This is a genomic window from Aeromonas sp. YN13HZO-058 (genome assembly GCF_001921245.1).
In the GTDB taxonomy this organism is placed as follows: domain Bacteria; phylum Pseudomonadota; class Gammaproteobacteria; order Enterobacterales; family Aeromonadaceae; genus Aeromonas; species Aeromonas allosaccharophila.
This window is the reverse complement of record NZ_MQSY01000009.1, coordinates 1-56539: the sequence shown is the minus strand read 5'-3', so window position 1 is coordinate 56539 and position 56539 is coordinate 1. Positions and strand designations below refer to the sequence as shown.

54 protein-coding genes and 1 tRNA gene (1 of these 55 cut by a window edge) are annotated in these 56539 nt (G+C 58.8%); 29 read left to right on the top strand and 26 right to left on the bottom strand.

Features of this window, described 5'->3' with window-relative positions:
• Positions 1–188, bottom strand: the 5' portion of a protein-coding gene (locus BSP75_RS01115; RefSeq protein ID WP_005339657.1) for a ferredoxin-type protein NapF. It extends 334 nt beyond the left edge of the window; 188 of the gene's 522 nt are visible here — the first part of the coding sequence; its start codon is at positions 186–188; its stop codon lies beyond the left edge, outside the window.
• A gap of 140 nt (positions 189–328) precedes the next feature.
• Here BSP75_RS01115 and BSP75_RS01110 point away from each other — a divergent pair, with 140 nt between their 5' ends.
• A complete protein-coding gene (locus BSP75_RS01110) occupies positions 329–544 on the top strand; it encodes a hypothetical protein (RefSeq protein WP_075111933.1) in 216 nt (71 codons plus the stop codon).
• The gene (gene rmuC, locus BSP75_RS01105) at positions 541–1881 is read left to right on the top strand and encodes a DNA recombination protein RmuC (protein WP_019445769.1); all 1341 of its coding nucleotides are present in this window, start codon (positions 541–543) and stop codon (positions 1879–1881) included. Before BSP75_RS01110 ends, rmuC begins: the two co-directional genes overlap by 4 nt.
• A gap of 150 nt (positions 1882–2031) precedes the next feature.
• Here the strand turns inward: rmuC and add are convergent, their stop codons facing one another.
• The 5 genes from add to glnA all read right to left on the bottom strand — a co-directional run bounded on the left by add (position 2032) and on the right by glnA (position 7849).
• A complete protein-coding gene (gene add / locus BSP75_RS01100; protein WP_075111932.1) occupies positions 2032–3033 on the bottom strand; it encodes an adenosine deaminase in 1002 nt (333 codons plus the stop codon).
• 142 nt (positions 3034–3175) lie between these two features.
• Positions 3176–4594, bottom strand: coding sequence for a nitrogen regulation protein NR(I) (gene glnG, locus BSP75_RS01095; RefSeq protein ID WP_042062424.1), 1419 nt, complete (start codon positions 4592–4594; stop codon positions 3176–3178).
• Between the two features lie 9 nt (positions 4595–4603).
• Positions 4604–5659, bottom strand: coding sequence for a nitrogen regulation protein NR(II) (gene glnL, locus BSP75_RS01090; protein WP_005356202.1), 1056 nt, complete (start codon positions 5657–5659; stop codon positions 4604–4606).
• Positions 5660–5745: 86 nt separating this feature from the next.
• Positions 5746–6324: a DUF4124 domain-containing protein gene (locus BSP75_RS01085; RefSeq protein ID WP_075111931.1), complete on the bottom strand. Its 579-nt coding sequence runs from the start codon at positions 6322–6324 to the stop codon at positions 5746–5748.
• A gap of 115 nt (positions 6325–6439) precedes the next feature.
• Positions 6440–7849 (bottom strand): glutamate--ammonia ligase, encoded by a 1410-nt coding sequence (gene glnA, locus BSP75_RS01080; protein ID WP_033135368.1) that lies wholly within the window; start codon positions 7847–7849, stop codon positions 6440–6442.
• 352 nt (positions 7850–8201) lie between these two features.
• Here glnA and typA point away from each other — a divergent pair, with 352 nt between their 5' ends.
• Entirely contained in the window at positions 8202–10013 is a 1812-nt protein-coding gene (typA, locus tag BSP75_RS01075; RefSeq protein WP_042062420.1) for a translational GTPase TypA, read from the top strand.
• A gap of 250 nt (positions 10014–10263) precedes the next feature.
• Here typA and BSP75_RS01070 read toward each other — a convergent pair whose 3' ends face one another.
• The 5 genes from BSP75_RS01070 to def all read right to left on the bottom strand — a co-directional run bounded on the left by BSP75_RS01070 (position 10264) and on the right by def (position 16081).
• Positions 10264–11706, bottom strand: coding sequence for a TrkH family potassium uptake protein (locus BSP75_RS01070; protein WP_075111930.1), 1443 nt, complete (start codon positions 11704–11706; stop codon positions 10264–10266).
• 96 nt (positions 11707–11802) lie between these two features.
• Positions 11803–13179: a Trk system potassium transporter TrkA gene (trkA, locus tag BSP75_RS01065; protein WP_042062417.1), complete on the bottom strand. Its 1377-nt coding sequence runs from the start codon at positions 13177–13179 to the stop codon at positions 11803–11805.
• A 79-nt stretch (positions 13180–13258) separates the two neighbouring features.
• On the bottom strand, positions 13259–14551 hold the full coding sequence (rsmB, locus tag BSP75_RS01060; protein ID WP_075111929.1) for a 16S rRNA (cytosine(967)-C(5))-methyltransferase RsmB: 1293 nt from the start codon (positions 14549–14551) through the stop codon (positions 13259–13261).
• 60 nt (positions 14552–14611) lie between these two features.
• Positions 14612–15556 carry a methionyl-tRNA formyltransferase gene (gene fmt / locus BSP75_RS01055; RefSeq protein WP_075111928.1) on the bottom strand — a complete coding sequence of 315 codons (945 nt, stop codon included), beginning with the start codon at positions 15554–15556 and terminating at the stop codon, positions 14612–14614.
• A gap of 12 nt (positions 15557–15568) precedes the next feature.
• On the bottom strand, positions 15569–16081 hold the full coding sequence (def, locus tag BSP75_RS01050; protein WP_042062412.1) for a peptide deformylase: 513 nt from the start codon (positions 16079–16081) through the stop codon (positions 15569–15571).
• Between the two features lie 108 nt (positions 16082–16189).
• Between def and BSP75_RS01045 the strand changes: the two genes are divergently transcribed.
• From BSP75_RS01045 to BSP75_RS01005, 9 genes are all read left to right on the top strand, one after another.
• The gene (locus BSP75_RS01045) at positions 16190–17281 is read left to right on the top strand and encodes a LysM peptidoglycan-binding domain-containing protein (RefSeq protein ID WP_075111927.1); all 1092 of its coding nucleotides are present in this window, start codon (positions 16190–16192) and stop codon (positions 17279–17281) included.
• A 1-nt stretch (position 17282) separates the two neighbouring features.
• Entirely contained in the window at positions 17283–18398 is a 1116-nt protein-coding gene (gene dprA, locus BSP75_RS01040; RefSeq protein WP_075111926.1) for a DNA-processing protein DprA, read from the top strand.
• A complete protein-coding gene (locus BSP75_RS01035; protein WP_042062407.1) occupies positions 18391–18864 on the top strand; it encodes a DUF494 family protein in 474 nt (157 codons plus the stop codon). Before dprA ends, BSP75_RS01035 begins: the two co-directional genes overlap by 8 nt.
• Positions 18865–18919: 55 nt before the next feature.
• On the top strand, positions 18920–19477 hold the full coding sequence (locus BSP75_RS01030; protein ID WP_075111925.1) for a type I DNA topoisomerase: 558 nt from the start codon (positions 18920–18922) through the stop codon (positions 19475–19477).
• Between the two features lie 74 nt (positions 19478–19551).
• Entirely contained in the window at positions 19552–20055 is a 504-nt protein-coding gene (purE, locus tag BSP75_RS01025; RefSeq protein WP_075111924.1) for a 5-(carboxyamino)imidazole ribonucleotide mutase, read from the top strand.
• Between the two features lie 134 nt (positions 20056–20189).
• Entirely contained in the window at positions 20190–20750 is a 561-nt protein-coding gene (locus BSP75_RS01020) for a Sua5/YciO/YrdC/YwlC family protein (RefSeq protein ID WP_075111923.1), read from the top strand.
• 105 nt (positions 20751–20855) lie between these two features.
• On the top strand, positions 20856–21764 hold the full coding sequence (gene hemF, locus BSP75_RS01015) for an oxygen-dependent coproporphyrinogen oxidase (RefSeq protein WP_075111922.1): 909 nt from the start codon (positions 20856–20858) through the stop codon (positions 21762–21764).
• Between the two features lie 103 nt (positions 21765–21867).
• Positions 21868–22689 (top strand): shikimate dehydrogenase, encoded by an 822-nt coding sequence (aroE, locus tag BSP75_RS01010; protein ID WP_075111921.1) that lies wholly within the window; start codon positions 21868–21870, stop codon positions 22687–22689.
• A complete protein-coding gene (locus BSP75_RS01005) occupies positions 22686–22946 on the top strand; it encodes a DUF1488 domain-containing protein (protein ID WP_075111920.1) in 261 nt (86 codons plus the stop codon). The genes aroE and BSP75_RS01005 overlap by 4 nt, the downstream gene beginning before the upstream one ends.
• A gap of 776 nt (positions 22947–23722) precedes the next feature.
• On the opposite strand, the gene yihA is transcribed toward BSP75_RS01005, so the two are convergent.
• A complete protein-coding gene (gene yihA, locus BSP75_RS01000; RefSeq protein ID WP_042657324.1) occupies positions 23723–24379 on the bottom strand; it encodes a ribosome biogenesis GTP-binding protein YihA/YsxC in 657 nt (218 codons plus the stop codon).
• Positions 24380–24521: 142 nt separating this feature from the next.
• Here yihA and BSP75_RS00995 point away from each other — a divergent pair, with 142 nt between their 5' ends.
• The 4 genes from BSP75_RS00995 (at position 24522) to hemN (ending at position 28422) form a co-directional block, all read left to right on the top strand.
• Complete coding sequence (locus BSP75_RS00995) at positions 24522–25139, top strand: c-type cytochrome (protein WP_075111919.1); 618 nt, start codon at positions 24522–24524, stop codon at positions 25137–25139.
• Between the two features lie 838 nt (positions 25140–25977).
• Entirely contained in the window at positions 25978–26565 is a 588-nt protein-coding gene (yihI, locus tag BSP75_RS00985; RefSeq protein WP_075111917.1) for a Der GTPase-activating protein YihI, read from the top strand.
• A gap of 11 nt (positions 26566–26576) precedes the next feature.
• On the top strand, positions 26577–27017 hold the full coding sequence (locus tag BSP75_RS00980; RefSeq protein ID WP_075111916.1) for a DUF2489 domain-containing protein: 441 nt from the start codon (positions 26577–26579) through the stop codon (positions 27015–27017).
• A gap of 31 nt (positions 27018–27048) precedes the next feature.
• Positions 27049–28422 (top strand): oxygen-independent coproporphyrinogen III oxidase, encoded by a 1374-nt coding sequence (gene hemN, locus BSP75_RS00975; protein WP_075111915.1) that lies wholly within the window; start codon positions 27049–27051, stop codon positions 28420–28422.
• Between the two features lie 722 nt (positions 28423–29144).
• Here the strand turns inward: hemN and BSP75_RS00970 are convergent.
• The 3 genes from BSP75_RS00970 to BSP75_RS21755 all read right to left on the bottom strand — a co-directional run bounded on the left by BSP75_RS00970 (position 29145) and on the right by BSP75_RS21755 (position 30436).
• Entirely contained in the window at positions 29145–29513 is a 369-nt protein-coding gene (locus BSP75_RS00970) for a CopG family transcriptional regulator (protein WP_075111914.1), read from the bottom strand.
• A gap of 1 nt (position 29514) precedes the next feature.
• Positions 29515–30162: an AAA family ATPase gene (locus tag BSP75_RS00965; protein ID WP_042063761.1), complete on the bottom strand. Its 648-nt coding sequence runs from the start codon at positions 30160–30162 to the stop codon at positions 29515–29517.
• A 97-nt stretch (positions 30163–30259) separates the two neighbouring features.
• Positions 30260–30436, bottom strand: coding sequence for a hypothetical protein (locus BSP75_RS21755; protein ID WP_171971570.1), 177 nt, complete (start codon positions 30434–30436; stop codon positions 30260–30262).
• Positions 30437–31183: 747 nt separating this feature from the next.
• Here BSP75_RS21755 and arcA point away from each other — a divergent pair.
• From arcA to BSP75_RS00945, 4 genes are all read left to right on the top strand, one after another.
• Complete coding sequence (gene arcA, locus BSP75_RS00960; protein ID WP_042063762.1) at positions 31184–32404, top strand: arginine deiminase; 1221 nt, start codon at positions 31184–31186, stop codon at positions 32402–32404.
• Between the two features lie 62 nt (positions 32405–32466).
• On the top strand, positions 32467–33393 hold the full coding sequence (gene arcC, locus BSP75_RS00955; protein ID WP_042657318.1) for a carbamate kinase: 927 nt from the start codon (positions 32467–32469) through the stop codon (positions 33391–33393).
• A 79-nt stretch (positions 33394–33472) separates the two neighbouring features.
• A complete protein-coding gene (argF, locus tag BSP75_RS00950; RefSeq protein WP_017409770.1) occupies positions 33473–34477 on the top strand; it encodes an ornithine carbamoyltransferase in 1005 nt (334 codons plus the stop codon).
• A gap of 123 nt (positions 34478–34600) precedes the next feature.
• Positions 34601–36007 carry a YfcC family protein gene (locus BSP75_RS00945; protein WP_075111913.1) on the top strand — a complete coding sequence of 469 codons (1407 nt, stop codon included), beginning with the start codon at positions 34601–34603 and terminating at the stop codon, positions 36005–36007.
• Positions 36008–36137: 130 nt separating this feature from the next.
• Here BSP75_RS00945 and BSP75_RS00940 read toward each other — a convergent pair whose 3' ends face one another.
• From BSP75_RS00940 to BSP75_RS00925, 5 genes are all read right to left on the bottom strand, one after another.
• Complete coding sequence (locus BSP75_RS00940) at positions 36138–36629, bottom strand: ArgR family transcriptional regulator (protein WP_042063766.1); 492 nt, start codon at positions 36627–36629, stop codon at positions 36138–36140.
• Positions 36630–36829: 200 nt separating this feature from the next.
• Entirely contained in the window at positions 36830–37294 is a 465-nt protein-coding gene (gene pyrI / locus BSP75_RS00935) for an aspartate carbamoyltransferase regulatory subunit (protein ID WP_042063767.1), read from the bottom strand.
• A 15-nt stretch (positions 37295–37309) separates the two neighbouring features.
• Positions 37310–38230, bottom strand: coding sequence for an aspartate carbamoyltransferase (gene pyrB, locus BSP75_RS00930; RefSeq protein ID WP_042063824.1), 921 nt, complete (start codon positions 38228–38230; stop codon positions 37310–37312).
• Positions 38211–38405 carry a hypothetical protein gene (locus BSP75_RS21390; RefSeq protein ID WP_148140577.1) on the bottom strand — a complete coding sequence of 65 codons (195 nt, stop codon included), beginning with the start codon at positions 38403–38405 and terminating at the stop codon, positions 38211–38213. The genes pyrB and BSP75_RS21390 overlap by 20 nt, the downstream gene beginning before the upstream one ends.
• 99 nt (positions 38406–38504) lie before the next feature.
• Positions 38505–39047, bottom strand: a complete 543-nt coding sequence (locus tag BSP75_RS00925) for a hypothetical protein (RefSeq protein ID WP_075111912.1) — start codon at positions 39045–39047, stop codon at positions 38505–38507.
• Between the two features lie 201 nt (positions 39048–39248).
• On the opposite strand from BSP75_RS00925, the gene BSP75_RS00920 reads away from it, so the two are divergent.
• Both BSP75_RS00920 and BSP75_RS00915 read left to right on the top strand, forming a co-directional pair.
• Positions 39249–39325 (top strand) — tRNA-Trp (locus BSP75_RS00920).
• Positions 39326–39586: 261 nt separating this feature from the next.
• Positions 39587–41479, top strand: coding sequence for a methyl-accepting chemotaxis protein (locus BSP75_RS00915; RefSeq protein ID WP_075111911.1), 1893 nt, complete (start codon positions 39587–39589; stop codon positions 41477–41479).
• A 65-nt stretch (positions 41480–41544) separates the two neighbouring features.
• Here BSP75_RS00915 and BSP75_RS00910 read toward each other — a convergent pair whose 3' ends face one another.
• The 6 genes from BSP75_RS00910 to BSP75_RS00885 form a co-directional block, all read right to left on the bottom strand.
• Positions 41545–42009 carry a gamma-glutamylcyclotransferase family protein gene (locus BSP75_RS00910; RefSeq protein ID WP_075111910.1) on the bottom strand — a complete coding sequence of 155 codons (465 nt, stop codon included), beginning with the start codon at positions 42007–42009 and terminating at the stop codon, positions 41545–41547.
• Complete coding sequence (gene pcp, locus BSP75_RS00905) at positions 42006–42650, bottom strand: pyroglutamyl-peptidase I (protein ID WP_075111909.1); 645 nt, start codon at positions 42648–42650, stop codon at positions 42006–42008. The genes BSP75_RS00910 and pcp overlap by 4 nt, the downstream gene beginning before the upstream one ends.
• A 17-nt stretch (positions 42651–42667) precedes the next feature.
• Positions 42668–43591 (bottom strand): DUF979 domain-containing protein, encoded by a 924-nt coding sequence (locus BSP75_RS00900; RefSeq protein ID WP_075111908.1) that lies wholly within the window; start codon positions 43589–43591, stop codon positions 42668–42670.
• A complete protein-coding gene (locus BSP75_RS00895; RefSeq protein ID WP_042063774.1) occupies positions 43591–44286 on the bottom strand; it encodes a DUF969 domain-containing protein in 696 nt (231 codons plus the stop codon). Before BSP75_RS00895 ends, BSP75_RS00900 begins: the two co-directional genes overlap by 1 nt.
• A gap of 399 nt (positions 44287–44685) precedes the next feature.
• Entirely contained in the window at positions 44686–45198 is a 513-nt protein-coding gene (locus BSP75_RS00890) for a lipocalin family protein (RefSeq protein WP_075111907.1), read from the bottom strand.
• 17 nt (positions 45199–45215) lie between these two features.
• Positions 45216–46118 carry an AraC family transcriptional regulator gene (locus tag BSP75_RS00885; protein ID WP_075111906.1) on the bottom strand — a complete coding sequence of 301 codons (903 nt, stop codon included), beginning with the start codon at positions 46116–46118 and terminating at the stop codon, positions 45216–45218.
• Between the two features lie 157 nt (positions 46119–46275).
• Between BSP75_RS00885 and yqhD the strand changes: the two genes are divergently transcribed.
• The 7 genes from yqhD (at position 46276) to BSP75_RS00850 (ending at position 56374) form a co-directional block, all read left to right on the top strand.
• Positions 46276–47439: an alcohol dehydrogenase gene (yqhD, locus tag BSP75_RS00880; RefSeq protein WP_075111905.1), complete on the top strand. Its 1164-nt coding sequence runs from the start codon at positions 46276–46278 to the stop codon at positions 47437–47439.
• A gap of 507 nt (positions 47440–47946) precedes the next feature.
• Positions 47947–49473 (top strand): Re/Si-specific NAD(P)(+) transhydrogenase subunit alpha, encoded by a 1527-nt coding sequence (gene pntA / locus BSP75_RS00875; protein ID WP_042657307.1) that lies wholly within the window; start codon positions 47947–47949, stop codon positions 49471–49473.
• An 11-nt stretch (positions 49474–49484) separates the two neighbouring features.
• Entirely contained in the window at positions 49485–50969 is a 1485-nt protein-coding gene (gene pntB / locus BSP75_RS00870) for a Re/Si-specific NAD(P)(+) transhydrogenase subunit beta (RefSeq protein WP_075111904.1), read from the top strand.
• 98 nt (positions 50970–51067) lie between these two features.
• Complete coding sequence (locus BSP75_RS00865; RefSeq protein WP_075111903.1) at positions 51068–51844, top strand: transporter substrate-binding domain-containing protein; 777 nt, start codon at positions 51068–51070, stop codon at positions 51842–51844.
• 282 nt (positions 51845–52126) lie between these two features.
• The gene (locus BSP75_RS00860) at positions 52127–53413 is read left to right on the top strand and encodes an L-serine ammonia-lyase, iron-sulfur-dependent, subunit alpha (protein ID WP_075111902.1); all 1287 of its coding nucleotides are present in this window, start codon (positions 52127–52129) and stop codon (positions 53411–53413) included.
• Between the two features lie 133 nt (positions 53414–53546).
• Positions 53547–54947 carry an L-cystine transporter gene (locus tag BSP75_RS00855; RefSeq protein WP_042063787.1) on the top strand — a complete coding sequence of 467 codons (1401 nt, stop codon included), beginning with the start codon at positions 53547–53549 and terminating at the stop codon, positions 54945–54947.
• A gap of 98 nt (positions 54948–55045) precedes the next feature.
• Positions 55046–56374 (top strand): CoA-disulfide reductase, encoded by a 1329-nt coding sequence (locus BSP75_RS00850; RefSeq protein WP_075111901.1) that lies wholly within the window; start codon positions 55046–55048, stop codon positions 56372–56374.
• The last annotated feature ends 165 nt before the right edge of the window (positions 56375–56539 follow it).

The following is a 56539-nucleotide window of genomic DNA, read 5'->3' as shown; positions in this document are numbered from 1 at the left end:
TCCTCCTGGGTGGCCGGTTTGAGCAGACCGCGCGGGCAGGCCTTGAAGCACTCGCCACAGCGGGTGCAGAGGGAGAGGTACTGGGACTCCTCGATGGCCCACGGCGGGCGCGCTTCATGGCAAACCACGGCGGGCTTGCGGGAAGCTTGCCAACCTTGTGTCAGCCAACGGAGGAAATAGTGAGTCATGCTCGCCCCTGATACCTATTAGGGGTTAATTTTATCGAAGTTTAGGGAAGCAGGCCAGAGAATAGCGGCCGTCAGGATCGCAAGCGCAGTTGCCCTTGTGTAAGCTAGGCGGGTCTTTTTACGTGGTTGAATGAAAACATATGTGGCTATTTCTCTGGCGTGCGTCCCTGCTCTATGTCTTTCCCCTGCTGATGTGGGCCTACTGCCGCATCAAGGATATCGAGTTCACCGAGCTCGATACCGGCGTCAACACCCACAAGTGGGTGGTGCTGGCCGCCTACCTCATCTACGTGGTGATCTGGATTCTGGTTAACCGCTATCTCGAACTGTTCCTGCGTCAGCGGAGCCGCAAATGATCGACCCCGGGCTCTGGGGAATCTTGCTGCCCGCCGCCGTGCTGGCCCTCGGACTGGGCTGGCTGATCGGGCGGCGAGCCGCCACGGCGCAGGCTCAGGAGCTGATGCTGGCGCAGGAGCGTTATCAGGCGCTGCAGGATCGCTTCGACGAGTTGCAGGATGAGCGGATGCAGGGCCAGCAGAAGCTGGATCAGCAGCAGACCCTGCTCATCAAGCTCACTGCCCGCCTCAAGGATGCGGAAGCGACCCTGCGCAGCGAACGGTTGGCCGCCGCCGAGAAGCTGCAACTGCAACAGGAGGCGGAGCAGCGCCTCAGCCAGCAGTTCGAGAACCTTGCCAACCGGATCTTCGAGCAAAACTCCGGCAACTTCCGCGAATTGAACCAGAACAGCCTCGATCTGTTGCTCACCCCGCTCAAAGAGCAGCTCGAGGGCTTTCGCCGTCAGGTGGGTGAGACTCACGCCCAGGAGACGGCCCAACGCCACAGCCTCAAGTTCGAGCTGGAGCGCCTCGCCGAGCTCAATGCCCGCATGACCGAAGAGGCGGCGGCACTGACCCGCGCCCTCAAGGGTGACAGCAAGCAGCAGGGCAACTGGGGTGAGGTGGTGTTGGCGCGGATCCTCAGCGAATGCGGCCTGCGCGAGGGTCACGAGTACCACACCCAGGTCAATATCGAGGTGGAGAAGGGCAAGCGCTACCAGCCCGATGTGATCGTCCATCTGCCACAAGAGAAAGACATCATCATCGACGCCAAGGTGTCGCTGACCGCCTACGAGCGCTGGTACAACGCCGATGACGAGCTGGAGAAGGCGGTGGCACTCAAGGAGCACGTCGCCTCGGTGCGCAACCATATCCGCGAGCTGGGCCGCAAGGATTACCAGCAGTTGCCCGGGGTGCGCACTCTCGACTATGTGCTGATGTTTGTAGCGGTGGAGCCCGCCTTCCTCACCGCGATGGAAGCCGATCCCTCGCTGGTGCGTTACGGTCTCGACAACAACATCCTGCTGGTCAGCCCCACCAACCTGATGGTGGCGCTGCGCACCATCGAGAACCTGTGGCGCTACGAGCGGCAGAACCAGAATGCCCGCCAGATTGCCGAGCGGGCCGGTCGTCTCTACGAAAAGCTGCGGCTGTTTGTCGAGGAGATGCAGCAGATGGGGGGCAGCCTGCACAAGGCGCAGGAGAGTTACGACAAGGCGATGGGGCGACTGGTCAACGGCCGTGGCAACCTGATTGCGCAGGTCGAGCGTTTCCGCGAGCTGGGGGTGGAGGTGACCAAGAGTCTGCCCGAGCCGCTGGTGGAGCGCGCGCTGGAGCGCGACAAGGAGCGGGAGTAGTTTCCCCTGCACCGCCATCAGCAAAAGGCCCAAACATGGTTTGGGCCTTCTGCTATCTGCCTGCTGGCCCAGTGCTTACCCATCATCAGAAGTCTGCAAAGCAAACGGCCCACCGAAGTGGGCCGTTGTTATTTGCAGTGCCGGTGTGGATCAGCGGCTGGCGGCGCGGGCGCTCAGCTCGGCTTTCTCGCTATCGCTCAGGAAGGCCAGGATCAGGCCGTTCTGCTGGGCAGTGCGGATCTCGCTCGCCGTCATGCCAGCGGCCGGAGCGGCCACCTCATATTCGTGGGGCAGGTCGATCCCTTCCACAGCCGGATCGTCGGTGTTGAGGCAGGCCAGCACACCGGCAGCCAGGAACTGGCGGATCGGGTGTTCGGTCAGGCTCGCTACCGTGGTGGTCTGGACGTTGGAGGTGAGACAGGACTCGATGCCGATGCGGTGTTCGGCCAGATAGGCCATCAGGGCCGGATCCTGAATCGCTTTGACGCCGTGGCCAATACGTTCGGCACCCAGCTCGCGAATGGCCTGCCACATGCTCTCGGGGCCGGCGGCTTCACCGGCGTGCACTGTGACGCGCAGGCCCGCATCGCGCACCTTGCGGAAGTGATCGGTAAAGAGGGTGCCCGGGAAGCCCAGCTCGTCACCGGCCAGATCGATGGCCACCAGCTTGTCGCGGTGGGCCAGACAGGCGGCCAGCTCCTGATTGCACTGCTCGGTGCCGAAGGTGCGGCTCATGATGCCGATCAGGTTGGTCTTGATGCCGAAGTCGCGGCTGCCAGCGGCCACGCCGTCGATGATGGCTTCCACCACGCCCTGCGGGTGCAGCTTATGGGCCATCGCCATATAGGCAGGGCTGAAACGCAGCTCGGCATAGTCGATACCGGCGCGCAGCAGATCTTCCACGTTTTCGTAGGCGACCCTGCGGCAGGCGTCATAGTCGGCCAGCACGGCCACCCCCCAATCCAGCTTCTTCAGGAAGGCGACCAGACTCGGCTCGTTCTCGACGATCTGGACGTGGGGGCGCAGTGCCTCCAGCTCGAAGGCGGGCAGCACGATATTGTGTTGGCGACCCAGCTCGAGGATGGTTTGCGGGCGGATGTTGCCGTCCAGATGGCGGTGCAGGTCGGTCAGGGGGAGAGATCTGTCAATCATGGTTGGCGCCCTCGTCGAGTCAGGTTTGAAAGCCTGCCATTCTAGGCGGGGCTTTCAAAAAAGATACCCCGTTTACGGTTAAACGGGGTGCTTGCGGGCAGTGATTTGTCAGGGCGTGATGGGAATCGTTTTTCCCGGGGACTCAGGAGAGATCGAGTTCCTTCAGCTTGCGGGTCAGGGTGTTGCGGCCCCAGCCAAGCAGGCGCGCTGCCTCCTGTTTGTGGCCGTGGGTGTGTTCCAGCGCGGTTTCCAGCATGATCCGCTCGAACTGGGGCATGGCATCGGCCAGGATATCGATCTCGCCCAGCGCCAACTTGCTGGCCACCCACTCCTGCAACTGCTGCTGCCAGCAACCGGGCATCGCCGGTTGACCGGGTTCGGCACTGTTGGTGATGGGGGTGAGCAGCTCGGCAGGCAGGTCGCCGACCAGCACCTCTTGCCCCGAAGCCATCACGGTGAGCCAGCGGCAGACGTTCTCCAGCTGGCGCACGTTGCCCGGCCAGGGCAAACGGCTGATATAGGCCTGGGTATCCGGGTGCAGGCTTTTGGCCTCCACGTTCAACTCCTTGGCGGCGCGCAGCAGGAAGTGGCGGGCCAGCTGGGGGATATCCTCACGGCGCTCCTTGAGGGCGGGGATGTGGATGCGGATGACGTTGAGGCGGTGGAACAGATCCTCGCGAAACTCGCCATCGGCGACCCGTTTCTCCAGATTCTGGTGGGTGGCGGCGATGATCCGCACATCCACCTGCACCGGCTGATGGCCACCGACCCGGTAGAACTGGCCATCGGCCAGCACCCGCAGCAGCCGGGTCTGCACATCCAGCGGCATGTCGCCGATCTCGTCGAGAAACAGGGTACCGCCGTCGGCCTGCTCGAAGCGGCCGTGGCGGATGTTGTTGGCGCCGGTAAAGGCCCCCTTCTCGTGACCGAACAGCTCGGATTCGATGAGATCTTTGGGGATAGCCGCCATGTTGAGGGCGATGAAGTTCTTGTGGGCGCGCGGGCTGTGCTTGTGCAGCGCGTGGGCGACCAGCTCCTTACCGGTACCGCTCTGACCGTTGATCAGCACCGAGATGCTGGAACGCGACAGGCGACCGATGGCGCGGAACACCTCCTGCATTGCCGGCGCCTCACCGATGATCTCCGGAGTGGCGGTGGCTTCTTGCTGGCGAGACTTGCGCTTGGTGCGCTGCTCCTTGAGGTGATTCTCGGCGCGGCGTACCAGGGTCACAGCTTCGTCGATGTCGAATGGTTTGGGCAGGTACTCGAAGGCGCCGCGTTGGTAGGCGTTGACCGCGCTGTCGAGATCCGAGTGGGCGGTCATGATGATGATGGGCAGATCGGCCTGACGGCGGTGGATCTGTTCCAGCAGGCTCAGACCGTCGATGCCGGGCATCCGGATATCGGAGAGGATCACATCGGGCGAGCGCAGCTCAAGGGCGTGCAGCAGCGCTTCGCCATCGGCAAAGCTCTCGCAGTTGAAGCCTTCGCTGCCGAGAGTGCGCTCCAGCACCCAGCGGATAGAACTGTCGTCATCGACGATCCACACTTTGGCGGTCATGGGGTTCCCTTACTTGCGAAGCGGTAGAAAAATGGTGAATTCGGTGTGACCTGGCCAGCTGATGCAGTCAATCCGTCCCTTGTGCTGGTCGATCAGGTTCTGGGCGATGGAGAGGCCGAGCCCGGTTCCCCCCTCCTTGCCGGTGATCATCGGGTAGAACAGAGTGTCGCGAATTGCATCGGGAATGCCGGGGCCGTTGTCGATGATCTTGATCTCCGCTGCCAGCCGGTAACGCTGGCCGTGGATGGTGATCTGGAACGCGGTGCGGGTCTTGATGCGGATAAGCCCGGTCTGGTCGCCCAGTGCTTCGGCGGCATTGCGCACTATGTTGAGAAACGCCTGCTGCAGCTGATCCGGCTCCATCTCGAATTCGGGGATGCTGGGATCGTAATCCCGTTCGATGCGAACAGAGGGAGGGAGTTCGAGCTCCACCAGTCGGCGTACCTGCTCCAGCACCGAATGGACATTGTGCATCTGGTGACGGCCGGGGCGCTGGGGGCCGAGCAGCCGATCGACCAGTACCCGCAGCCGATCGGCCTGTTCGATGATGATGCCGGTATATTCGCGCAGGGCCGGGTCCGGCAGCTCTTTTTGCAGCAGCTGGGCCGCGCCGCGCAGGCCGCCGAGGGGATTCTTGATTTCGTGGGCCAGCCCGCGCACCAGCTCCTTGGCCGCCAGCTGCTGGGCATGTTGCTGCTGCTCCTGACTGATTTTCTTCTGCTGGTCGATCTTGCGCAGCTCCACCACCAGCAGACGCTGTTCGTGGTCGGCCATCGGGGTGGCGCTCAGCTCCACCAGTCGCGGTTCTCCCTCTACCACCAGAGTCACTTCGCTGTCGGTAAAGCCTTGCCCTGACACGAGGCACTGCTTGAGCCGCTGCAAATCGAGGGAGATATGTTCCAGCAGATGGGGAAGTTCAATGCCGATCAGCCGTCGTTCACTGAGGGAGAGCAGCTGTTCAGCCGCCGGGTTGACGAACTGGATGCAGAGCCGCTCATCCATCAGGATCACGGCGGTCAGCAAATTATCCAAGAGTGTTTTGGCGTTGTCCGAGCGGGTTGGCACAGGTTTCTCCCTAAAACGGTGCTACACACCTGTTATGCACCGATATGGTGCATAGAGTTTACCCGCATCGGTGCGCTATATCACCCCTAGTCGGCTTTGGGGGTGGGTTTGGGAGCCGGCGTCACGCTCGCTCTATGCAGGTAAAAGGTGACTGCACTGGATTTAGCAAGGATCGTACCGTCTTTGGCGAGCAGCTCGAGCTGCGCCTCGTGGGCGCCGCGATCGACGTTCTCGACGCGGATCGACAGGCTGTTGTTGACGATGGGGGCGGCCTGGCCATCCAGGATCAGGCGCACATCATACTGGGTCGGTGGTTTCGGACTGATATTGCCCTGAAAGACGATGTTGCCGGTGTTGTCGCGCAGCGTGCTGCCCTGTTCCGGCGAGAGCAGTTCGATGGCCAGCTTGGCTGCTTCTTTTTCCTTCTTGGCATCGGCGCCGGTCAGGCTGTTGAAGTTGTCCACCTGCACCGATCTGGGCGTGCTGCTGCCCAGCAGCGGGGCGACCCGCAGATCGACCTCTTTGGCACTCTTGTTTGGCGGTGGTGCATCCGTGTAGTGAGTGATGCCATTGCCATCGACCCAGGAGTAGACCTTGGCCGCATCCGCCCCGAACGAGGTCAGTAACAGCAGGGCGAGCACCCCTAAAACATGCTTGTTGTTCATCCATCTCTCCTTGACGGTCATTTTCTTAATCCTATCAGAGAAAAAACCCGCCAGATGGCGGGTTTTGTCACGATTAAGCAAGCTGGCCGGATTTAAATGGGCAGCCTGTTCTGGCTTAGACGGAGTAGTAAAGTTCGAACTCCAGCGGGTGCGGGGTCATGCGCACACGGTCAACATCCTGCTGTTTCAGTTCCAGGTAGGAGTTGATGAAGTCATCGCTGAACACGCCACCACGGGTCAGGAACTCGCGGTCTGCATCCAGAGCGGACAGTGCTTCGTCCAGAGAACCGGCAACGGTCGGCACTTCTGCGGCTTCTTCCGGCGGCAGGTCATACAAGTTCTTGTCCATGGCATCGCCCGGATGAATCTTGTTGATGATACCGTCCAGACCGGCCATCAGCTGGGCTGCAAAGGCCAGGTACGGGTTGGCAGCCGGATCCGGGAAGCGCACTTCGATACGACGGGCTTTCGGGCTCGGTACCACCGGAATACGGATGGAGGCAGAGCGGTTGCGGGCAGAGTAGGCCAGCATGACCGGTGCTTCATAACCCGGAACCAGACGCTTGTAGGAGTTGGTGGTCGGGTTGGCGAAGGCGTTGATGGCCTTGGCGTGCTTGATGATACCGCCGATGTAGTGCAGAGCCATCTCGGACAGGCCGCCGTACAGGTCGCCAGCGAACAGGTTGACGCCGTTCTTGGCCAGAGACTGGTGGCAGTGCATGCCGGAGCCGTTGTCACCGAACATGGGTTTCGGCATGAAGGTAACGGTCTTGTTGTAGGCGTGGGCCACGTTGTGGATCACGTACTTCAGCACCTGCACTTCATCCGCTTTCAGCGTAAGAGTGTTAAAGCGGGTGGCGATCTCGTTCTGACCGGCAGTGGCCACTTCGTGGTGGTGAGCTTCAACAACCTGGCCCATCTCTTCCAGTACCAGACACATGGCGGCGCGGATATCCTGGGAGGAGTCGACCGGCGCAACCGGGAAGTAACCGCCTTTCACGAACGGACGGTGACCCTTGTTGCCATGCTCATAGGCAGTGCCGGAGTTCCATGCGGCTTCTTCAGATTCGATTTTCACGAAGCTGTGGCCCATGGTGTTGGAGAAAGTGATGTTGTCGAACATGAAGAATTCCGGCTCCGGCCCGAACAGCACGGTGTCAGCGATGCCGCTGGACTTCAGGAAATCTTCTGCACGCTTGGCAATGGAGCGCGGATCGCGGTCGTAGCCCTGCATGGTGGCAGGCTCCAGCACGTCACAAACGATGTTCAGCGTGGTCTCTTCGGTGAACGGGTCCAGCTTGGCGGAGGCTGCATCCGGCATCAGCACCATGTCGGATTCGTTGATGCCTTTCCAGCCGCCGATGGAGGAACCATCGAACATCTTGCCGTCTTCGAAGAAATCTTCATCAACCTGGTGAGCAGGGATGGATACATGCTGCTCTTTACCCTTGGTGTCGGTAAAGCGCAGATCAACAAACTTGACTTCGTGTTCCTGGATCAGGGCCAATACGTTCTGGGCTGACATGCTAAGTAACCTCCGGTGTTAAAACTCTCTGGGTGAATGCGTCGTCACATTCACATAAGCCAGTATCGTGCCAAGTTTGTGACAGCTTGATTTCAGGGCAATCCCGCTGGTGAGGTACCCCCAAATCAGGCGTTCTCGACTCGTGTTGCATCAATTTGGTGCAGTGGTGGATCGTTTTGGTGCGCTGTAATGGTGCGCAAAATACGGCCACCGCCCATCTAAGCAGGGTTTGTCGGGGAGGTCTATGATCCAGATCCGTTGTTGTGCGCGAATGTACTGCAATTCTGCTAGGCAGATCACAAAGGCGAGAGTACAATTAGCGCCCAATTTTACCCGGTGATTTGAGGCGAGAATGTTAGAGAATTTACGCAATATTGCGATTATTGCGCACGTTGACCACGGCAAAACGACTCTGGTTGATAAGCTGCTGCAGCAATCCGGTACTCTGGATCGCACCAGCGAAGGTCAGGAACGGATCATGGACTCCAATGATCTGGAACGGGAACGTGGCATCACCATTCTCGCCAAGAACACTGCGATCCGCTGGAACGACTACCGCATCAACATCGTTGATACCCCGGGTCACGCCGACTTCGGTGGTGAAGTTGAGCGCGTACTGTCCATGGTTGACTCCGTGCTGCTGCTGGTTGACGCCGTAGATGGCCCGATGCCGCAAACCCGTTTCGTGACCCAGAAAGCGTTCGCTCAGGGTCTGAAGCCGATCGTGGTCATCAACAAGATCGACCGTCCGGGTGCTCGTCCTGACTGGGTAATGGATCAGGTATTCGACCTGTTCGACAACCTGGGCGCGACTGACGAACAGCTGGATTTCAAAGTTGTTTACGCCTCTGCACTGAACGGTTGGGCCACCATGGATCAGGACGTCGAGTCCGAGAACATGGAGCCTCTGTTCCAGGCTATCGTTGACAACGTAGAAGCCCCGGCGGCGGATGCCGACGGTGGTTTCCAGATGCAGATTTCCCAGCTGGACTACAACTCCTACGTCGGCGTTATCGGTATCGGCCGTATCACCCGTGGTCGCGTCAAGACCAACCAGCAAGTCACCATCGTTGGTGCTGACGGCAAAACCCGTAACGGTAAAGTCGGCCAGGTGCTGGGTTACTTGGGCCTGTCCCGTACTGAAGTTACCGACGCGCAAGCGGGTGACATCATCGCCATCACCGGTCTGGGCGAGCTGAAAATCTCCGACACCATCTGTGACAACGGTGCTGTTGAAGCCCTGCCGCCGCTCTCCGTTGACGAGCCGACCGTGAACATGACCTTCCAGGTCAACACCTCACCGTTCGCCGGTAAAGAAGGCAAGTTCGTGACCTCCCGTAACATTCTGGAGCGTCTGAACCAGGAGCTGGTCCACAACGTGGCCCTGCGCGTGGAAGAGACTGATGATCCGGACAAATTCCGCGTATCCGGTCGTGGTGAACTGCACCTCTCCATCCTGATCGAAAACATGCGTCGCGAAGGTTACGAACTGGCTGTGTCTCGTCCGGAAGTAATCCTGCGTACCGTTGACGGCGTTCTGCAAGAACCGTTCGAAACCGTAACTGTGGACGTTGAAGAAGCGCACCAGGGTTCCGTGATGGAGCAACTGGGTCTGCGTAAAGGCGAAATGACCAACATGACGCCGGATGGCAAGGGTCGTGTCCGTCTTGACTTCATGATCCCGAGCCGTGGCTTGATCGGCTTCCAGACCGAGTTCATGACCATGACCTCCGGTACCGGTCTGCTGTACCACACCTTCGACCATTACGGTCCGCACAAGGGTGGCAGCATCGGCGAGCGTCAGAACGGCGTGCTGATCTCCAACGCAACCGGTAAGGCCCTGACTTACGCCCTGTTCGGTCTGCAAGACCGCGGTCGTCTGTTCATCGGTCACGCGACCGAAGTGTACGAAGGCCAGGTGATCGGTATTCACTCCCGTTCCAACGACCTGACTGTTAACTGCCTGAAGGGCAAACAGCTGACCAACATGCGTGCCTCCGGTACCGACGAAGCCCAGGTGCTGACTCCGCCGATCCGCATGACTCTGGAACAGGCTCTCGAGTTCATCGACAACGACGAACTGGTAGAAGTGACTCCGAAGAACATCCGTATCCGCAAGAAATTGCTGACCGAGATGGACCGCAAGCGCTCCGGCCGTGGTTAATGCCATGCGCTGAGTCTCGGTAGCCCTCGCGGCCGCTGACGGTTCACTGATAAACGGACCCAAACCTCTGGTTTGGGTCCGTTTTTTTATGCTTGTGATCCGCTCTGGTCATCCTGGTGAGGTCGTTCAGATCATCAGCAATGGATGATGAGTGGGCCGATAAGCGGTGAGCGAAAGTCGTGAGAATGCTTGAGATAAAAAAGCCGCAGCGGGTGAACGCTGCGGCTTTTTGCTGACATGCCGTAAGGGGTTACTGGCGCCAGAAGGAGGGGAAGAAGAGTACGGCGACCGTCAGGATCTCCAGCCGCCCCAGCAGCATGCCAAATGACAGCAGCCACTTGGCTGATTCCGGCAGGCTAGCAAAGTTGGTGCTGGGGCCAACCACAGGGCCCATGCCCGGGCCGACGTTGGCGACGGCGGTGATGGAGCTGGAGATGGAGGTGAGGGGGTCGAGCCCGATGGCGGCCAGCAGCGCGGCGATCACCAGAATGATGGCGAAGTAGGCCAGCACGAAGGAGATCATCGAGCGGATGATGGCGTCATTGACCGTCCGGCCGTTGTATTTCTGCGGGAATACGGCGGAGGGGTGCATCAGCTGACGCATCTGCTTTCTGAACAGGGCAAACGCCACCTGTACCCGGAAGATCTTCAGACCACCCGCAGTGGAGCCTGAGCAGGCTCCCAGCGCCAGCAGCACGATGAAGACGATGCTGGCGAGCGGGCCCCAGGTACCGAAGTCACCAAGGCCGTAGCCGGTGGTAGTGAGTACCGAGACGATGTTGAAGCAGCTGATGCGCAAGGCATCCATAAAGCTGAACAGATCCCGCTGCCACAGATAGAGGGTCATGATGGCGGTGACCCACACCACCAGCCAGAAGAAGCCGCGCACCTGGGCATCCTTGAACAGGCTGTAGTCCCTGTGGTTGAGGCTCTGCACATAGAGCAGGAAGGGCAGGCCGCCGAGGAACATGAACAGGGTGCCAATCCAGTGTGCCGAGTTGGAGAAGTGGGACATGGATTGATCGGAGGTGGAGTAACCGCCGGTACTGAGGGTGGTCATGGCGTGGTTGATCGCCTCGAACATGTTCATGCCGCTGGCCCAATAGGCCATGAAGCAGAGCATGGAGAGCACCAGATAGACCACGACGATGTTGTTGGCCACCGTCTTGGCCCGCGGCGCGCTTTTGTCTGACCAGTCCGAACTCTCGGTCTGGAACAGCTTCATACCGCCGACGTTGAGGTAGGGCAGTACGGCAACCGCCATCACGATAAAGCCGACCCCGCCCAGCCACTGCAGGATGGAGCGCCACAACAGGATACTGTGGGCCATGCTGTCGAGGCCGGAGAGCACGGTGGAGCCCGTGGTCGTTACCCCCGACATTGTCTCGAAGTAGGCGTCGGTAAAGTTGATGTGGGTGATGAAGACAAAGGGCAGAGCGCCGAAGGCGCAGGCCACCACCCAGACCGAGGTGGTGAGCAGGAACATCTCCCGCACCCCCAGATGAAACTCCGCCTTGCGGCCGTAATGGAGGCAGAGCAGGGCGGCGCCGTGGGTGATCAGCACGGACTTGAGAAACTCGACAAATCCCTCTGACCCGGTGAGCAGTGCCAGCAAGGTGGGCAGCCACATGAAGAGCGCCAGCTTGGAGAGCACCAGCCCCAGGGTGAAGATAATGGGACGCAGCTTGATCATGTTCGATAACCTGGTCGTTGATTAACAAAAGACCCGGACCATCCCCTTGGAGGAGCTGAGCCGGGTCTGGTTTGACAGCCTGTGCGCATGAAGACGTTACAGGAAGAAGGGGCTTGGCTGGAACAGCCGCTCCACTTCCGGGATGTACTTCTTGTCTACCAGGAACATGACCACGTGGTCATCCTGCTGGATCTTGGTGCGATCGTGAGCGATCAGTACCTCATCCCCGCGCACGACGGCACCAATGGTGGTGCCCGGCGGCAGCTTGAGTTCGCCCACCGTCTTGCCGACCACCTTGGAGGTGTTCTCGTCGCCGTGGGCGATCGCCTCGATCGCCTCGGCCGCACCGCGGCGCAGGCTGTAGACGTTGGCGATATCGGCCCGGCGCACGTGGGTCAGCAGGGCCGAGATGGTGGCCTGCTGCGGCGAGATGGCGATATCGATGGAACCGCCCTGCACCAGATCGACGTAGGCGCCGCGCTGGATCAGCACCATGGTCTTCTTGGCGCCCATCTTCTTGGCGAGCAGCGCCGACATGATGTTGGCCTCGTCCTCGTTGGTCACGGCGATGAAGACGTCGATCTGATCGATGTGCTCCTCGGCCAGCAACTCCTGATCCGCCGCATCGCCACAGAAGACGATGGTGTTCTCCAGCAGTTCGGAGAGCTGCTCCGCCCGCTTCTGGTTGCGCTCGATAAGCTTGACGCTGTAGCGCTTCTCCAGCTGGCGGGCGAGGCCGGCGCCGATATTGCCGCCACCGACGATCATGATACGGCGGTAGGGGCTCTCGAGGCGCTGCAGCTCAGACATCACGGCGCGGATATGGCCCGCAGCGGCAACGAAGAAGACCTCGTCATCCGCTTCGATGATGGTGGTGCCTTGCGGACGGATCGGACGGCCCTGACGGAAGATGGCTGCAACCCGAGTTTCGATGTTGGGCATGTGCTCGCGCAGGGTGGAGAGGGCATTGCCTACCAGCGGGCCACCGTAGTAGGCCTTGACCGCCACCAGACCAACGCGACCACCTGCAAAATCAACCACTTGCAGGGCGCCCGGATACTCGATCAGGCGACGCACATAATCGGTCACCAGTTGCTCCGGCGCGATCAGGTGATCCACCGGCACCGATTCCGGCAGGAACAGACGATCCCGCTCGGTCAGATAGGCGGGCGAGCGGATCCGCGCCACCTTGTTCGGGGTGTTGAACAGGGAGTAGGCGACCTGACAGGCGATCATGTTGGTCTCGTCACTGTTGGTGACGGCAACCAGCATGTCGGCATCCTGGGCCCCCGCTTCACGCAGCACCCTGGGGTGGGCGCCGTGACCGTTAACCACCCGCAGGTCAAACTTGTCCTGCAGCTCGCGCAGCCGTTCGCTGTCGGTATCGACGATGGTGATGTCGTTGTTCTCCCCGGCCAGGTTCTCAGCCAGGGTGCCGCCGACCTGGCCGGCTCCCAAAATGATGATTTTCATAGGGAACGTCTACTCACGTTGATGCAGTAAAGGGGCGTGCCGCCAGCATGGCGGCTACCCCGGAAGAAGCTGGCCAGACTCACAGCTTGAACAGTTTGGCGTAGTAGAAGCCATCCATCTCGGCTTCACCCGGCAGGAACTGGCGACCCGGGCAGTCCGGGGTGTCCTGTTCGTGCAATGGCACCAATTTGGCATCTTTGGTCGCCGCAAGGAAGGCGCGGATCTGCTCGCGGTTCTCTTCCGGCAATACGGAGCAGGTGGCGTAGAGCAGGGTGCCGCCGCTTTTCAGCTTGCCCCAGAGAGCATTGAGAATGCGGCGCTGCAGTTCGGCCAGCTCGCGAATGTCCTGATCCCGGCGCAACCACTTGATGTCGGGGTGGCGACGGATCACGCCGGTGGCGGAGCAGGGAGCATCCAGCAGGATGCGGTCGAACTGACCCTCCGGCCACCACTGTTCCGGTGCCGCCGCATCGCCGTGGATCACTTTGGCATTCAGGCCGATGCGGTCCAGGTTTTCCTGCACCCGCTTGAGGCGGTTCTCGTCGGCATCGACGGCGACTACGCCGGCCAGCTTGGGTTGACGCTCCAGCAAGTGGGCGGTCTTGCCGCCAGGGGCGGCGCAGGCATCCAGCACCCACTCGCCCGGTTGCGGGTCGAGCAGCGCCGCAGCCTGTTGTGCTGCTCCGTCCTGTACCGAGCAGTCACCGACCTCGAAGCCGGGCAGCTTGGTCACGTCGCAAGGACGCTCCAGCAGGATGCAATCCTCGCCCTCTTCACCGGCCACGGCATTGATGCCGACGTCGGCCATGCGGGCCAGCATGGCATCGCGGCTCTGGCGCTGGCTATTGTTGCGGATCCACATGGGGGGGCGCTGGTTGTTCGCCTCCATGATGAATTCCCACTCATCGTGATAGGCCTGACGCAGCCGCTTGGTGAGCCACTCAGGATGACCGAGGCGAATGCTGGGGACGCGGTCTATGCGCAGCAGAATGACTTCGGCGCTGCGCTGGAAGTTGCGCAGCACGCCGTTGATGAGGCCACGCAGGGAGGTACCCTTGAGCAGTTTGACGGCGTTGACGGTCTCGGCCACCGCGGCGTGAGCCGGAATGCGGGTGTAGATGAGCTGATAGAGACCGACCAGGATGAGGTAGTGGAAAATGCGACTCTTGTTCTTGAGCGGCTTGTCCATCATCTCGTTGACTGCCGCATCGAGGCGGGGCAGCCAGCGCAGGGTGCCGTAGCAGAGTTCTTGCAGGAGAGCGCGATCGCGAGGTGCGACCTTCTCCTGGGCAGCAGGCAGAACAGCGGAGAGGGATTGACCCTGATCCAGCACCTGTTGAATAACGAGAGCGGCCTGTGCACGTGTTTTCATAGAGTTACCTTAGATGCGCAAGTCGGGGCCTGGGCCCCGCTTGTGTCAATTCAATCCAGTTCAATTCAATTGCGTGCCGGGTTCAAACCAGTCGCGGCGAGAGTTGAGCAGATCCGAAACGGACATGGCCTTCTTGCCGGGCGGTTGCAGGGTCAGCAGGCGCAGTACCCCTTTGCCGGTGGCGATGTCGATCCCCTGTTTGTCGGCCTTGAGCAGGGTACCGGCGGGTTGGCCGTGGTCACTGTCCACCACCGCGGCTTGCCACACCTTGATGGTCTGGCCAGCCACTTCGAACCAGCTGATGGGCCAGGGGTTGAACGAGCGGATGCAGCGTTCGATGGCAACAGCCTCCATCGACCAGTCGATGCGGGCCTCTTCCTTGGAGAGCTTCTCGGCGTAGTTTGCCTGGGCATCATCTTGCGCCTCGGCAGCGGTTTCACCGGCGGCCATGGCATTGATGGTGTCGACCAGCGCCTGCGGGCCCAGCTCGGCCAGCTTGTCATAGAGGCTGGCGGAAGTGTCATCGGCGGCGATGGGGCAGCTCACCTTGCGGATCATAGCGCCGGTATCAAGCCCCACATCCATCTGCATGATGGTAACGCCGGTTTCGTTATCGCCCGCCCAGATGGCGCGCTGGATCGGTGCCGCGCCGCGCCAGCGGGGCAGCAGGGATCCGTGGACGTTGATGCAGCCCAGACGCGGGGTATCGAGCACCACCTTGGGCAGGATCAGGCCATAGGCCACGACGACCATCAGGTCGGCACCCAGAGCAGCCAGTTCGGCTTGCGCCTCTTCTTTGCGCAGGGTTGCCGGTTGATAGACCGGCAGATTGTGGGTCAGGGCCAGCTCTTTGACCGGGCTGGCAGTGAGCTTCTGACCACGACCGGCGGGTTTGTCCGGCTGGGTATAGACGGCAACGACCTCGTGGTCGGAAGACAACAACGCCGCCAGGTGACGGGCGGCGAAGTCGGGAGTACCGGCAAAAATCAGTTTCAGCTTATTCAATGGGGCAGATCCTCAGAGGACTTTGCGATCTTCACGGGCCATCTTTTCCAGCTTCTGGCGAATGCGCTGGCGCTTGAGCGGGGACAGGTAATCCACGAACAGCTTGCCGACCAGGTGATCCATCTCATGCTGGATGCAGATGGCGAGCAGATCGTCGGCTTCCAGCTCGAACGGCTTGCCGTTGCGATCCAGCGCGCGGATTTTGACCTGTTCGGCGCGCGGCACCAGAGCACGACTGCCGGGCACGGAGAGGCAACCCTCTTCGATGCCGGTGCTGCCGCACTGCTCGATGATCTCCGGATTGATCAATACCAGAGGATCTTCACGGTTTTCAGAGACATCGATCACTATGATGCGTTGATGAACGTCGACCTGAGTCGCGGCCAGGCCAATGCCTTCCTCCGCATACATGGTTTCGAACATATCATCTACAATCTGTTGTAACTCGGGTGTAAAGGTCTCGACAGGGGCTGCGACAGTGCGCAGGCGTTCATCGGGAAAACGCAATACATCTAGAATGGCCATAGTTTTTTCTTTAGTTTCGTATAAATGCAGTCAATATTGGCGTAATTCTAGTCATTTACGCCGACAAAAAACAGCAACACTTTGCGTGCAGAAGTAACAGGGAGTGTTATGTATCTGAAGCAAACCATCCTCGCCTGCCTGCTGGTGACCGTGAGCCACTCCGCTCTGGCCGACCAGCTGAGGCTAAAAGCGGGCTATCCCGAAAGCTATGTGGTGCAAAAAGGCGACACCCTGTGGGATATCTCCGGCAAGTATCTCTCCGAGCCCTGGCTGTGGCCCCGGCTCTGGAACATCAACCCGCAGATTGCCAATCCTCACTGGATCTACCCCGGTGATGTGCTGCACCTGAGCTGGGTCAATGGTGAACCCCGGCTCGGCAAGGCGATGCAGGGGGGCAAGCAAGTTATCCGTCTCGGTCCGAAAACCCGTTACGAGAACAAGGCCAACCCCATTCCGACCCTGCCCATCAGCGAGATCGGCCCCTTCTTGCAAACCGACCATATTCTGGCAGACAGCCAGCAGCAGAAAACCCTGCCTTATCTGCTGGGCTCGGACCAGAAACATATCGGCATGCTGGAGGGAGACACTCTTTATGTACAGGGCTCCCTGACGCCTGGCCAGATGTATGGCATCTATCACCCGGGGGTGGTCTACAAGGATCGTGAAACCGGTGAACAACTTGGCCAGGAGGCGATCTTTGCCGGTGTGGTACGGGCTGTGGCGCGTCTTGATGGTGACCGGACCGAAGTGACGCTGACTCATAACCAGCGCGAAGTGCTGCAGGGCGACAAGGTGATGCCGCTGCCCGCTCAGGAGAACATGCCTGCCGTCTTCACGCCGAAGGCGGCACCCGCTATCACGCCGGGTTATATCATCGACTTGCCGAACAAGACCCGGGGCGGTGGCAAGTTTGATGTGGTGCTGATCAATCGGGGTGGTCGTGATCAACTGGTCGCCGGGGATGTGCTGGATGTCAGGCGGCCCGGTGCTGCCTTGGTGACCAAAAATGGCGATGTGCAGTACAAGGAGTTCTCGTCGGTCTACAACAAGGTGTTTTACAGCAGCAACAAGAAGGCACCACTGCCTTCCGAAGCGATTGCCCGCGTCATGTTGTTCAAGGTGTATGACAAGGTGAGTTACGGCCTCATCATGCAGAGTAACGACATGGTGAGTTCGGGTTATCAGGTCACTCACTTCTGACGTGAGCTACCCCGACGAGCGTCTGGCGCTCTGGTTAACCCTTGATGCGGTTACCGGTATCGGTCCGGTGACCGCAACCCGCCTGCTGGAGCTGGTTGGGGGAAGCATTGATGCCCTGTTCCAGTGCGATGAAGCGCAACTGCATGGCATGGGGCTATCGTCAGAGCAGATCAAGCAACTGCGTTGGCCCTCGCCGCTTGTCGAGCAGAGCCTGGCTTGGGCCGCTTTGCCTGGCAACGTCCTTATTCCGCAAGATCACCCTGTTTACCCCTCTTTGCTGCGGGAGATCCCCGCTGCCCCCTTGTTGCTCTACTGTCGCGGCGATCTCGCCGCCTTGTCCTTGCCTCAGCTGGCGATGGTGGGGACGCGCCATCCCACCTACGCAGGCAAGGATAATGCGTCCCGCCTCTGTAGCGAGTTGGTTGGGTGCGGGTTGGCCATTACCTCGGGCCTTGCGCTAGGTATCGATGGTATTTGCCATCAGCAGGCACTGGCTGCTGGCGGTATCACCCTCGCAGTGCTGGGCTCGGGTCTTGATAGCCTCTATCCCAAACGTCATCAGGGGCTGGCTGGCCAGATTCTGGAGAATGGTGGTTTGCTTATCTCCGAGCTGGCGCCTGACAAAGGGCCGTTAGCTGAACATTTTCCGCGTCGCAACCGTATTATCAGTGGTCTGTCGCTGGGAACCCTGGTGGTGGAGGCGACCGAGCAGAGCGGTTCGCTGATCACCGCCCGCTATGCGCTGGAGCAGGGGCGTGAAGTGTTCGCGGTTCCTGGCGCCCCGCAAAATGCCCAGGCGATAGGGTGCAACAGATTAATTCAGCAGGGAGCCAAACTTGTGCTGAGTGCGGCCGATATAGTGGAAGAGCTGCCAGAGTGGGTCACACGGCCACATCCGTCGGTTACATCATCTGAGCAACCGCATAATAGCGAATTGCCTTATGCCGATTTGTTGGATAACGTAGATTATGAGACCACGAGCGTGGATACCGTTGCCGAGCGGGCCCAGCTTCCTGTCGAAGTGGTATTGGGCAGGTTGGTAGAGCTGGAGCTGGCCGGTGCAGTGATGGCGGTAGCCGGTGGATACGTCAGAGCGAGGAGGGCGAATCATGTTTGATGTATTGATGTACCTTTTCGAGACCTACATCCACAGCGATGCAGATGTGATGGTCGAGCAGGATGAGCTCACCGACGAGCTGAGCCGGGCCGGTTTCGATAAAGCCGAAATCGACAAGGCGCTCGATTGGCTGGAGCGGCTGGCCAATCTGCACGATAGCGAGCGGGAGGTCTATGTCACCGCCAGCGCGCAAGGCTCGATGCGTATCTATGCCCCGCAAGAGCTGGCACGCCTCAGCACCGAGTGCCGCGGCTTCCTGCTCTTTCTGGAACAGGCCCAGGTGCTGAATGCCGAAACCCGCGAGATCTGTATCGAGCGCCTGCTCGAGCTGGACAAGCCGGATATCGAGCTGGATGACCTGAAGTGGGTCGTCATGATGGTGCTGTTCAACGTACCGGGCAGTGAAAATGCTTACCAGCAGATGGAAGAGCTGGTGTTTGATGAGTCAGACGGCGTCATCCACTGACAGTCCGGTGCCGCGCTGGTAGAATTCAGGCCATCTGGATTTCAAGGCGCGGCCCATGTCAAAAATCGATCATCACCTCTTTTCAGCCCACGAACATGCCTTCGAGCGCGAGCCGTGCCCGCAGTGCGGGGCCGAGCTGGTGATCCGCCAGGGCAAACATGGTCCCTTTCTCGGCTGCTCTGCTTACCCTGCCTGTGATTACATTCGTTCCCTGACGCCATCCGGTCGCGACATCGAAAAGGTGCTCGAAGGCTCTGCCTGTCCCGATTGCGGACAGCCGCTGGCGATCAAAAAGGGGCGTTACGGTCTGTTTGTCGGCTGCACCCAGTATCCGGCCTGTCAGCATATCGAATCCCTGCAGGAGAGCGACGATACCCAGATCCTCTGCCCCGAGTGCGGCAAGGGTCATCTGGTGAGCCGTACCTCCCGCTACGGCAAGCAGTTTTACTCCTGTGATGGCTATCCCCATTGCAAATATGTGGTGAACGACAAGCCGATCCCCATGCCTTGTCCCGCGTGTGGCTGGGGCATCATGATCGAGAAAAAAGTGAGGGGAACGCTGCGCTGGGTCTGCCCGCAAAAGAAATGCGGCCATCAAAGTGAGCGGGTATAATCGCGCCGCCATAACGGAACTAAAACGTTTTCGGCGAACTTCAACCCCCCACTTGGAGTAAGGAAATTCCCACCATGAAGAAACCATTTGTTGCCGTACTGATGGGCTCTGACTCTGATTTCCCCGTGATGCAAGCCACCCTTGAAGTGCTCAAGTCGTTTGATATCACAGTGGAAGTCAAAGTGACTTCAGCCCACCGGACCCCGGCTGCGACCCACCAGTATGTGACCGATGCCGAGGCCCGTGGCTGTAAGGTATTTATCTGTGCTGCCGGTCTGGCTGCCCATCTGGCAGGGGCAGTTGCAGGTATCACCACGCGCCCTGTGATCGGGGTGCCCATCGATGGTGGCCCGCTGAAAGGGCTGGATGCGCTGCTCTCTACCGTGCAGATGCCGGGCGGCGTACCGGTAGCGACCGTGGCGATCGGCAAGGCCGGTGCCAAGAACGCGGGTTATCTGGCAGCCCAGATGCTGGCAGTAGCCGATGATGAACTGGCGGCCAAGGTTCGGGCCGAACGCCAGAAGAATGCCGAAGAGGTGATGGCCAAGGATGCCGCCCTGCAGGCTCAACTCAAGTAAGTGAACGGGTGGCGATCCGGAAGTGTCGTATTTTCTTGTGCTACAGCAGCATGTCACTTTGCCATGATCGCCGCCATACGAATTCAACTTGCTACTAAGTGACGAGGCGGAAGCCTGGCTGCCGCATTTTTCCTATGCCAAATGAATTTGAACAGGCAGTCGCCGCCCTCCAGCAGGAAGGGGTGATTGCTTATGCGACCGAGGCCGTGTTTGGTCTGGGTTGTGATCCCGACTCTGAAGTTGCGGTGCTGCGACTGCTGGCCATCAAGCAGCGTCCGGTGGAGAAGGGGCTGATCCTGATTGCCGCCGACGTGGCGCAATTGCAGGATTACATCGATCTGAGCCAACTTAGCGGTGAACAACTGGCTCGGGTTGAAGCCAGCTGGCCCGGCCCCTTTACCTGGATCATGCCTGCCCGTGCGACGACGCCGGCCTGGCTGACCGGGCAGTTCGATACGCTGGCGGTGCGCGTGACGGCTCATCCTCAGGTGCAGGCCTTGTGCCGCGCCTTTGGCAAGCCTCTGGTCTCTACCAGCGCCAACCTGACCGGTGAGGAGCCTGCCCGTCGGGTGGCCGATATTGGTGAGCGGCTGGCCAGCAAGCTGGCCTATATCCTGCCCGGTGAAGTGGGTGGTCAAGCCAACCCATCCGAGATCAAGGACGCCCGTACCGGCGCCATTATTCGCCCCTCCTGAGCGGGCGGATATGTCATGATTTGCCATCAATCCGGTGAGCTCACCGGATTGATTTAACTATAAAAATGGACAGGGCGTTCACGATCCTGCCTGACTGGAGACAAGATGAGCAAACCGGATGTGGCCCAGGTCAAGGCCTTCCTGTTGCAGTTGCAGGACGAGATCTGCCGTGGTCTGGAGCAGGCCGATGGCAGTGGACACTTTGTGGAAGATGCCTGGAACCGTGAAGGCGGTGGCGGCGGACGCACCCGCGTGCTGCGCCACGGCGCGGTGATCGAGCAGGGCGGGGTCAACTTCTCCCATGTCTATGGCGATGCCATGCCTGCCTCTGCGACGGCCCATCGGCCCGAACTGGCCGGTCGCAAGTTCGAGGCGATGGGAGTGTCGCTGGTGATCCATCCGCACAACCCCTATGTGCCGACCAGCCACGCCAACGTCCGTTTCTTCATTGCCGAGAAGGAAGGCGAAGAGCCCATTTGGTGGTTTGGCGGTGGCTTCGATTTGACGCCATTCTATCCATTCGCCGAGGATGTCCAGCACTGGCATCAGGTCTCCCGTGATCTCTGCCAGCCGTTCGGTGATGAGATCTACCCCGAGTTCAAATCCTGGTGCGATCGCTACTTCTTCCTCAAGCATCGCAATGAGACAAGGGGGGTGGGCGGTCTCTTCTTCGACGATCTGAATCGCTGGCCTTTTGCCGACTGCTTCGCCTTTATGCAGGCGGTCGGTCGGGGTTATCTCGATGCCTACCTGCCGATCATCGAACGACGCAAGGCATTGCCCTATGGCGAGCGGGAGCGGGAGTTCCAGCTCTATCGTCGCGGTCGTTATGTGGAGTTCAATCTGGTGTATGACCGGGGCACCCTGTTCGGGTTGCAGACTGGTGGACGTACCGAGTCGATCCTGATGTCGATGCCACCGCTGGCACGTTGGGAGTATGACTGGCAGCCGGAAGCGGGCACTCCTGAAGCCTTGCTCTACACCGATTACCTCACGCCGCGAGAGTGGCTGTGACTCGAGGGGCCATGATGGCCCCTTTTTACTGGCCGATATTCGGCTTGTTCCCGAGTGCGAAAACCCGTTAAATCGGAATATTGCCCTCTGATGGAACTCTTTGATGGATCGTTATCTGGTTTTTGGCCACCCGGTGCGCCACAGCAAGTCCCCCTTCATTCATACCCTGTTTGCCAGACAGACCCAGCAAGAGCTGGAGTATGGGCTGGCTGAACCCGCCGTCGACGAGTTTGCCCAAACCCTGCGGGACTTCTTTGCCCAAGGGGGCAAGGGGTGCAATGTCACCGTCCCCTTCAAGGAGCAGGCATTCACTCTGGTCGATCGGTTGAGCCTGAGGGCCAAGCGGGCGGGCGCGGTCAATACCATCAAGCTGACCGATGATGGCGTGCTGCTGGGGGATAACACCGATGGCGCCGGTCTGGTTGCCGATCTCAAGTCCCACGGTGTGACGCTGGCGGATAGCCGGATCCTGCTGCTGGGTGCCGGCGGGGCGGCTCGCGGAGCATTGGCGCCGCTGCTGGCCGAGCTGCCGAGCGAGCTGGTGATCGCCAACCGCACGCACACCAAAGCGCAGCAGCTGGCTGCTGAATTCCACGATCTGGGGCCCGTGACCGCCCAGACCTATGAGCAGCTGGCAGGACCATTCGATCTCGTCATCAACTCTACCTCCGCCAGCCTGCAAGGGGAGCTGCCGCCGTTGGCTCCCGCCCTGATCCACACCGATATTGCCATCTACGACATGATGTATGGCTCATCGGATACGGCGTTTATTAGTTGGGCCAAACAGCAGGGAGCCCGCCAAACCATGGATGGACTCGGCATGCTGGTGGAACAGGCCGCCGAAGCGTTTACCGTGTGGCGCGGAATTCGTCCCGGGACTAAACAGGTATTGAGAGAGTTGAAGCGTAACTTGGGGGTGATATGAACCAGGGTATTCTGTTTCCCGATCTGATGGAGTGGCAGGCTGGCGAACAGCGGGTGCGCTTTCCCGCCCAGCAGATGGGGGCGCTGATAGATTGTTACATCAGCCAGCGGCGACTGGAGAAAATGACCGGTCTGGTGCTGACGAGGGAGGATGACATCGTCAGAGCCTTCGAAAGCGTGCGTTTTGATATTGAAGATCTGGCTGAAAAACTCATTGAAGAACAAGAGTTTGCTGAGGATGGCGCTATCTATCTCTGATTTTTCAAAGTTTTTTTGTTTTGTAGCGGAACTACTTGGAAATAGCGCTGACTAACTAGATAGTTGAGGAAGTGCTAGCTAGTCACCTTTATAACTCCCCGGTATTCGTACTGGGGATTTTTTTATCTGCATGAAAATAAAAGATTTTTTCTTAATCTGTAAGTTGTGAAACTAAATTACATAAATTACTTTCACTTTTTGCTGCTTTGCTGTACAGTTGTCTGCGTAGGGTACAGAGGTAAGATGTTCTATCTTTCAGACCTTTTATTTCACGTAATTGAATGTGGCTGAATAGCTGCCCCGATGAGGTTCTCGTCGGGGTGTTTTTTTATGCGCGCTATTTAGAGTAAATGCTTTAAATTGGCGATGCATTTGATAGAATGAGACTGCTTCTTGAGGAATACCTGTCGTCTGGTACTCAAGATTCAGCTTCTTCCCAATTTTTTGAACTTATTATTTCAGGCTGGATGGCATCACTGTCGTCCGGCCTCATTTTTATCCCTCTCGGTTAGATCTTGTAATTAAATTTCATTTTGGTCTCTTTCTGTAATTCTTGTTCGTTTTGAAAGAACAGATTTGAAAACGCTATCAACGCCTCCTTAAGTTAATTCCCATCATGAATTAACGATCTATCTATATGAACTGTAAGCGATAATGGATATAACTGGGGAGGCGAATGCGGGGTGTTTGTCGTGAGGCAGGTGAAAGCGGCAATCTGAAACCCTTTCAATCAGCGGAGGAGTGCTCCGCCAATTGCAAGGAAAGCGAGGAGTGGATTACTCCTCGACAGGTTGCTGTTCGTCAGCGTCCAGCAGGTCGGTATCGTCACCACTGACGTACCATTCGGTCAGGGTTTGCGCCAGCTTCTCCACGCCGATGTTGGTGAGGGAGGAGAACGCTTCAACCTGGATCTGGGAACCAAGGTTGGCAACGGCCTGGCGCACCTTGATCACCTGGTTGTTGCGCGGACCCGGGCTCAGTTTGTCAGCCTTGGTCAGCAACAGCATGACGGGCAACTGACGGTGTGAGCTCCACTCCAGCATATTCATGTCGGTATCTTTGAGCGGGTGGCGGATGTCCATCAGGATCACCAGGCCTTTCAATGACTCACGGCGCTGCAGATACTCCGCCAGTGACTTTTGCCACTTGAGCTTCATTTCCAGCGGAACTTGCGCATAACCATAACCCGGCAAGTCGACCAGGCGCTTGCCCGGTTCCAGCTCAAACAGGTTGATCAGCTGGGTACGACCGGGTGTCTTACTGGTACGCGCCAGGTTCTTGTGTTTGGTTAAGGTGTTCAATGCAGATGACTTACCGGCGTTGGAACGGCCGGCAAACGCGATCTCGACACCCCCATCATTTGGCAGGTGACGGATGTCGGGTGCGCTGGTCACAAAATGCACCTTATTGAAATTCAGAGTTTGTGTATCCAACGTAAATTCCCCATGGAGATAGAGGGTTATAGAGTTACTTTTTTGTAAAATGGTGTAAAATAGCGTCGCTTAAACGCGTTTATTTTAACATGCCTTCAGCGGCATGGGATCTGGAAGCCTAATAACGAAAAGTTGGAACGCCATGAAGAACCTAGTCATTACTCTTGCTCTGATGGTTGGCGTAACGGGGATGGCACAAGCCAAGGGCGATGCCGCTGCGGGACAGACCAAGGCTGCCGTTTGTGCGGCTTGTCATGGACCGGACGGAAACAGCCTGGTTGATATGTACCCCAAAATTGCTGGTCAGCACGCATCATATATCAAAAAGCAGTTAGTTGAACTGAAGGCTGCCGCTTCTGGTCAAATTGGCCGGGTTGCGCCAGTGATGGGGCCGATGGCGTTACCTTTGTCGGAACAGGACATGGATGACCTGGCGGCTTACTTCTCCGGCCTGAAGGTTAGCCCGATCGCGGTCCCTGACGATGTGGTCGAAGCGGGCAAGGCACTCTATATGGGTGGTGACATGAGTCGCGGTCTGGCAGCTTGTACGGCTTGCCATGGTCCCCGTGGCTCGGGTGTCGAACAGGCGAAGTATCCAAGCCTGTCCGGCCAGCATCCTGCCTATATCAAGGCTCAGCTCACCGCATTCCGTGCCGGGACACGTGACAACGATCCGAATGGCATGATGCGGGACGTTGCCAAGAAACTGACTGATCAGGATATCGAAGCCCTTTCCAAATATGTGGCGGGTCTGCACTGATATAGTCGATACGGTCGATTCGATTTGAAACGGGGAGCCTTTGCTCCCCGTTGTTTTTATGGTTTTCAGATAATTCTCGGTTTAATCCCCCCGTTCTGTAAGAGATCTCCCATTCTCAAGGCAGGCCAAGGCTCATAAAATTGCATAAAATATTAAATATTCATTACTTATCAATTGATTATGTGAATATTGATATTTTTCGAGATGTTGAGAATCTTTTGGGTGGATTGAGCCGTTTTATAGAGTTGATACAGTAGGCTCAATGGATTCACCCACGGATTGGGTGGCGGTTTCACAACAGGATGTTGTGAGCAGAGGATGGCTGGCGTGGCGGGATGCCATGGGCTCGCATGAGCTGGCAAGGGATGTGAAGGATCAGGATGGTGACCATCCCCGGAGCGGGATGGGGTTGCGGGATGCAGACTCCCCGGCACGATGGCAGGATGCGGTCGCGACGGGTCAAACAGGCACACGCACATTCAGGAACGACCAATACAAGGTCAGGATGACCACACAACGATATGCTGCGGCGACAAGTTGTCACGGAGAGGACGAAACAGATTGTTTTGCCATTCAGGATGGCGCCCGCATGAACATATCAAGGCAGCTTCGGCTGCCTTTTTTCTTTTGGGTCATTAACCCGATTAGCCATTCTGTGTCAAAATACCAGCAACATGCCCAGAGGATACCGATCCTGCGGTGTTCAGTGGCCTGATTAGGCCGGATTGGTGCCGGATCCTGCTCTTGTTCCAGCCTTACTGTTCCTCGCATCGTATCCCACCGGGTGAGATCATCCCGGGTACGGGTCAATCCAGTTATTTTTCGGAGTTAGCCATTCATGTCTGCCAAACAACCCACTCGCAAGCCTACTGGCAAGCGCAAAGAATCTGATGTCAGTGCTCAGGAAGGTCGTGAGCGTAAACGGGCTGCCAAGCGCAAGGGCCTGAAGGCTGGTTCTCGTCAGCAAGTTGAACAATCGAACAACAAGTCTGGCAACAGCCAGTCCAAAGATCCGCGTATCGGTTCCCGCAAGCCGGTGGTACTGGTGGTGGATGACAAACAGAATAAGCCAGCAGCACCCAAGGCAGTGAAAGAGAAGAAGCTGGTGATGACGCCCGAGCAGGAGCTGGCCTCCATCGAGAATGATGACCGCTTGAATGATCTGCTGGATCGTCTTGATGCCGGTGAAATCCTGGAAGCGGCCGAGCAGGCCTGGGTTGATCAGCGCGTCGACCGTTATCAGGAGCTGATGGATGAGCTGGGCATCATCGATAACGACGATGATGAAGATGACGAGCTGCCGTTTGATGATGGCGATGACGCCGAGTTCGACGAGCAAAAGCCGGCCTCCGAAGAGGAGTTGTGGGATCGTTTCAACCAGGTCGATTTCAAGCCGGAACCCAAGCCTGAGCCGAAGAAAAAGTGATGAGTGGATGGATGCTGGCCGCCCTGTTGGGCGGCCTGATTTTGTCAGGGTTGGCCATCTATGCAGGCATGCTGCTGGCCAGACTGAGGCGACAGCAAACGATGCAGTGGCAGGCGATAACTGCTCGCAATGAGCGAATTCTGGAGAGCGTGCGGGTCATTGCCCATGCAGTGCAGGAGGGGCAGTGCGATTACTCCGAAGGCGCCATTCGGCTGACCAATCTGCTGGATGCGTTGCAGATCAAGGGGGGGCGGGCGTTCGCTGCCGAGTTCCCTGGTCTGTACGGGCTGTATGAGAAGGTGAAAGATATGCCGACTCATGAGGCCAGACGCGCACTTAAACGCAATGAAGTGATGAAGATGGATCTCGAACGCAGCGGCTACGAGGCCGAGCTGGAAGCTCAGATCCTCAAGGATGTGGCCCAACTGAAGGATTTTCAGTTAGGTCGGTGAGCCAACAATAACAACAAGAGAGGAAGCGAGCGTGCAAGCAGAACAGATTGTGTGGGATCAGGCTCTGATCGAAAAATATAACTACAGTGGCCCGCGATACACCTCTTATCCCACTGCGCTGGAGTTCAACGAGAGCTTCGGTTATCCGGATTTTGTCCGCGCTGCCGGCCAGTATCCCGAGCGCAATCTGTCGCTCTACGTGCATATCCCTTTCTGTCACAAGCTCTGCTACTACTGCGGCTGCAACAAGGTCATTACCCGCCACCAGCACAAGGCTGACGAGTACCTCGACTACCTGGAGCAGGAGATCAAGGCGCAGGCCCCGCTCTTCAAGCATCGTCTGGTCACCCAGCTGCACTGGGGCGGCGGTACACCCACCTATCTGGATGAAGCGCAAACGCGCCGCCTGATGGCCATGTTGCGTGAGCACTTCCATTTCGCTGAAGAGGGGGAGTTCAGCATCGAGGTCGATCCGCGCGAAATCGCCATTACCATGCTGGACGTGCTGCGAGACGTCGGCTTCAACCGCATCAGCCTTGGGGTGCAGGATTTCAACAAGGATGTGCAGGTTGCGGTCAACCGCGAGCAGGACAACGACTTTATTAAAGCCATGTTGGAACGGGCCCGTGAACTTGGCTTCCGCTCGACCAACCTCGACCTGATCTATGGCCTGCCGCATCAGGATCGTGCCAGCTTCCACCATACGCTGGAAGAGGTGCTCAAGACCGATCCGGCGCGCCTCTCCATCTTCAACTATGCCCATCTGCCGAGTCGCTTTGCCGCCCAGCGCAAGTTGAAAGAGGTGGATATGCCAGCTCCGCAGGAGAAGCTGGCCATGTTGCAGGATACCATCGCCTTCCTCACCGGTCAGGGTTACCAGTTCATCGGCATGGACCATTTTGCCAAACCCGATGACGAGCTGGCGGTCGCACAACGCGAGGGCAAGCTGCACCGCAACTTCCAGGGTTATACCACCCAGGGTGATTGCGATCTGCTGGGACTGGGGGTCTCTTCCATCAGCATGATCGGTGATGCCTATTCCCAGAATCAGAAAGAGCTCAAGGCCTATTACGCACAGGTTGCAGAGCTGGGGCATGCCCAGTGGAAAGGCTGCTCGCTCAATCAGGATGATCTGATCCGTCGTGAGGTGATCAAGCGACTCATCTGTGATTTTCGCCTGAACTTTGCCGCTGTCGAGCAGGCGCACGGACTCATTTTCAGAGAGTATTTTGCCGACGATCTCAAGCTGCTGCAGACCTTCATCAACGATGGGCTGGTGCGAATGACTGAGGATGGCCTGGAGGTCTCCTCCACGGGGCAGCTGCTGATCCGCAATATCTGCATGTGCTTCGACGTGTACCTACGCAACAAGGCGCGCCAGCAGCAGTTCTCTCGCGTGATATAAGCTTGTTTGCCGATCAGAAAACCGAGAAGGGCGCCATCGTGGCGCCCTTCTCATTTGTATTTTTGCTTAAGCAGCTGGTCGGGAAGGGTCTGACAAGAAGGTGGTGGACTGAGGTAAGCAAGGGGACGGTGAAACGCAGATAAAAAGATGGGGGCGACTTGCGTCGCCCCCGGTAGTCGTATCGCTCATATCCTTGAACGAAGTTGCTCCCTGCAATCCCTGACTGTTTACCTCTTCCTTTAGGTTTCCCCTTCCCAATCCTTTGGGGTGTCCTTTAGCCATCTTGGCCTGACGAGTCATCCTGTCCCGTCGCACTTTCTCCGTCCTGGGAGGTGTCCTTTACCACATCCTGTGGTGAGTCCATTTGCCCAACCCTGGCAGCCAGTCTTCCTGACCGACTTCATTGCCTCCGTGCATGAGTAACTATAAGGATTTTCTTACCGGCTACAACGTCAGATTGGAAAACGTTTTTGTCATTATCTGTTCCGAAAGCGGTGTGTTTCGATTTATTCATTTATAAACATGATGTTAAGTGTGTCCCATTCATGTTTTAAGATCCTATCTTCCGATTATCTCGAGGATGTTTTTGGCTGCTGGCTTACATGTTGAATGGCAGATCTCTTACACGGCCTTTTGGTTACTTTGGAAACATATTCTGCAGTCTGATGATGGTCATTCGGGGTGGGTTGGCGGGGCACAAAAAGAGCGGCTGAATGGAGAAATTATGAGCGCTGGTTGAGTCGCTCATAGATGGTCTGGCGCTCTTCCGGGGTGAGCGAAGAGAAGTAGTGGGTAAAGAGGCGCAGCAACAGGGATTTGTTCATGCCATCTTGCTGGGTCAGATTGCCCAGCTCGTCGATGGCCACCGTGCTCATGGAGAAGGTAGCCTTCTTGTAGCTGGGCCTCAGATGCTCGCCACTCTCGATAAAGGCCAGCGCCGACAGGGCTTCATCACGATGCAGGCTCAGTTCAAGGCTGACCACCTTGGGTTTTCCCTTGGCGTAGAACTCCGCATCTTCGATAAATTCGTCGACGGTGAACTTCTTCTGGTGATGCAGCTGGTGCTTTTTCTTCAGATCGGCCAGACCCATCTCACACCCCCACTTGCAGGAACTCTTTGGCGATGGCCCGGATCTCTTCGGCGGATTTGCCATCTGGCTCGATCTCCATCACCGACAGCCCCTTCTCTTCGCTGTCGTCGTAGACGTTGCGGCCATAGGTGATGGCGTTCAGTACATCGACACCGAATGAGGCGCAGACCTCTTTCGCCTCCAGAATGCGTTTTACCTGATTGGGCAGGGCGGGGCACTGGGTCAGCACTACGGCTGCATTAAGCGTCGGATTGACCATCTTGCAGGTGGTGATGAGATCTTCCATATGGGGCAGGGTCTTGAGGTCGCGGCGTTTCGGGCGCAAGGGGATCAGGGCGTGGGTGGCGACAGCCATGGTGGAGCGCAGTGCCCGGTTGTCCTGTCCGCCGCAATCGACGATGACGTAGTCGTAGCGGTTTTTCAGGCTGAGCAAGTCGTTGCGAATATTGCCATAGAGCTGAACGCAGTTGATTTGTGGCAGCTCCGGGTTGTCGTTGCGCTCCTGAATCCAGTCAGAGGTGGTGCGCTGCGGGTCGCAGTCGACCAGTAACACCTCCCCCTGAAATTGGGATCTGAGGTAGACCGCCAGATTTTGTGCCAGGCAGCTCTTGCCACTCCCCCCCTTCTCTCCACCGACCAACAAGATCATGACGTTCCCCTATCCATAAGAAAACCGCTGATTTCAGTATAGGAGGGGCCAGCCTCATCACAAGGCGAGAGGAGTGATGCTCCTCTCGTTGTGTCGATTAGTAATGAACGCTGCCTCCCTGCCAGCGGCAGACATAGTCAGGCACCAGCATCTGGGGGGCCTGGTCGACATGGCATACCACCATGGGCATGGCAGGGGCTCCTTCAGCTTGAATGAAGGTCGGGAGCGCAGAGAGCAGCAAAGTCGCGAGCAACAGCATGGGTTTCATCTTCATAACAACTCCTTGGTAGTGCCATTTCAGTGTGATCTGGATCACTTTCTGAGTTAAGTCGAGGTTGGCGCCAGCGCAAGGTGGGACGAATAAATTCAATTAATGAAAAAAGTATCAAAAGGCGTTGTGGTGACTGACGAGGATGGTTGCCAGCCTCGATGCGAACTTTGTGCATATTAAGTTGAACCGCATAAAGAGGTGATGGCTGATGAGGCCTTGCCTGATGGGGTTGGCATCAATGCCATGATCTGGGACAAGAAAAGATTTATGCAGTGAGTGTGCTCGATCTGAGTATTTATTTCCCCCGAGTTCCTCTTGTCACGCCGATGTATTCAATACACAGGAAGTAATATTCAGAATTTATTTTAAAAACCATTTATTATTATGATTTTTAACGAATTTTGTTTTTTGAATTTAATCTTGCCAGTGAGCCTGCATGAATAAAAACTGAATCAACCTGAAATATAGCGGGGTGGTTGTGCATGGCTATTCAATGTGCTTTGTGTGGGAAATGTGCAATTTGCTACCGGGGTCATAGATTGAACGGTGAATATATTCAGTTCTGAGTGAATGTGATCAGTGTCTAAGTTTGCATCGGTTCGCAGGTCTAACCTCGGTCTCGAAAGGCAAGGGCAGGATAGAACATAAGCCGAGTACCCTACATAAAGAATATCCCGCCTTAGCCACGAGCATGAATAGAAGGAATCTATTCAATCACTCGCAGGGACCACTGCTAGACGGAATATAATCATGAGCAAATTTTATGTAGGTTCTGAAGTTGGCCAATTGCGCCGTGTCATGTTGCACCGCCCCAACCTCAGTCTGAAGCGTCTGACTCCTTCCAACTGCCAGGATCTGCTGTTCGATGACGTCCTGTCAGTTGAACGCGCCGGTCAGGAGCACGACAAATTCGCTCAGGTACTGCGCGATCAGAATGTCGAAGTTTTCCTGCTGACCAATCTGCTGGCCGAGACTCTGGATGTGCCGGAAGCCAAAACATGGCTGCTGCAACATCAGGTCTCCGACTACCGCCTCGGCTCTTCTTTTGCCAACGACGTGCGCTGCTTCCTGGCAGACATGCCGCACCGCGAACTGGCCCGCATTCTCTCCGGTGGCCTGACCTACTCCGAGATGCCTTATCACGGCGTCAACATGGTTGTGGGCATGCATGCACCGACCGACTTCATCATCGAGCCGCTGCCCAACCACCTCTTTACTCGTGACACCTCCTGCTGGGTTTACGGTGGCGTCTCCATCAACCCGATGGCCAAACAGGCTCGTCGCCGCGAAACCAACCACGTGAAGGCTATCTACCGCTGGCACCCGATGTTTGCCGGTCAGGACTTCATCAAGTACTTCGGTGACGAGGAGCGTGACTACGACAACTCCACCATCGAGGGTGGTGACGTACTGGTTATCGGCCGCGGTGCCGTGCTGATTGGCATGTCCGAGCGCACCACTCCGCAAGGGGTCGAGCACCTGGCTCGCAGCCTGTTCAAACACGGTCAGGCCAAACAGGTCATCGCCATGGAACTGCCGAAACACCGCAGCTGCATGCACCTGGATACCGTCATGACCCATATGGATGTCGATACCTTCTCCGTTTATCCGGAAGTGATCCGCAAGGACGTGCAGTGCTGGAGCCTGACTCCGGGCGGCGCCACTGGCATGAACATCAAGGAAGAGGGTTACTTCGTCACCGCTATCGAGAAAGCGCTGGGCGTGGATCAGCTGAAGATCATCACCACTGGCGGTGACAGCTTCGAAGCCGAACGCGAGCAGTGGAACGACGCCAACAACGTGCTGACCGTACGTCCCGGCGTGGTGGTGGGTTACGAGCGCAATACCTACACCAACGAGAAATATGACAAGGCCGGTATCACAGTTCTCTCCATTCCGGGTGATGAACTGGGTCGTGGCCGCGGCGGCGCCCGCTGCATGAGCTGCCCGATGGAACGCGACAGCATCTGATGAGACGGCGTGGCGCCGGCAGAGGCTGGCGCCACACAGACCCAAAATCGAGATTAACCACTATGAAAAAACCAACTGTCGTCGTCGCTCTGGGTGGCAATGCACTGCTCCGTCGTGGTGAGCCACTGGAAGCGGATATCCAGCGCAAGAACATCGCCACTGCCGCCAAGACCATCGCCCTGATCGCTCAGGAGTACAACGTGGTGCTGGTGCATGGCAACGGCCCGCAAGTCGGCCTGCTGGCCCTGCAAAACAGCGCCTACACCAAGGTTTCTCCTTATCCGCTGGATGTGCTGGGTGCCGAGTCCCAAGGCATGATCGGCTACATGCTGATTCAGGAGCTCAAGAATCTGATGCCGAGCCGCAACGTCACGGCGCTGCTGACTCAGGTGCAGGTTGATCCCAAGGATCCGGCGTTTGCCAATCCGACCAAATTTATCGGCCCCGTCTATGAAGAAGCGGAAGCCCGCACCCTGGCAGAAGAGAAGCACTGGGTCGTCAAGGCTGACGGCAAGTTCTTCCGCCGTGTGGTGCCGTCCCCGCTGCCCCAGCGCATCGTCGAAGGCGACGCCATCGAAACCCTGATTGCCCAGGGCCACCTCATCATCTGTACCGGTGGTGGCGGCATTCCGGTGACTTGGGATGGTCAGTGCCTGACCGGCATCGAAGCTGTGATCGACAAAGACATGTCTGCTGCCTATCTGGCCAAGCAGATCAAGGCCGACGCCCTGCTGATCCTGACCGACGCCGATGCCGTCTATCTGGATTGGGGCAAGCCGACCCAGCACCCGCTGCGGGTCACCAGCCCGGACGAGCTGGCCGGGGTCAAGTTCGATGCAGGCTCCATGGGACCGAAAGTCGAAGCCTCTTGTGAATTTGTCAAAGCGACCGGTGGCATGGTCGGGATCGGCTCGCTGGAAGATGGTCTTGCCATCCTCAAGGGTGAAGCTGGCACCAATATCGTCGCCACCCGCACCGTGAATGCGTAATTACCGAAATTTGTACTGAGAATGCGTAGTCAACACTACTGCCCGAATTGGTCTGAAACAAATATAGAGAGAACTCATCATGGCTTTTAATCTGCGTAACCGTAACTTCCTGAAACTGCTGGACTTCACCCCGCGCGAAATCCAATACATGATTGACCTGGCCATCGACCTGAAAAAAGCCAAATACGGTGGCTACGAGCGCAAACACCTGACCGGCAAAAACATTGCCCTGATCTTCGAGAAGACCTCTACCCGTACCCGTTGTGCATTTGAAGTGGCGGCCTTCGACCAGGGCGCGCAAGTCTCCTACCTTGGCCCGAGCGGTTCTCAAATCGGTCACAAGGAGTCCATGAAGGACACCGCCCGTGTACTGGGCCGCATGTATGACGGTATCGAATACCGCGGCTACGGTCAGGAAATCGTGGAAGAGCTGGGTGCCTACGCCGGTGTCCCGGTCTGGAACGGCCTGACCAACGAATTCCACCCGACCCAGATCCTGGCAGACTTCATGACCATGCTGGAGCACGGCAAGGGCAAGCGTCTGGATCAAATCAAGTTCGCCTACCTGGGTGATGCCCGCAACAACATGGGTAACTCCCTGATGGTCGGCGCCGCCAAAATGGGCATGGACATCCGTCTGGTCGCACCGAAAGCGTTCTGGCCGGAAGAGGAACTGGTTGCCAAGTGCCGCCTGATCGCCGAAGAGACCGGCGCGCGCATCACCCTGACCGAAGACGTCAAAGAAGGTGTGCTGGGTACCGACTTCCTCTACACCGACGTTTGGGTTTCCATGGGTGAAGCGAAAGAAGCCTGGGATCAGCGCGTCAAACTGATGACCCCGTATCAGGTCAACATGGATGTCATCAACGCTACCAAGAATCCTGATGTGAAGTTCATGCATTGCCTGCCGGCGTTCCACAACGACGAGACCACCATGGGCAAGGAAGTGGCTGACAAATATGGCATGAAAGGCCTGGAAGTGACCGAGGACGTGTTCGAATCCGAGCACAGCATCGTGTTCGACGAGGCCGAAAACCGGATGCACACCATCAAGGCAGTGATGGTTGCTACGCTGGGCGACTAAGGTCGCAGTAGTGGTGCCGGGGGGCGACCCCCGGCTTTTCGACCATGTGACAGCGGCATAATACCTCTAACCCTACGACCCGCAGCCTGCATGGATACCACACCCACAGAAGGAAGCTGGACCATGACCAAATTCAAGTTCCCGTCAGCCTACACGATACTGTTTGTGCTGATCGCCCTGGTGGCCGCCCTGAGCTGGATAGTGCCGGCCGGCAAATATGAGATGACCATGAACGAAGCCCTCGGCAAAGAAGTGCCGGTGGCGGGTACCTACAAACTGGTAGAGGGGAATCCCCAGGGGATCGTCGACGTGCTGCTGGCACCTATCGATGGCCTCTACAACCACGACACCTATGAGGCAGGCGCCATCGACGTCTCCCTCTTTATCCTGATCATCGGTGGTTTTCTTGGCATTGTGACCAAGACCGGTGCCATCGATGCCGGTATTGAACGTGTGACCGACCGCCTGCGCGGCCGGGAAGAGTGGATGATCCCGATCCTGATGGCGCTGTTCGCCGCAGGTGGCACCATCTACGGCATGGCCGAAGAGTCGCTGCCTTTCTACACCCTGCTGGTGCCGGTGATGATGGCTGCCCGCTTTGACCCTGTGGTGGCGGCCGCAACCGTATTGCTGGGCGCCGGTATCGGTACTCTCGGTTCCACCATCAACCCGTTTGCTACTGTTATCGCGGCCAACGCCGCCGGTATCTCCTTCACCGATGGTATCTGGCTGCGCGTCGCCATGCTGGTCGCCGGTTGGCTGCTCTGTGTTGCCTACGTCATGCGTTACGCCAAGATGGTGCGCAGCGATCCGAGCAAATCTCTGGTGGCTGACAAGTGGGAAGAGAACCGTGCCCACTTCCTTGGCAACAAGAGTGACCAGATGCTGGAGTTCACCCTGACCCGTAAAATCGTGCTGGGTATCTTCGTCGCCGCCTTCGCCGTGATGATCTACGGTGTGGCCGTGCTGGGCTGGTGGATGGCGCAGATCTCCGGCGTGTTCCTGGCTGCCGCCATCATCGTCGGTATCATCTCCCGCATGAGCGAAGAGGAGCTGACCTCCAACTTTATCGACGGTGCCCGCGACCTGCTGGGTGTAGCGCTGATCATCGGTATCGCCCGCGGTATCGTGGTAGTGATGGATAACGGCATGATCACTCACACCATTTTGCACAGTGCAGAAGGGATCGTGACCGGCCTCTCCACCATTGTCTTTATCAACGTGATGTTCGTGCTGGAAGTGGTGCTCTCCTTCCTGGTGCCGTCCTCCTCCGGTCTGGCCGTACTGACCATGCCGATCATGGCGCCGCTGGCCGACTTCGCCAACGTGGGCCGCGATCTGGTGGTGACTGCTTACCAGTCTGCCTCCGGTCTGGTGAACCTGGTGACCCCGACCTCCGCCGTGGTCATGGGTGGTCTGGCCATCGCCAAGGTGCCTTATGTGCGCTGGCTGAAGTGGGTGGCTCCGCTGCTCGGTATCCTGACCGTGCTGATCGTGGTCTGCCTGAGCCTGGGCGCCATGCTCTCCTGAGAGTGACAAGCAAGATGAAACGGGAGCCTGCGGGCTCCCGTTTTTATGGGCACAAGAAGTGATGGGTACAACATAGCAGGCAACAAAAAGGCGACCCGCGGGTCGCCTCGATGTATTTAGGGGAAATGGCTTAGCGGGCCTGCGCCAGCGTGCGCACCACGGCGGCGTGGGCCTGACGGGTGCGGCTGATATGGCGCGGCGCGACCAGCACCACGTCATTGCCTGCGACGGCGCCCATGATCTCGGGATTGGCGTTGCGATCCAGCAGGCGGGCTACCACGGTAGCGGCCCCCGGGGTGGTGTGGATCAGCACCATCTGCTGGTTGTGCACCACTTCGCGCACCATGTCGTGGATCGAGCGGGTGCTACCAGCGGGCTCCAGCTGATCGTCTACCAGGGTGTAGACCTTCTTGCCGTTGGCATTCTGCGCCTTGGCCACGCCGAGGCGGCGCAGCAGGCGGGAGATGGTGGACTGGCTGATGTCGGCAAAGCCTCGCTCTGACAGCTCGCGACGGATTTCTTCCTGGGTGCTGTAGCAGTGCTGACCGATGATCTGGCGACAGGCATCCAGCTGGGCCAGATCGGGCTCTTGGGCAACGGGACGACTGAGGGTTTTGACCACGGCGAATTCCTTTGACGATGACCGGAGGTAAACGCGCGATATCTGCTATAGCTGTCGGTTATCAGCTAAAAACACTGATAATCCATCTATATGCAGGGAATGAACGGGCATTACCATCTTGGGATGGCAAATTATAGCTGACTGGGAATTTGGTGATGTGACAGGGTTCAAAAATGGGCCCCGCAGGGCCCAATCAGATATTAGTCACGCTCGCTGACGATGTCCTGAGTGAAGGACTTCTCGCAATACTTGCACTTCATCCGTACCACGCCTTTCACTTCGCGCACCCGGAAGTAGCTGTCCACCGGCTCGTTGTGGGAGATGCAGTTGGAGTTGGGGCAGTGGAACACCCCGGCGATGAACTCCGGCAGCTCCAGCTGGTGCTTCTTCACCACATTGAAGTCTTCGATGATGTTGACGGTCGCTTTCGGGGCGAACAGCGCCAGCTGGTTGGCCTGCTGTTCGGTCAGGCGGGTGTTCTCGATCTTGATGAGATCCTTCTTGCCCAGCGCGCCGGATTTCAGGTTGAAGCCGACGGTGATCCGCTCCTGGGTTTCAACCAGCTGGAACAGCTTGAGGATCTTGATGCCCTGGCCAGCGGGGATGTGATCGATGACGGAGCCGTGACGGATGGCTTCGACTTGCAGTTGGTTCTTGTCAGACATGATATTCCCCTAAGCTCAGACAGTTTCGTTCAGTACCAGTGCCAGCAGCGCCTGGCGTGCATAGACCCCGTTCTCCGCCTGCTGGAAGTAGCAAGCGTGGGGGGTCTTGTCGACCGCCACATCGATCTCGTCGACGCGGGGCAGGGGATGCAGGATCTTCATGGTGGGCTTGGCCCCTTCTAGGGTCGCCAGCTCCAGCACGAACTTGGCAGCCATATGCTTGTATTCGGTCTCGTCGAAGCGCTCTTTCTGGACGCGGGTCATGTAGAGGATGTCCAGCTCCGGCATCACCTCTTCCATGGTCTGGTGGACGCTGAACGGGATGCCTTTCTCTTCCAGCTCTTCGCAGATGTAGTCCGGCATCGCCAGCGCTTCCGGGGAGATGAAGAAGAAGCGGCAGTTGAACAGGCTAAGCGCCTGGGCCAGCGAGTGCACGGTGCGGCCATATTTCAGGTCACCGACGAAGGCGACGTTGAGGTTGTCCAGACGACCCTGGGTCTCATGGATGGTGAACAGGTCGAGCAGGGTCTGGCTCGGATGCTGGTTGGAGCCGTCGCCGCCGTTGATGACCGGCACGCGGGAGAACTCGGCAGCCAGACGGGCCGCGCCCTCTTTCGGGTGGCGCATCACCACCGCATCCGAGTAGGAGCCGATGATCTTGATGGAGTCAGCCAGCGTCTCGCCTTTCTTGGCGCTGGTGTTGCCACCGTCGGCGAAGCCGATGATGTTGCCGCCGAGGCGCTGTACCGCGGTCTCGAACGAGAGGCGGGTGCGGGTGGAGGCTTCGAAGAAGCAGCTGGCAACCAGCTTGTCTTTCAACAGGCTGGTGTCAGGTTCAGCCTTCAACCGTTGTGCGGTTGAGACTACCAGTTCCATTTCTGACCGGGTCAGGTCCGAAATGGAGATGACATGTTTCTTATAGAGTGGATTGGTCATCGTCTGCATTCCCTTTGACATCATTGGAGGTTTTTCGGGCACAAAAAAAAGCCCCTGAAACAGGGGCTTTTTTTAAAAATAACTGGGGATCCTTGGGGTGGGAACCGAAAACAACGGGGCCGCTCTGGTGCGCACCACCCGTCTGCAAGGCTGTTTTCTGAATCAAAAACTGCATCGTTTCGTCCCGACCTTTTTCAAAACCGGACAGATTATAGGGCCGCTTTTTTAATTGTCAAAATTTTATTTCCGATGCCAATTTCAGCATGAAAAACGTTTAAGTGGCGTGAACAGGACGACAAATCCACACCCTGTGCGTCTCTTGCAGCGATTCCCCATCGCGGGCCATGGCACGCAAATAACCGAGTCTGTGGTGCCCTTCCAGCAGGCAGTAGGGTTGCGGCAGCGGTTGCCCGTTCGGGTAACTGCACCCCTCGGCGGGCGCCAGCACGATGACAGGTTCCGGCCAGGTGCCTTCGCTCAGCATCTTCTCGCCGAGCCAGGAGCGGCGCACATAGCGATTGCTGCGCAGCATCTCGCCCCAGCGTTCGATCACCTCCATATGGCGGGAGTCCACCTGATCCACCAGTTGCGCGGTGGGCCAGCTTTCACAGGTGAACTGATGGCTGGCGAGATCGATAAAGCTCCAGTTGGACTCAAAACCGCGCCAATGACGGTAAATCCACTGGGAGAGCACATTTTCAGGAATAAAGGGCACCAGCGGTGCGACCCGTTCAAGATAAGCGGGCAGGGACTCTGTCTTGCGTTCATCCCTGAAGTTGAGGGGCGCCAGTTGTTGGAGCAATCGGTAATTGAGCATAAGTGGCCTCCCGGTACCTGATTTCACCCTACCCCCATTTATGTCCCATTCCTACCCCGGCAGGGCTGCAAATACAGCAAGTTATCCCGCTTTGCTGCACAAACAACCGAGACTTGTTCGGGATTTGTGCAATCGCATCAAAAGCGTAAAAAAAGCCTTTACCTTTGATCTCCACTTTGTATACTACGCCTCGTTTGTTGCAGGGGCGTAGTTCCAATTGGTAGAACAGCGGTCTCCAAAACCGATGGTTGCGGGTTCGAGTCCTGCCGCCCCTGCCATTTTCAGAAAGGCCAGCTCATTGAGCTGGCCTTTCGCATTTCTGGCGTTCGCCCTCTGCCCCTCCCGTCCCTCTGTTTCTCCTCCTGATTGTTCTGCCGCTCGGTAGCATGGAATAGCGAGCAACCAATTTCTGATAGCTATCCCTGTTGTTGATGGATGTAAAAATATACAGATTCACTAAAGTCTGTTCATGTTGCGGCCGATAGCCTTTGATACATCAGGGTTTTCCCTGCCTGACACAACAACAAGGATTCGTCGTCATGACCCTCTCTCTGCGCGGCAAGCTGCTGGCCACCAGTCTTGGCGTGGTGCTGCTGATGGCATCACTGCTCGGTATCGTTGCCTTTCACACCCTCAAATCCCGCACCATGAACGCCATCCAGAGCGAGGCGGTCAACTATGGTCACGCCTACTCGGTCGCGATCGGCGAATGGATGGCGGATCGCAAGAATACCGTCCATGCGCTGGTCAACCTGATCAGCGACAACCCCCAAGCCGAGCTGGTGCCGCACCTGAAGCAGGCCTACACCTCCGGTGGGTTCGGCCTCACCTATTTTGGCTCCGCGCAGGGGGTCATGACCCGGCAGGATCCTTCCCTCAACACCGGCAACTATGACCCGCGCGAGCGCCCCTGGTATCAGGATGCGGTGAAGGCGGGGCAGCTGATCGTCACTGCTCCCTATGTCAGCGTCACCATGCAGAAGCTGGTGGTCACCCTCTCCGAGCCGGTGCGCCATCAGGGCGAGCTGGTCGGTGCCGTGGGGGCCAACCTGGCGCTCGACAAGCTGATCGACGAAGTGCTGGCGATGAAGGTGCAGGGTGAGGGCTACGCCATGCTGCTCGACAGCAGCGGCCTCATCGTCGGCCATCCGCAGAAGGATCTGGCGCTCAAGCCCATCGCCGAGCTGGCGCCGGGACTCTCGGCCGCCACCTTCCAGCAGTGGGGCCGCGAAAACAGCGAGCTGCACGCAGCTACCCTCGACGGGCGGGATGTGCTGCTGGCAGTACAACCGGTAGCGGGCACTGACTGGCTGCTGGCCATGGTGATGTATCGCGATGTGCTGGAGGCGCCGCTCAGCAGCCTACTGTGGGAGCTGGTGGGGCTGACGCTGGTGCTGATGCTGGTGTTCAGCGCCCTGCTCACCGCCACCTTCAAATACCTGTTCGCCGATCTCGGTCGGGTGGCGCACGCCCTGCACGACATCGCCCACGGCGAGGGGGATCTCACCGTTCACATCAACACCCACAGCAAGGATGAGGTGGGTCAGCTGGCCCAGAATTTCAACCAGTTCGTGGCGCGGCTGCACGGCATCGTTAGCCGGTTGCGGGACGTGACCGTCGAGCTGGCGGCCCAGTCCCGCACCCAGGCGGCCGGGGCGCAGGCCCGCAGTCAGCGGGTGCGTCAACAGCAGGACGAGATCGTGATGGTGGCGACAGCAGTGACCGAGATGGCCTCCGCCACCCAGGAGATCGCCGGCAACGCCGAGTTTGCTGCCACCACCGCCACCGATGCGGTTGCACTGGCGGTCGCCGGTCAATCCCAGGTTGGCCAGAGTCAGCGCAGCATCACGGGGCTCGCGGACGAAGTGGCCGATGCCAGCCAGATCATCAACGAGCTCGACAGCCATGCCCAGAAGATCAGCGGCATCCTGGCCACCATCAGCGGCATCGCCGAGCAGACCAACCTGCTGGCGCTCAACGCCGCCATCGAGGCGGCCCGGGCCGGTGAGCAAGGCCGTGGTTTTGCGGTGGTGGCGGACGAGGTGCGGGTACTGTCGCGCCGTACCCACGACTCCACCGACGAGATCCAGCAGATGATCGAAACTCTGCAGCAGACAACCCGTCGCGCCGTGGGTGGCATGGAGACCAGCCGTCAGCTGGCAGGCACCAGCGTGGAGGATGCGGAAGCCGCCAACCTGAGCCTTGGCCGGATCAACGAGGCGATCGGTTCCATCAGCGACATGGCGACCCAGATCGCGGCGGCGGCCGAGGAGCAGACCTCGGTGACCGGCGAGATCAGCCGCAATACCGAGAATATCCGCCACGTCTCGCAAGAGCTGGCCGAGCAGGCGGGCAACGAGGCGGCGCAGGCGGCCGAGCTCAAGTCGCTGACCGAGCGGCTGGAGCAGGAGATCGGCCGTTTCCGGCTCTGATCCTCAGGCTATCTTCCATGAAAAAGGGCAGCCCGCGGGCTGCCCTTTTTAATTGCTGGTGGCCGTCAGGCGGCGCTCTCCAGCTGCGCCAGATGGAAGGCGCGCCAGTTGCCGTCGGGCAGGTAGTGCTTGCCCTGCTGCCACTGGGGGTCGTGCTGTACCACGTAGCGGTAGTGGTAGGCCAGCTGCTGGCTGACATAACGCCCCTGCGCCGGGTCGAAGATCTCCACCTCGACCAGCTGGCGCAGATATTCGCTCTGCGGATCATCCTCGCCGTGGAAGTTCTCCATCTCGTCCAGCGCCGCGATGGCGTTGGGGAAGTCGTCCAGCACAAACAGCTCGCCATAGACCCAGTCATCCCCCTGCAGCAGGGCCGGATAGCCCTTGTGCTGCAGGTGATAGAGGGCGCCGCGCACCCGGGCGCGTCGCGGGGCTTGGCTCACGTGGTGAGCCAGATAGCGCCGGTAGTTGAACAGCCCGTCCATCAGGCTGCCGTAGACGAACAGCGGGCGTGGCTGGCCGAGGCTCATGAGATCTCGCCGCCCACGACCTTGAGGTCGCCATCCTGCTGCAGTACCACCGCCTCGATGGCCAGCGCCAGCGCACGGGTGATCTCGCTCATGGCGAGGCAGGGCTGGTTCACCTTGTCCGCTACCTGCTCGGTGATGTAGGGAACGTGGATAAAGCCGCCGCGCACCGCCGGGAACTCTTTTTCGATCAGGTAGTGCAGCTGATACATGATGTGGTTGCAGACGAAGGTGCCCGCGGTGTTGGAGACCGCCGCCGGAATGCCGTTCTCCTTGATGCGCTGCACCATCCCCTTGATGGGCAGACGGGAGAAGTAGGCCGGTGCGCCATCGGCCTGAATCACTTCATCGATAGGCTGTTGCTGCTCGTTGTCGGGGATGCGGGCGTCGTCGAGGTTGATGGCGACCCGCTCCGGGGTAATGGCGAAGCGACCGCCCGCCTGACCGACGTTGATCACCACATCCGGCTGGTGCTGGTGCATCAGCGCCGCCAGCAGGGTAGCCGACTTGCCGAATACGGTGGGGATCTGCGCCTTGATCACGGTGGCATCCAGAATAGTGTCTGGCAGGCGCTTCACCGCCTCCCACGCCGGGTTGATGGGCTCGCCGCCGAAGGGGTCAAAACCGGTAATCAGAACTTTCATCATCGTCTCCCGAATTCTCAAAATGCCCAGTAGTACATGAGGGCGATGTGGATCAGCACCAGGGTCAGCGCCATTGGCACCTGCTCCTTGATCACCTTGTTGAGATCCTTCATCTCCAGCAGGGCGGCGGGCAGGGCATTGAAGTTGGCGGCCATGGGGGTCATCAGGGTGCCGCAGAAACCGGCGGTCATCGCCAGCGCACCGGCGATCACCGGATCACCCCCTTGCGCGACCACGAAGGGAATGCCGATCCCGGCAGTGATGACGGTGAAGGCGGCGTAGGCGTTGCCCATGATCATGGTGAAGACCATCATGCCGAGGCAGTAGGCCACCACCCCGACGAAGGGGCTGCCCATCGGCACCACGGTGGAGATCCCGTGGGAGATGACATCGCCGACGCCGGAGGTGTTGAAGATCACCCCGAGGGCGGCCAGCAACTGGGGCAGGATGCCGGTGATGCCCACTTGCTGGATCATCCGGTCCGAGTCGCCCACCACGGTGGAGGGTGTGGCACGGGTCAGCAGTACCGTGATGACGAAGGCGATCACCGCCGCCAGACCGATACCGACCTGACCGCCGAGGGGGGTGAACTGGGCGATCACTACCGCCAGCAGCGCCAGCAACACGCAGGGCAGGAAGATCCGGTTGCCGATGCGGTTGGCGTGGCGCTGGGACTCCTCCTCGCTCGCCTGCTCCAGCTTGCCGATCTTCACCTGCTTGAGCAGGGTGATGCCCCCCATGGTGAGGATCAGCATCCCGTTGATCATGTTGGGGATATAGCTGCCGAAGGCGAACAGCACCCCGAGGATGGTCCAGAACAGGGCAGTACCAATTTTGGCCGGGTGGTTGCCATCACGCAGGACGCGCCAGGCGCTGCTGAACAGGATGACGCCGATCAGCACATAGAAGAATTCGAGCATATTGGGGATCAGTGCAGCCATTACTGTTGACCTCCCTTGCTGTTGCCAGATGCATATTTCTTGGCCATCTGACGGTCAAACCACATATTGGAGGCGGCGACCATAAACAGGGTAATGATGGCAATCGGCATGGAGGCCTTGGCAATATCGACGGCGGAGACGTTATATCCCAGCGACTCGAACGTGCCGACAATCAGCAATACCCCGGCGGAGGCGACAAAGGTATTTTGGGCAAAGAAGTTGCCGTAGTTTTCGGTGGCCGAAACCCGCGCCTTGATATATTCCTCGTCCTCTTCGCTTAATTTCCCGTGCACCTTGCTGGCGGCTGCCTGGGTCATCGGATTGACCAGCGGACGAATAAACTGGGTATGACCCTGTACCCGCACCGAGAAGAGACCGGCCAGCTCGCGGATAAACATATAGAGGGTCATGAACTTGCCCGGGGTGAGCTTTTTGATCCGCTCGATCAGGGTGACGGCCTGCTGTTTCAGGCCGTAGCGTTCGCAGATGCCGATCATCGGCAGGGTCAGCAGAAACAGCGTCACCATGCGGTTGGAGACAAAGGCTTCGCCCAGCAGGGAGAGGCAATCGGTCATGGAGAGACCGGAGACCAGGGCCGTGGTAACGGCAGCGACCAGCACGACGGCCAGGGTATCGAGTTTGAAATAAAATCCTAACAAAATAATGAGGATGCCACTCAATTTAATCCATTCCAATTAACCACCTCGTTCAAGTGAATATTTATGTGTAATTTTTGATGATGGAGTTGTTTATCATCTGCAGACAGGGATGGCAACAATTAAGCGTTTGCGAGGAGATGCATGGCGGATGACACCACATTTTTGCTGATTTATCGTTCGCTGGTAAATGGTGAGTCCTGTTATCACGCTACCCATGTGCATCAATGTTGATTATTCATCATAATTTCCCCGATATATGTCAGCGATACCGGCGTGGCAGTTCAGCTGCCTAATAAATAATCGATCATTCGATTTGGCAATATATATGCAACATGTCGTCTATATATTTGGCGGGAAAGGTGGCTGGAGACTGGAGGCAGGAAAATATGGCGGGCAGGTGAGTGCGGTGGCGAAGGGGTCGCCACCGCTGAAGGCTCAGGGGGTCTGCTTGACCCAAATCAGCTGGTCGGTGGCAAAGCCCAGCCCCTTGGCCTTGGCGATCAGCGCGTCCACCTTCTCCTTGGGCGGATTGGGGGAGCGGGAGAGGATCCAGAGGTAGTCGTGGTTGTAGCTGGTCACCAGCGAGAGCTGGTAATCGGGGTCGAGGTCGATGACGTTGTAGCCGCCGTAGAAGGGGCCGAAGAAACTCACCTTGAGCCGCGCCTCGTCCGGGTTGCCGACGAAGTAGGCTTTGCCCTCGGCTTCGCGCCAGCTGCCATCGCTCTGCTTGCCGCGGTTGAGTACCTTGACGCCGCCATCATCGCGCAGGCTGTAGGTGGCGCTCACCTGCTCCAGCCCCCGCTCGAAGCTGTGGTCGAGGCGGGCAATCTCGTACCAGGTGCCAAGATAACGATCGAGCTGGAAGCCGGTGACGGGGCGGATGCCATCGGCAATCCCGGTACAGGCCGTCAGCAGCCAGGCGGTGAACAGGCAAAGCAGTGAACGCATAGGTAATCCCTCTCTTGTTATCCCTCGATGATGCGCAGCTGGCCATCCCGGAAGCGGGAGGCCTGATCCGTCGGCGTGCTGCCGAAGAAGCGCTTGTACTCCCGGCTGAACTGGGAGTTGCTCTCGTAACCGACCCTGGCCGCCGCGGTGCCCGCCTTGATGCCGTCGTGCAACATCATCATCCGCGCCTTGTGCAGTCGGAACGACTTGATGTACTGCAGCGGCGAGGTGGCGGTGACTGCCTTGAAGTGGTGGTGAAAGGCGGAGACGCTCATGTTCACCTCCCGCGCCAGCTCCTCCATGGTGAGGTTGTCGGCATAACGGGACTCTATCATACGCAGCACCCGGGCGATCTGGCCCACATGGTTGTGGCGATTGGCGAGCGCCTGCAAGGCGGGGCCGCCCCCCTCGGTGAGGGCGTGGAACAGCATCTCGCGCACCGTCTGCGGCCCCAGCACCTTGGCGTGCAGCGGGTTGTCCATCAGATCGATCAGCCGCTCGGCGGCGCAGAACATCGCCTCCGACAGGGGCACCGAGTGGACGCCGCTCTTCTGCGGAGCGGGGGCGGGCAGGGCGTCGCCCAGCTCCAGCAGCAGCTCTTGCAGGGTGACCATATTGATCTCGATGGTAAAACCGATCAGCGGCTGCTCGAGGGAGGCGAAGCACTCGCACTCGCAGGGCAGCGGCAAGGTCATCAGCAGGTAGTGGTTGGGGTCGTAGCGAAACACCTGATCCGCCAGATAGCCCACCTTGTGCCCCTGCAGGATCACGATCATCCGCGGCTGGTAGAGCACCGGGGTGCGGCCGTGGTACTCGGTGGTGTAGATGAAATTCACCTGCTCCACCGGGGAGGGGGTGATGCCGGGGGCGGTGACGTGGCGGGTCACTCTGGCGGCGAGGTCGCTGTAACGGTTTGGCATGGGCGCTCTTTGATTCGACTGTTCCGGTTTTCGCTGCTTTGTAGAAATAGGCAAGAATAAAGCAGGATGTTGTCTTGATGGTAGGGTGGTTCTGGAGAAAAATGCAATCACGATTTCGCGGCCTGGCCGCCCTGACTATCAGAAGAAGGCAATGTCGATGAACAACTTTACGCTCCATACCCCGACCAAAATCCTGTTTGGCCAAGGGCAGATCGCCCAGCTGCGCGAGCAGCTCCCGAGCGATGCCCGCGTCATGATCACCTATGGCGGCGGCAGCGTGATACGCAGCGGCTTGCTGGAGCAGATCCGCAGCGAACTGGCTGGCATGACCCTGTTTGAATTTGGCGGCATCGAGCCGAACCCGGCCTACGAGACCCTGATGGGCGCCGTGACGCTTGCCCGTGCCGAGCGGGTCGACTTCCTGCTGGCGGTCGGCGGTGGTTCAGTGCTCGATGGCACCAAGTTTATCGCTGCTGCCGCGCACTACGATTTGGCCAAAGAGCCCTGGCACATTCTCGAGACCGTGGGCAGCGAAGTGCGCTCCGCCATTCCGCTCGGTTCGGTGCTGACCCTGCCGGCGACCGGTTCCGAAATGAACATGGGGGCCGTCATCACCCGTCGCAGCAGTGGCGACAAGGTGCACTTCTTCTCGCCGTTGGTGATGCCGCGCTTCGCCGTGCTGGATCCGGTGCTCACCTACACCCTGCCCGAGCGTCAGGTGGCGAATGGAGTGGTGGATGCGTTCGTCCATACCGTGGAGCAGTACCTCACCTATCCGGTCAATGCCAAGGTGCAGGATCGCTTCGCCGAAGGCTTGCTGCTGACCCTGATCGAAGAGGGCCCCAAGGCGCTGGCTGAGCCGCACAACTACGAGGTGCGCGCCAACATCATGTGGAGCGCCACCATGGCGTTGAACGGTCTGATCGGTGCCGGTGTGCCGCAGGATTGGGCCACCCACATGCTGGGTCACGAGCTGACCGCCCTGCATGGTCTCGACCATGCCCAGACGCTGGCGGCGGTACTGCCCGCCCTGTTGCAGGCCAAGCGTAAACAGAAGCATGCCAAGCTGCTGCAATACGCAGAGCGGGTGTGGGGTCTACGCAGCGGCAGCGAAGCGGAGCGCATCGATGATGCCATCGCCGCGACCCGCGACTTCTTCGAACGGATGGGGGTCAAGACCCGACTGCGCGACTACGGTCTGAAAGATCTCGGTATCGACACCCTGATCGGCAAGTTGGGTGAGCACGGCATGACCCGTCTGGGCGAGCACAGCGATATCGATCTGGTGCAGAGCCAGCATATTTATGAAGCGGCCTGGTAAGGGCCGCCAATCGGCGCCACACGGGCGAAACGATTGAATTGTCGGGGCCCTCTCCCGCCATCTGGCGGCTGAGCGGCCCCGCTTTTGTTGGGAAAATGTTACTTTTCGGCGTTTCGCTGCGAGAAGTGAGACGAAAGCGGATTTCGTAAGAACAAAAAACGCTAAGATAGAGGGCCGGTAAAACATTTTTTTTGACTGGTTGGATCACTTTTTTCAGCCGTTTTTACTGGTATAAGCCTCTAATTTGGTTTGTTTTTTTTAATCGTAGCCAGGGATGGGCTGAATTCTGTACGAGTGCCGTCGGGACTGCGGTTGTAATAAAACTCCAAAATTTGATACTAATCACCTTCGCGCCTGAAAAGCGGGGGCCTGACCATGACAGGAGGTTGAGGTAAAGCCTACTGATTTTCATAACAAAGAGCCCTGGACCTGCACTTTGGTCATGTCTTGTTTCGTCAGAAGTGAGACACTGGGCAGCGATTGTTTATTAACCATCAGGGAATAGTCATGCAGATTGGAATACCGAGAGAGAGTCTCGCCGGTGAGACCCGGGTCGCAGCGACCCCGGCTACCGTCGAGCAGCTGAAAAAGCTCGGCTTCGAGGTCGCCATCGAGTCCGGCGCAGGCCAGTTGGCCAGCTTCGATGATGCCGCCTTCGAGGCTGCCGGTGCCAGCGTGGTGCCGAATGTCTGGCAAGCCGACCTTATCTTCAAGGTCAATGCGCCGACCGATGCCGAGATCGCACAAATTAAAGATGGTGCCACTCTGGTGAGCTTCATTTGGCCTGCCCAGAACCCTGAGCTGGTCAAGAAGCTGTCCGAGCGCAACATCAATGTGATGGCGATGGATATGGTGCCGCGGATCTCCCGTGCCCAGTCCCTCGATGCCCTCTCCTCCATGGCCAACATCGGTGGCTATCGCGCCGTGGTTGAAGCTGCGCACCAGTTCGGTCGCTTCTTCACCGGTCAAATCACCGCCGCCGGTAAAGTGCCGCCTGCCAAGGTGCTGGTGATCGGTGCCGGTGTCGCCGGTCTGGCCGCCATCGGTACGGCCGGTTCCCTCGGCGCTATCGTGCGTGCGTTCGATACCCGTCTGGAAGTGGCCGAGCAGATCGAATCCATGGGTGGGGAATTCCTCAAACTGGACTTCGGCGGCGAAGACGGCGCATCCAGCGATGGTTATGCCAAGGTGATGAGCGAAGAGTTCATCAAGGCCGAGATGGAGCTGTTCGCCCAGCAGGCCAAAGAGGTGGACATCATCATCACCACCGCCCTGATCCCGGGCAAGCCGGCTCCCAAGCTGATCACCAAAGAGATGGTCGACAGCATGAAGCCGGGCTCCGTCATCGTGGACATGGCCGCTCAGGCTGGCGGCAACTGCGAATACACAGTGCCGGGTGAACTGCATGTCACCGCCAACGGCGTCAAGGTGATCGGTTACACCGATCTGCCGGGTCGTCTGCCGGCCCAATCCTCCCAGCTCTACGGTACCAACCTGGTCAACCTGATGAAGCTGATGTGCAAGGAGAAGGACGGCAACGTTGCCATCAACTTCGAAGACGTGGTTCAGCGCAACATGACGGTGATCCAGGCCGGTGAAGTGACCTTCCCGCCGCCCGCCATCTCCGTCTCTGCCGCCCCGCAGAAACCGGCTGCCGCCAAACCGGCCGCCAAGAAAGAAGCGGCCAAGCCCTCCAACAAGAAGTTCGTGTTCGGTGCCCTCGGCATCGCCGCCTTCGGCTGGATTGCGTCCGTTGCTCCGGCTGCCTTCCTCTCCCACTTCACCGTATTCATCCTGGCCTGTGTGGTCGGTTACTACGTGGTGTGGAACGTTTCGCACGCCCTGCATACGCCGCTGATGTCGGTCACCAATGCCATCTCCGGCATTATCGTGGTCGGTGCCCTGCTGCAGATCGGGCAAGGGTCGACCCTGGTCACCGCGCTGGCGTTCGTCGCCGTGCTGATTGCCAGTATCAACATCTTCGGCGGTTTCACCGTCACTCAGCGCATGCTGAAGATGTTCCGTAAGGATTAAGGGGGTTTAACGTGTCTCAAGGACTGGTAACAGCATCCTATATCGTTGCCGCCGTGCTCTTCATCCTCAGTCTCGCGGGACTGTCGAAGCAAGAAACGGCCAAGCATGGCAACCTGTTCGGTATCGCGGGTATGGCTATCGCCCTGCTCGCCACCGTATTCAACCCGGAGACCAGTGGCGTGCACTGGATCATCCTGGCCATGGTGATCGGCGGTGCCATCGGCGTGCGTCTGGCACTCAAGGTCGAGATGACCGAGATGCCCGAGCTGGTGGCCGTGCTGCACAGCTTCGTCGGTATGGCGGCAGTGCTGGTGGGCTTCAACAGCTTCATCGATCTGCACCCCTCTGCTCCTGCTGAGGTAGTCGTCTCCGTCGGTTCCAACCTGGATGCCACGCTGGCAGCCGCCCGTGCGGCGTTCGAACAGGCGGCCAGCGTCGCCCAGGTCGAGCACCTCTCCGGCGCCATGCTGAACATCCACCTGGTCGAGATCTTCCTGGGCGTCTTCATCGGTGCCGTGACCTTCACCGGTTCCGTGGTGGCCTTCGGCAAACTGCGCGGTCTGATCTCCTCCAAGCCGCTGATGCTGCCGCACCGCCACAAGCTGAACCTGCTGGCCGTGGTCGCCTCTCTGGCGCTGATGGTCTACTTCGTCAATGCGGGCGGCTCTACCTTCGCTCTGCTGGTGATGACCCTGATCGCCTTCGCCTTCGGCTGGCATCTGGTTGCCTCCATCGGTGGCGCCGACATGCCGGTGGTGGTCTCCATGCTGAACTCCTACTCCGGTTGGGCGGCGGCGGCGGCGGGCTTCATGCTCTCCAACGACCTGCTGATCGTGGTGGGTGCGCTGGTAGGTTCCTCCGGTGCGATCCTCTCTTACATCATGTGCAAGGCGATGAACCGCTCCTTCATCTCGGTGATCGCCGGTGGCTTCGGCTCCGACGGCGTGGCCTCCACGGCTGATCAGGAGATGGGCGAATACCGCGAAACCAGCGCCGAGGAAGTGGCTGACCTGCTGAAGAACTCCAGCTCCGTCATCATCACCCCGGGCTACGGCATGGCGGTGGCACAGGCCCAGTATCCGGTGGCTGAAATCACCCAGAAGCTGCGTGATCGCGGCGTCAAGGTGCGCTTCGGTATCCACCCGGTTGCCGGTCGTCTGCCAGGCCACATGAACGTGCTGCTGGCGGAAGCGAAAGTGCCGTATGACATCGTGCTGGAAATGGACGAAATCAACGACGACTTCGCCGATACCGACACCGTGCTGGTGATCGGTGCCAACGACACCGTCAACCCGGCCGCGATGGAAGATCCGGGCAGCCCGATCGCCGGGATGCCGGTACTGGAAGTGTGGAAAGCGCAGAACGTCATCGGCTTCAAGCGCTCCATGAACACTGGCTACGCCGGTGTCCAGAACCCGCTGTTCTTCAAAGAGAATACCCAGATGCTGTTTGGCGATGCCAAGGCCAGCGTCGAGGCGATCCTCAAGGCACTGTAAGTGCCTGTCAGGTATCGCATAACAAGGAGGCTTCGGCCTCCTTTTTTATTACCCCCGGATTGTATACTCTCAAACCATGGCGGTATGGAGATATGCCCATGGATTGGCAACGGATGTGGCGACGAGGGTGGCAAGGCGGCTGGCTGTTGGCATCGCTGGTGTTGGGCTGCAGCGCGCTGGCGGACGAGCCCCCGACCCTGACCATACTGACCGAGCTGTGGCCCCCCTATGTCATGCGCAGTGACAATGGCGAGCTGGTGGGGGCCGATCTCGAGCTGGCCCGCGCCGTGTTGCTGCAACTGGGCTATCGCACCGAGGTGAGGGTACTGCCCTGGAAGCGGGTATTGCAGCAGGCTCGTCTCAAGCAAGGGGATGCGGTACTCGATGTCTTCTATATCGAGGCTCGCCAGCAGTGGCTCCACTATCCCGAAGAGCCGCTCTCTCACAGCGGCGAGGTGCTCTTCTATCCGGCGGATCGCCCGGTGAAATTTGAGCAACTCTCCGACCTCAAGGGGCTGCGGATCGGTGTTCAGGCCGACTATGCCTACAGCCCTGATTTTCTGGCCGATAAGGGGGTCATCCGGGTTGCCATGACCGGCGATGGCAACATGATCAAGCAGTTGCACCTGATGATGGCTGGCAGGCTGGACGGGGTGGTGCTCAACGAGCGGGTCGGTCGTTATCTGCTGCGCACCCAGGGGCTGCAGGATCAGGTGCTCAATGGTAGCCGCCTGTTGACCGTCGACAACCGCAACTTCCTGGGTTTTACCCACAAGCCTGGCCACGATCAGCTGGCCACCCAGTTCTCCTCCGCGCTCAAAGCATTCAAGCAGACACCCGCCTATCGGCAGCTGCTGGCTCGCTATCACCTCTGAGTCATCGCGCCGTCTGTGCGCGACTTCACAAATTGTCGCACTTTGTTAAAAGGTGGGCATAATAACGCTGAAAAAAGCGATGCTGCGCAACTTAATTTGATTTTATTGATATTAATATCAAATTTAGTTGATTTGCATGGGGCCGTCATCGGGCGGCCACCTCTCTCGCGACGCCTCTGCGACGCGCTCCCAGATTGACGTTGACCCAGGGTCACCCTTTTTTGCCATGCTGTTGCCTGTGGCGATGAACAGGCATTGCGCCACCAAGATGAGAATGCACAGATGAACGCACAATGGACCGACTTTATTACCCTGCTCAAGCGTGAAGTGGTACCGGCCCTGGGCTGCACCGAGCCGATGTCGGTGGCGCTGGCGGCGGCCAACTGCCGCAAGCTGCTGGGGCAGGATCCGACCCGCATCAGCGTCTGGGTCAGTGGCAACCTGTTCAAGAACGGCATGGGGGTCGGGGTGCCGGGTACCGGCATGATCGGCCTGCCGGTGGCGGCTGCGGTCGGCATCACCGGCGGTAACCCGGATGCCGGGCTGGAGGTGCTCAAGACTCTCACCCCGGCCCAGGTCGAGGCGGCCAAGGCGTTGCTGCACTGCATTGTGGTGGATGTGAAGGATGTGCCGGACGTGCTCTACGCCGAAGTGCTGGCCGAAGTGGAGGGCCACAGCGCCCGGGTGGTGATCTGCACCGACCACACCCGCATCATCCTGATGGAGAAGGATGGCGAGGTGCTGATGGAGCAGAACAGTGCCCCCGGCGTGCAGATCCAGCCCGCCAAATCCGCCAAACCGACCATGACCCTGCGGGAGATCGTCGATTTTGCCTTGCAAGTGCCGCTGGCGGAGATCGACTTTATCCGCGAGGCCGCCACCATGAATCAGGCGCTGGCAGATGAAGGGTTGCAGGGTTACGGCCTGCAGATCGGCAAGATCCTCACCGAGCAGGTGGAGCGCAAGCTGCTCTCCGATGACCTGATGACGCTGGCCATGCGCCTCTCTTCCGCCGCCTCCGATGCAAGAATGGATGGTGCCATGCTGCCCGCCATGTCCAACTCCGGTTCCGGCAATCAGGGCATTGCCGCCACCATGCCGGTGGTCGCCGCCGCCCGCTTCCTCAAGGCGAGTGACGAGCAGTTGACCCGGGCGCTGGTGATGAGCCATCTGGTGGCCATCTACATCAAGACCTATCAGAACAAGCTGTCGGCGCTGTGCGCCGCCAGTACCGCCGCCATGGGATCCGGTGCCGCCATCACCTGGCTGCTGGGTGGCCAGTATCAGCAGATCAGCCACTGCATCAACAACATGATTGGCGATGTCTCCGGCATTATCTGTGACGGCGCGGGCAGCGCCTGCTCCATGAAGGTCTCCACCTCCACCTCGGCGGCGGTGAAGTCTTCCCTGATGGCCATCAACAACCTGCATGTCCCCCAGAGCGAGGGGATCGTCTCCGATGACGTGGACGAGACCATTGCCAATCTGGGCCGCCTCTCCAAAGAGGGGATGCTGGATACCGACATCGAAATCATCAACATCATGCGAGCGAAACAGCAGAAGCAGTGAATCTGTGACAAGGGGGCGATAGACCCCCTTGTTCTTGTCACGACGGCGCAGACCGTCTGACACGGTTGCCAGGGCAAGCATGGCGCTTGCTCTTGTTTCTCGGGCGCAAGCCCGCTTTTTGGGGAGTCATACCATGACATTTAGCGTTATCGGCAATCTGGCCATCGCCGCCATCTTGCTGTTCTTTCTCTACCGGTTACAGGAAAAACATGTGAGCTTCACCCGCCGGGTCTTTGCCGGTCTGGGGCTCGGTATTCTGTTCGGCGCCGCGCTGCAACTGCTCTATGGCGCCGGTTCACCGGTCATTGTCCAGACCATCGACTATCTGGATATCGTGGGCGGTGGCTATGTGAAGTTGCTGCAGATGATCATCATCCCGCTGATCATGGTCTCCATCATCGGTGCCATCCTCAAGCTCAATGGCGGCACTGCGCTGGGCAAGATCAGCGCCATGACCATCGGCGTGCTGATCTTCACCACCGCCATCGCCGCCGGGGCGGGCATTCTGATGTCCAACCTGTTTGGCCTGACCGCTGAAGGTCTCACCTCCGGTGCTGCCGAAAGCGCCCGTGGCGCCGCGCTGCAGACCACCCTCGGCAGCGTCGAGAGTATGTCGTTTGCCAAGATGATGCTGGAGTTCATTCCTGCCAACCCCTTCCTCGACATGACCGGGGCGCGCAAGACCTCCACCATCGCCGTGGTGATCTTCTCCATCTTCATCGGCCTTTCTGCCACTGGCATTGCCCGCAAGAAGCCGGAGATTTTCGCCAGCTTCAGCCACTTCGTGGCCGTGGCCCATGCCATCGTGATGCGCATGGTGACCCTGGTGCTGCGCCTGACCCCGTTCGGTGTGCTGGCGCTGATGACCAAGGTGGTCTCCGGTTCCAACTACGCTGACATCATCAACCTGCTCAGCTTCGTGATGGCCTCTTACGGCGCCATCGCGCTGATGTTCGCGGTACACCTGCTGCTGGTGAGCATGGTCGGCATCAACCCCGCCCGCTTCCTCAAGAAGATCACCCCGGTGCTGGCGTTTGCCTTCACCTCGCGCACCAGCGCGGGCTCCATCCCGATGAACGTGCAGACCCAGACCAAGTCGCTGGGTATTCCTGAGGGGATCGCCAACTTCGCCGCCTCCTTCGGTTCCACCATCGGCCAGAACGGCTGCGCCGGTATCTATCCGGCCATGCTGGCGGTGATGATTGCCCCGACCGTCGGGGTCAATCCGATGGATCCCGGCTTCATCATGACCCTGATCGCCATCATCACCGTCAGCTCCTTCGGGGTGGCCGGGATTGGCGGCGGCGCCACCTTTGCCGCGCTGATCGTGCTCTCCGCGCTGGACTTCCCGGTGGCGCTGGCCGGTCTGCTCATCTCCATCGAGCCGCTGATCGACATGGGTCGTACCGCGCTGAACGTCTCCGGCTCCATCACCGCAGGGACTGTCACCAGCCGCCTGATGGGCGAAACCGACATGCATGTGTTCAACAGCGATCACGAAGTGAGTCTGGACGGCGAAGAGTCCACCGTCTGATTTGCGTCGGTTGATCTGGGCGTGGAAAGGGGTGACCCTTTCCCGTCATAGACCGCAGGGAGGGCATGCCCTCCCTGCGCCATTGAGAGGAAAAAACAATGAGAATTCTGATCATCGGTGGCGAAGCCGCCGGTATGAGCGCGGCGGCCAAGGCGCGCCGTCTGGCCAAAGAGGCCGAGATCGTCGTTTATGAGGCCTCCGAGGTGATCTCCTTCGGTGCCTGTGGCCTGCCTTACTTCGTCGGTGACGAGTTTCAGGAGCCCGGCTACATGGCTGAGTTCACCCCCGAGCAGTTCGCCGCCAAGGGGATCGAGGTCAAGATTGGCCATCGGGTGCTGAGCGTTGACGCCAGTGCCCAGACCTTGCAGGTGGAACATAACGGTGACACCTTCACCGATCGCTACGATCGGCTGATGATCGCCACCGGTGCCCGCGAAGTGATGCCTCCCATCCCCGGTTTGCAGCAGCAAGGGGTATTCGGTCTGCGCCGGATGGCCGACGGGCTGGCGCTCAAGGCGGCGGTGCAAGACAAGAATAATCGTCGCGCCGTGGTGATCGGCTCCGGCTTTATCGGGCTGGAAGTGGTCGAGGCGCTGGTGCATCAGGGCAAAGAGGTGCGCCTGATCGAGCTGGCGGATCGGGTCATCCCCGATGCGTTTGATGGCGAGATCACCCAACACATCGAAACCGAACTGCGCGAGCAGGGCGTCTCTCTCCATCTGGGTGAGCGAGTTGAAGCGCTGCTGGGGGATGGCCGGGTGACCGGCGTGCGAACCAGCCAGGGCGAGTACGAGGCCGATATCGTGGTGGTCTGCACCGGGGTCAAGCCCAACACCGAGTTTTTGGCCGATACCGGCATCGAGCGGCTCGGCAACGGCGCCATCAAGGTGGACCGTCAGGGACGCAGCTCGCTGGCCAACGTCTGGTCGGCCGGTGACTGTGCCAGCGTCTGGCACAGCGTGAAGCAGCAGCAGGTCTATGTGCCGCTCGCCACCATCGCCAACAAGCTGGGCCGCATGGTGGGTGAAAACCTGGCCGGGGCCGAGCAGACGTTCCCGGGTACCCTCGGCTCCGCGGCACTCAAGGTGCTGGGACTAGAGGCGGGCCGTACCGGCCTCTCCGAGCAGGAAGCCAAGGCGATGGGCATCGACTATCGCACCGTGGTGATCAAGGACAAGTGCCACACCAACTACTGCCCGGGTCAGTCCGACATCCACGTCAAGCTGGTCTATGAGGCAGGCAGCAAGCGGTTGCTGGGTGGCCAGATCCTCGGTCGCAAGGGTGCGGTACATCGCATCGACGCGCTGGCGGTCGCCATCACCATGGGAGTGACCACCGAGCAGCTCGGCATGTTGGACTTTGCCTACGCGCCGCCCTTCTCCCGCACCTGGGATGCCCTGAACGTGGCGGGCAATGTCGCGAAGTAAGAGCTGTGATGACGGCGCCGTCACGCTGCCGCTGCTCTGCAGAGCCTCTGCGGGTAATATCAGTGGCTAAATTGCAGCGATAAAAAAGGCTATGTCCCAATTACGTGTTGCATGGGGTGCCCCAGCGCCTCATGCAAACACGCTTTGATATTCACGCTCCTCCCG

Excerpts from the sequence above, each read along its gene's own strand:
- BSP75_RS01005 (WP_075111920.1), top strand. The coding sequence starts at position 22,686 with ATGAACCAGGGTATTCTGTTTCCCGATCTGATGGAGTGGCAGGCTGGC.
- purE (WP_075111924.1), top strand. The coding sequence starts at position 19,552 with ATGAAGAAACCATTTGTTGCCGTACTGATGGGCTCTGACTCTGATTTC.
- BSP75_RS00860 (WP_075111902.1), top strand. The coding sequence starts at position 52,127 with ATGAACGCACAATGGACCGACTTTATTACCCTGCTCAAGCGTGAAGTG.
- BSP75_RS21390 (WP_148140577.1), bottom strand. The coding sequence starts at position 38,405 with ATGCAGTTTTTGATTCAGAAAACAGCCTTGCAGACGGGTGGTGCGCAC.
- BSP75_RS00890 (WP_075111907.1), bottom strand. The coding sequence starts at position 45,198 with ATGCGTTCACTGCTTTGCCTGTTCACCGCCTGGCTGCTGACGGCCTGT.
- BSP75_RS00915 (WP_075111911.1), top strand. The coding sequence starts at position 39,587 with ATGACCCTCTCTCTGCGCGGCAAGCTGCTGGCCACCAGTCTTGGCGTG.
- BSP75_RS00900 (WP_075111908.1), bottom strand. The coding sequence starts at position 43,591 with ATGGCTGCACTGATCCCCAATATGCTCGAATTCTTCTATGTGCTGATC.
- yihI (WP_075111917.1), top strand. The coding sequence starts at position 25,978 with ATGTCTGCCAAACAACCCACTCGCAAGCCTACTGGCAAGCGCAAAGAA.
- BSP75_RS00865 (WP_075111903.1), top strand. The coding sequence starts at position 51,068 with ATGGATTGGCAACGGATGTGGCGACGAGGGTGGCAAGGCGGCTGGCTG.
- BSP75_RS00945 (WP_075111913.1), top strand. The coding sequence starts at position 34,601 with ATGACCAAATTCAAGTTCCCGTCAGCCTACACGATACTGTTTGTGCTG.
- BSP75_RS21755 (WP_171971570.1), bottom strand. The coding sequence starts at position 30,436 with ATGAAGATGAAACCCATGCTGTTGCTCGCGACTTTGCTGCTCTCTGCG.
- arcC (WP_042657318.1), top strand. The coding sequence starts at position 32,467 with ATGAAAAAACCAACTGTCGTCGTCGCTCTGGGTGGCAATGCACTGCTC.
- BSP75_RS01020 (WP_075111923.1), top strand. The coding sequence starts at position 20,190 with ATGCCAAATGAATTTGAACAGGCAGTCGCCGCCCTCCAGCAGGAAGGG.
- BSP75_RS00885 (WP_075111906.1), bottom strand. The coding sequence starts at position 46,118 with ATGCCAAACCGTTACAGCGACCTCGCCGCCAGAGTGACCCGCCACGTC.
- BSP75_RS00910 (WP_075111910.1), bottom strand. The coding sequence starts at position 42,009 with ATGAGCCTCGGCCAGCCACGCCCGCTGTTCGTCTACGGCAGCCTGATG.
- BSP75_RS00995 (WP_075111919.1), top strand. The coding sequence starts at position 24,522 with ATGAAGAACCTAGTCATTACTCTTGCTCTGATGGTTGGCGTAACGGGG.
- aroE (WP_075111921.1), top strand. The coding sequence starts at position 21,868 with ATGGATCGTTATCTGGTTTTTGGCCACCCGGTGCGCCACAGCAAGTCC.
- add (WP_075111932.1), bottom strand. The coding sequence starts at position 3,033 with ATGATTGACAGATCTCTCCCCCTGACCGACCTGCACCGCCATCTGGAC.
- arcA (WP_042063762.1), top strand. The coding sequence starts at position 31,184 with ATGAGCAAATTTTATGTAGGTTCTGAAGTTGGCCAATTGCGCCGTGTC.
- pyrI (WP_042063767.1), bottom strand. The coding sequence starts at position 37,294 with ATGTCTGACAAGAACCAACTGCAAGTCGAAGCCATCCGTCACGGCTCC.
- pcp (WP_075111909.1), bottom strand. The coding sequence starts at position 42,650 with ATGAAAGTTCTGATTACCGGTTTTGACCCCTTCGGCGGCGAGCCCATC.
- BSP75_RS01045 (WP_075111927.1), top strand. The coding sequence starts at position 16,190 with ATGTATCTGAAGCAAACCATCCTCGCCTGCCTGCTGGTGACCGTGAGC.
- glnG (WP_042062424.1), bottom strand. The coding sequence starts at position 4,594 with ATGACCGCCAAAGTGTGGATCGTCGATGACGACAGTTCTATCCGCTGG.
- BSP75_RS00965 (WP_042063761.1), bottom strand. The coding sequence starts at position 30,162 with ATGATCTTGTTGGTCGGTGGAGAGAAGGGGGGGAGTGGCAAGAGCTGC.
- pyrB (WP_042063824.1), bottom strand. The coding sequence starts at position 38,230 with ATGACCAATCCACTCTATAAGAAACATGTCATCTCCATTTCGGACCTG.
- BSP75_RS01030 (WP_075111925.1), top strand. The coding sequence starts at position 18,920 with ATGTCAAAAATCGATCATCACCTCTTTTCAGCCCACGAACATGCCTTC.
- BSP75_RS01085 (WP_075111931.1), bottom strand. The coding sequence starts at position 6,324 with ATGAACAACAAGCATGTTTTAGGGGTGCTCGCCCTGCTGTTACTGACC.
- trkA (WP_042062417.1), bottom strand. The coding sequence starts at position 13,179 with ATGAAAATCATCATTTTGGGAGCCGGCCAGGTCGGCGGCACCCTGGCT.
- BSP75_RS00980 (WP_075111916.1), top strand. The coding sequence starts at position 26,577 with ATGCTGGCCGCCCTGTTGGGCGGCCTGATTTTGTCAGGGTTGGCCATC.
- def (WP_042062412.1), bottom strand. The coding sequence starts at position 16,081 with ATGGCCATTCTAGATGTATTGCGTTTTCCCGATGAACGCCTGCGCACT.
- argF (WP_017409770.1), top strand. The coding sequence starts at position 33,473 with ATGGCTTTTAATCTGCGTAACCGTAACTTCCTGAAACTGCTGGACTTC.
- rsmB (WP_075111929.1), bottom strand. The coding sequence starts at position 14,551 with ATGAAAACACGTGCACAGGCCGCTCTCGTTATTCAACAGGTGCTGGAT.
- rmuC (WP_019445769.1), top strand. The coding sequence starts at position 541 with ATGATCGACCCCGGGCTCTGGGGAATCTTGCTGCCCGCCGCCGTGCTG.
- BSP75_RS01110 (WP_075111933.1), top strand. The coding sequence starts at position 329 with ATGTGGCTATTTCTCTGGCGTGCGTCCCTGCTCTATGTCTTTCCCCTG.
- BSP75_RS00925 (WP_075111912.1), bottom strand. The coding sequence starts at position 39,047 with ATGCTCAATTACCGATTGCTCCAACAACTGGCGCCCCTCAACTTCAGG.
- BSP75_RS00850 (WP_075111901.1), top strand. The coding sequence starts at position 55,046 with ATGAGAATTCTGATCATCGGTGGCGAAGCCGCCGGTATGAGCGCGGCG.
- typA (WP_042062420.1), top strand. The coding sequence starts at position 8,202 with ATGTTAGAGAATTTACGCAATATTGCGATTATTGCGCACGTTGACCAC.
- BSP75_RS01035 (WP_042062407.1), top strand. The coding sequence starts at position 18,391 with ATGTTTGATGTATTGATGTACCTTTTCGAGACCTACATCCACAGCGAT.
- BSP75_RS00855 (WP_042063787.1), top strand. The coding sequence starts at position 53,547 with ATGACATTTAGCGTTATCGGCAATCTGGCCATCGCCGCCATCTTGCTG.
- hemF (WP_075111922.1), top strand. The coding sequence starts at position 20,856 with ATGAGCAAACCGGATGTGGCCCAGGTCAAGGCCTTCCTGTTGCAGTTG.
- yqhD (WP_075111905.1), top strand. The coding sequence starts at position 46,276 with ATGAACAACTTTACGCTCCATACCCCGACCAAAATCCTGTTTGGCCAA.
- BSP75_RS00970 (WP_075111914.1), bottom strand. The coding sequence starts at position 29,513 with ATGGGTCTGGCCGATCTGAAGAAAAAGCACCAGCTGCATCACCAGAAG.
- pntA (WP_042657307.1), top strand. The coding sequence starts at position 47,947 with ATGCAGATTGGAATACCGAGAGAGAGTCTCGCCGGTGAGACCCGGGTC.
- glnA (WP_033135368.1), bottom strand. The coding sequence starts at position 7,849 with ATGTCAGCCCAGAACGTATTGGCCCTGATCCAGGAACACGAAGTCAAG.
- BSP75_RS01070 (WP_075111930.1), bottom strand. The coding sequence starts at position 11,706 with ATGATCAAGCTGCGTCCCATTATCTTCACCCTGGGGCTGGTGCTCTCC.